Source organism: Nonomuraea sp. NPDC050556 (genome assembly GCF_044457355.1).
In the GTDB taxonomy this organism is placed as follows: domain Bacteria; phylum Actinomycetota; class Actinomycetes; order Streptosporangiales; family Streptosporangiaceae; genus Nonomuraea.
On sequence record NZ_JBITGU010000004.1, the window covers coordinates 965494 to 1021986 of the forward strand.

The 56493-nt window shown below is 69.5% G+C and carries 51 protein-coding genes (2 of these 51 cut by a window edge); 27 read left to right on the forward strand and 24 right to left on the reverse strand.

The features are described 5' to 3' along the window. Together ACIBG8_RS41495 and ACIBG8_RS41500 are read left to right on the forward strand one after the other, a co-directional pair. Positions 1-586 carry the 3' portion of a DNA polymerase ligase N-terminal domain-containing protein gene (locus ACIBG8_RS41495; RefSeq protein ID WP_397348708.1) on the forward strand. The gene continues 353 nt to the left of window position 1, outside the view, so the window shows 586 of its 939 coding nt (coding positions 354-939); its start codon lies off the left edge, out of view; the stop codon is at positions 584-586. 36 nt (positions 587-622) lie between these two features. Then, complete coding sequence (locus ACIBG8_RS41500; RefSeq protein WP_397348709.1) at positions 623-1093, forward strand: SRPBCC domain-containing protein; 471 nt, start codon at positions 623-625, stop codon at positions 1091-1093. Here the strand turns inward: ACIBG8_RS41500 and ACIBG8_RS41505 are convergent. Beyond that, positions 1054-4026, reverse strand: coding sequence for a BTAD domain-containing putative transcriptional regulator (locus tag ACIBG8_RS41505; RefSeq protein ID WP_397348710.1), 2973 nt, complete (start codon positions 4024-4026; stop codon positions 1054-1056). The two genes, ACIBG8_RS41500 and ACIBG8_RS41505, sit on opposite strands and share 40 nt — an antisense overlap. Positions 4027-4085: 59 nt before the next feature. Here ACIBG8_RS41505 and ACIBG8_RS41510 point away from each other — a divergent pair, with 59 nt between their 5' ends. Together ACIBG8_RS41510 and ACIBG8_RS41515 are read left to right on the forward strand one after the other, a co-directional pair. Continuing rightward, complete coding sequence (locus tag ACIBG8_RS41510; protein WP_397348711.1) at positions 4086-5528, forward strand: MFS transporter; 1443 nt, start codon at positions 4086-4088, stop codon at positions 5526-5528. A 288-nt stretch (positions 5529-5816) separates the two neighbouring features. Continuing rightward, positions 5817-6254 carry a GNAT family N-acetyltransferase gene (locus tag ACIBG8_RS41515; protein WP_397348712.1) on the forward strand — a complete coding sequence of 146 codons (438 nt, stop codon included), beginning with the start codon at positions 5817-5819 and terminating at the stop codon, positions 6252-6254. Here ACIBG8_RS41515 and ACIBG8_RS41520 read toward each other — a convergent pair. Genes ACIBG8_RS41520 through ACIBG8_RS41555 form a run of 8 tightly spaced genes read right to left on the reverse strand, consistent with a single transcriptional unit; the run spans position 6229 to position 13810 of the window. Further along, positions 6229-7134, reverse strand: a complete 906-nt coding sequence (locus tag ACIBG8_RS41520) for an aldo/keto reductase (protein WP_397348713.1) — start codon at positions 7132-7134, stop codon at positions 6229-6231. The two genes, ACIBG8_RS41515 and ACIBG8_RS41520, sit on opposite strands and share 26 nt — an antisense overlap. Further along, positions 7131-7436, reverse strand: a complete 306-nt coding sequence (locus ACIBG8_RS41525) for an L-rhamnose mutarotase (protein WP_397348714.1) — start codon at positions 7434-7436, stop codon at positions 7131-7133. The genes ACIBG8_RS41520 and ACIBG8_RS41525 overlap by 4 nt, the downstream gene beginning before the upstream one ends. Then, positions 7436-8434: an ABC transporter permease gene (locus ACIBG8_RS41530; RefSeq protein ID WP_397348715.1), complete on the reverse strand. Its 999-nt coding sequence runs from the start codon at positions 8432-8434 to the stop codon at positions 7436-7438. The genes ACIBG8_RS41525 and ACIBG8_RS41530 overlap by 1 nt, the downstream gene beginning before the upstream one ends. Beyond that, positions 8431-9903, reverse strand: a complete 1473-nt coding sequence (locus ACIBG8_RS41535) for a sugar ABC transporter ATP-binding protein (protein WP_397348717.1) — start codon at positions 9901-9903, stop codon at positions 8431-8433. The genes ACIBG8_RS41530 and ACIBG8_RS41535 overlap by 4 nt, the downstream gene beginning before the upstream one ends. Beyond that, positions 9903-10937 (reverse strand): sugar ABC transporter substrate-binding protein, encoded by a 1035-nt coding sequence (locus tag ACIBG8_RS41540; protein WP_397348718.1) that lies wholly within the window; start codon positions 10935-10937, stop codon positions 9903-9905. Before ACIBG8_RS41540 ends, ACIBG8_RS41535 begins: the two co-directional genes overlap by 1 nt. A gap of 13 nt (positions 10938-10950) precedes the next feature. After that, on the reverse strand, positions 10951-11685 hold the full coding sequence (locus tag ACIBG8_RS41545) for an SDR family NAD(P)-dependent oxidoreductase (RefSeq protein WP_397348719.1): 735 nt from the start codon (positions 11683-11685) through the stop codon (positions 10951-10953). Beyond that, complete coding sequence (locus ACIBG8_RS41550; RefSeq protein ID WP_397348720.1) at positions 11682-12968, reverse strand: L-fuconate dehydratase; 1287 nt, start codon at positions 12966-12968, stop codon at positions 11682-11684. Before ACIBG8_RS41550 ends, ACIBG8_RS41545 begins: the two co-directional genes overlap by 4 nt. After that, entirely contained in the window at positions 12965-13810 is an 846-nt protein-coding gene (locus ACIBG8_RS41555; RefSeq protein ID WP_397348721.1) for a fumarylacetoacetate hydrolase family protein, read from the reverse strand. The genes ACIBG8_RS41550 and ACIBG8_RS41555 overlap by 4 nt, the downstream gene beginning before the upstream one ends. Positions 13811-14151: 341 nt before the next feature. Between ACIBG8_RS41555 and ACIBG8_RS41560 the strand changes: the two genes are divergently transcribed. The 3 genes from ACIBG8_RS41560 (at position 14152) to ACIBG8_RS41570 (ending at position 21435) form a co-directional block, all read left to right on the forward strand. Continuing rightward, positions 14152-17295, forward strand: coding sequence for a glycosyl hydrolase family 95 catalytic domain-containing protein (locus ACIBG8_RS41560; protein ID WP_397348723.1), 3144 nt, complete (start codon positions 14152-14154; stop codon positions 17293-17295). A gap of 772 nt (positions 17296-18067) precedes the next feature. Beyond that, the gene (locus ACIBG8_RS41565; RefSeq protein ID WP_397348724.1) at positions 18068-19258 is read left to right on the forward strand and encodes a cytochrome P450; all 1191 of its coding nucleotides are present in this window, start codon (positions 18068-18070) and stop codon (positions 19256-19258) included. Positions 19259-19707: 449 nt separating this feature from the next. Continuing rightward, positions 19708-21435: a hypothetical protein gene (locus tag ACIBG8_RS41570; protein ID WP_397348725.1), complete on the forward strand. Its 1728-nt coding sequence runs from the start codon at positions 19708-19710 to the stop codon at positions 21433-21435. Between the two features lie 6 nt (positions 21436-21441). Here ACIBG8_RS41570 and ACIBG8_RS41575 read toward each other — a convergent pair whose 3' ends face one another. Genes ACIBG8_RS41575 through ACIBG8_RS41590 form a run of 4 tightly spaced genes read right to left on the reverse strand, consistent with a single transcriptional unit; the run spans position 21442 to position 24784 of the window. After that, positions 21442-22086, reverse strand: a complete 645-nt coding sequence (locus ACIBG8_RS41575; protein ID WP_397348726.1) for a 4Fe-4S single cluster domain-containing protein — start codon at positions 22084-22086, stop codon at positions 21442-21444. Next, entirely contained in the window at positions 22083-23372 is a 1290-nt protein-coding gene (locus tag ACIBG8_RS41580; protein ID WP_397348727.1) for a hypothetical protein, read from the reverse strand. Before ACIBG8_RS41580 ends, ACIBG8_RS41575 begins: the two co-directional genes overlap by 4 nt. A 31-nt stretch (positions 23373-23403) precedes the next feature. Continuing rightward, positions 23404-24141: a hypothetical protein gene (locus ACIBG8_RS41585; RefSeq protein ID WP_397348728.1), complete on the reverse strand. Its 738-nt coding sequence runs from the start codon at positions 24139-24141 to the stop codon at positions 23404-23406. A gap of 13 nt (positions 24142-24154) precedes the next feature. Continuing rightward, positions 24155-24784, reverse strand: a complete 630-nt coding sequence (locus tag ACIBG8_RS41590) for a hypothetical protein (RefSeq protein ID WP_397348729.1) — start codon at positions 24782-24784, stop codon at positions 24155-24157. A gap of 160 nt (positions 24785-24944) precedes the next feature. On the opposite strand from ACIBG8_RS41590, the gene ACIBG8_RS41595 reads away from it, so the two are divergent. Genes ACIBG8_RS41595 through ACIBG8_RS41625 form a run of 7 tightly spaced genes read left to right on the forward strand, consistent with a single transcriptional unit; the run spans position 24945 to position 35414 of the window. Beyond that, a complete protein-coding gene (locus ACIBG8_RS41595) occupies positions 24945-27083 on the forward strand; it encodes a protein kinase (protein WP_397348730.1) in 2139 nt (712 codons plus the stop codon). After that, on the forward strand, positions 27080-28567 hold the full coding sequence (locus ACIBG8_RS41600) for a hypothetical protein (RefSeq protein WP_397348731.1): 1488 nt from the start codon (positions 27080-27082) through the stop codon (positions 28565-28567). The genes ACIBG8_RS41595 and ACIBG8_RS41600 overlap by 4 nt, the downstream gene beginning before the upstream one ends. Further along, the gene (locus ACIBG8_RS41605) at positions 28564-30420 is read left to right on the forward strand and encodes an AAA family ATPase (RefSeq protein ID WP_397348732.1); all 1857 of its coding nucleotides are present in this window, start codon (positions 28564-28566) and stop codon (positions 30418-30420) included. The genes ACIBG8_RS41600 and ACIBG8_RS41605 overlap by 4 nt, the downstream gene beginning before the upstream one ends. Further along, on the forward strand, positions 30417-30839 hold the full coding sequence (locus ACIBG8_RS41610) for an FHA domain-containing protein (RefSeq protein WP_397348733.1): 423 nt from the start codon (positions 30417-30419) through the stop codon (positions 30837-30839). Before ACIBG8_RS41605 ends, ACIBG8_RS41610 begins: the two co-directional genes overlap by 4 nt. Then, the gene (locus ACIBG8_RS41615) at positions 30836-34129 is read left to right on the forward strand and encodes a CHAT domain-containing protein (protein WP_397348734.1); all 3294 of its coding nucleotides are present in this window, start codon (positions 30836-30838) and stop codon (positions 34127-34129) included. The genes ACIBG8_RS41610 and ACIBG8_RS41615 overlap by 4 nt, the downstream gene beginning before the upstream one ends. Positions 34130-34132: 3 nt before the next feature. Beyond that, entirely contained in the window at positions 34133-34762 is a 630-nt protein-coding gene (locus ACIBG8_RS41620) for a hypothetical protein (RefSeq protein ID WP_397348735.1), read from the forward strand. 1 nt (position 34763) lies between these two features. Further along, positions 34764-35414 (forward strand): RES family NAD+ phosphorylase, encoded by a 651-nt coding sequence (locus tag ACIBG8_RS41625; protein ID WP_397348736.1) that lies wholly within the window; start codon positions 34764-34766, stop codon positions 35412-35414. On the opposite strand, the gene ACIBG8_RS41630 is transcribed toward ACIBG8_RS41625, so the two are convergent. Both ACIBG8_RS41630 and ACIBG8_RS41635 read right to left on the reverse strand, forming a co-directional pair. Beyond that, complete coding sequence (locus ACIBG8_RS41630) at positions 35350-36348, reverse strand: hypothetical protein (RefSeq protein ID WP_397348737.1); 999 nt, start codon at positions 36346-36348, stop codon at positions 35350-35352. The genes ACIBG8_RS41625 and ACIBG8_RS41630 overlap by 65 nt on opposite strands. Then, a complete protein-coding gene (locus ACIBG8_RS41635; RefSeq protein WP_397348738.1) occupies positions 36339-37025 on the reverse strand; it encodes a TauD/TfdA family dioxygenase in 687 nt (228 codons plus the stop codon). The genes ACIBG8_RS41630 and ACIBG8_RS41635 overlap by 10 nt, the downstream gene beginning before the upstream one ends. A gap of 104 nt (positions 37026-37129) precedes the next feature. Here ACIBG8_RS41635 and ACIBG8_RS41640 point away from each other — a divergent pair, with 104 nt between their 5' ends. Then, on the forward strand, positions 37130-38140 hold the full coding sequence (locus ACIBG8_RS41640; protein ID WP_397348739.1) for a macro domain-containing protein: 1011 nt from the start codon (positions 37130-37132) through the stop codon (positions 38138-38140). 20 nt (positions 38141-38160) lie between these two features. Here the strand turns inward: ACIBG8_RS41640 and ACIBG8_RS41645 are convergent, their stop codons facing one another. Together ACIBG8_RS41645 and ACIBG8_RS41650 are read right to left on the reverse strand one after the other, a co-directional pair. Next, positions 38161-38949 carry an endonuclease domain-containing protein gene (locus ACIBG8_RS41645; protein WP_397348740.1) on the reverse strand — a complete coding sequence of 263 codons (789 nt, stop codon included), beginning with the start codon at positions 38947-38949 and terminating at the stop codon, positions 38161-38163. A 98-nt stretch (positions 38950-39047) separates the two neighbouring features. Then, entirely contained in the window at positions 39048-40076 is a 1029-nt protein-coding gene (locus ACIBG8_RS41650) for a GDP-mannose 4,6-dehydratase (protein WP_397348741.1), read from the reverse strand. A 195-nt stretch (positions 40077-40271) separates the two neighbouring features. Here ACIBG8_RS41650 and ACIBG8_RS41655 point away from each other — a divergent pair, with 195 nt between their 5' ends. From ACIBG8_RS41655 to ACIBG8_RS41665, 3 genes are read left to right on the forward strand one after another with little or no spacing between them, the layout of a single operon-like run. Further along, the gene (locus ACIBG8_RS41655) at positions 40272-41516 is read left to right on the forward strand and encodes a glycosyltransferase family 4 protein (RefSeq protein WP_397348742.1); all 1245 of its coding nucleotides are present in this window, start codon (positions 40272-40274) and stop codon (positions 41514-41516) included. After that, entirely contained in the window at positions 41510-42223 is a 714-nt protein-coding gene (locus tag ACIBG8_RS41660; protein ID WP_397348743.1) for a class I SAM-dependent methyltransferase, read from the forward strand. The genes ACIBG8_RS41655 and ACIBG8_RS41660 overlap by 7 nt, the downstream gene beginning before the upstream one ends. Then, positions 42220-43215, forward strand: coding sequence for a prenyltransferase (locus ACIBG8_RS41665; RefSeq protein ID WP_397348744.1), 996 nt, complete (start codon positions 42220-42222; stop codon positions 43213-43215). The genes ACIBG8_RS41660 and ACIBG8_RS41665 overlap by 4 nt, the downstream gene beginning before the upstream one ends. Here the strand turns inward: ACIBG8_RS41665 and ACIBG8_RS41670 are convergent. Then, the gene (locus ACIBG8_RS41670) at positions 43189-44301 is read right to left on the reverse strand and encodes an ATP-binding protein (protein WP_397348745.1); all 1113 of its coding nucleotides are present in this window, start codon (positions 44299-44301) and stop codon (positions 43189-43191) included. The two genes, ACIBG8_RS41665 and ACIBG8_RS41670, sit on opposite strands and share 27 nt — an antisense overlap. Then, the gene (locus ACIBG8_RS41675; RefSeq protein ID WP_397348746.1) at positions 44298-44954 is read right to left on the reverse strand and encodes a response regulator transcription factor; all 657 of its coding nucleotides are present in this window, start codon (positions 44952-44954) and stop codon (positions 44298-44300) included. Before ACIBG8_RS41675 ends, ACIBG8_RS41670 begins: the two co-directional genes overlap by 4 nt. Positions 44955-45043: 89 nt before the next feature. On the opposite strand from ACIBG8_RS41675, the gene ACIBG8_RS41680 reads away from it, so the two are divergent. Genes ACIBG8_RS41680 through ACIBG8_RS41695 form a run of 4 tightly spaced genes read left to right on the forward strand, consistent with a single transcriptional unit; the run spans position 45044 to position 49400 of the window. Beyond that, positions 45044-45895, forward strand: a complete 852-nt coding sequence (locus tag ACIBG8_RS41680; protein WP_397348747.1) for a hypothetical protein — start codon at positions 45044-45046, stop codon at positions 45893-45895. Then, complete coding sequence (locus ACIBG8_RS41685; RefSeq protein ID WP_397348748.1) at positions 45892-47568, forward strand: peptidoglycan-binding protein; 1677 nt, start codon at positions 45892-45894, stop codon at positions 47566-47568. Before ACIBG8_RS41680 ends, ACIBG8_RS41685 begins: the two co-directional genes overlap by 4 nt. Further along, positions 47561-48235 (forward strand): ABC transporter ATP-binding protein, encoded by a 675-nt coding sequence (locus ACIBG8_RS41690; RefSeq protein WP_397348749.1) that lies wholly within the window; start codon positions 47561-47563, stop codon positions 48233-48235. Before ACIBG8_RS41685 ends, ACIBG8_RS41690 begins: the two co-directional genes overlap by 8 nt. Next, positions 48222-49400, forward strand: coding sequence for an ABC transporter permease (locus tag ACIBG8_RS41695; RefSeq protein ID WP_397348750.1), 1179 nt, complete (start codon positions 48222-48224; stop codon positions 49398-49400). The genes ACIBG8_RS41690 and ACIBG8_RS41695 overlap by 14 nt, the downstream gene beginning before the upstream one ends. Here ACIBG8_RS41695 and ACIBG8_RS41700 read toward each other — a convergent pair. Continuing rightward, entirely contained in the window at positions 49397-49570 is a 174-nt protein-coding gene (locus ACIBG8_RS41700; RefSeq protein WP_397348751.1) for a hypothetical protein, read from the reverse strand. The two genes, ACIBG8_RS41695 and ACIBG8_RS41700, sit on opposite strands and share 4 nt — an antisense overlap. 265 nt (positions 49571-49835) lie before the next feature. Between ACIBG8_RS41700 and ACIBG8_RS41705 the strand changes: the two genes are divergently transcribed. Beyond that, entirely contained in the window at positions 49836-50741 is a 906-nt protein-coding gene (locus ACIBG8_RS41705) for a DUF1702 family protein (protein WP_397348752.1), read from the forward strand. Here the strand turns inward: ACIBG8_RS41705 and ACIBG8_RS41710 are convergent. Next, positions 50738-51361, reverse strand: coding sequence for a class I SAM-dependent methyltransferase (locus tag ACIBG8_RS41710; protein WP_397348753.1), 624 nt, complete (start codon positions 51359-51361; stop codon positions 50738-50740). The genes ACIBG8_RS41705 and ACIBG8_RS41710 overlap by 4 nt on opposite strands. 77 nt (positions 51362-51438) lie before the next feature. Between ACIBG8_RS41710 and ACIBG8_RS41715 the strand changes: the two genes are divergently transcribed. From ACIBG8_RS41715 to ACIBG8_RS41730, 4 genes are read left to right on the forward strand one after another with little or no spacing between them, the layout of a single operon-like run. Further along, on the forward strand, positions 51439-51909 hold the full coding sequence (locus ACIBG8_RS41715) for a pyridoxamine 5'-phosphate oxidase family protein (protein ID WP_397348754.1): 471 nt from the start codon (positions 51439-51441) through the stop codon (positions 51907-51909). Continuing rightward, a complete protein-coding gene (locus ACIBG8_RS41720) occupies positions 51906-52097 on the forward strand; it encodes a ferredoxin (protein WP_397348755.1) in 192 nt (63 codons plus the stop codon). The genes ACIBG8_RS41715 and ACIBG8_RS41720 overlap by 4 nt, the downstream gene beginning before the upstream one ends. A gap of 5 nt (positions 52098-52102) precedes the next feature. Then, entirely contained in the window at positions 52103-53188 is a 1086-nt protein-coding gene (locus tag ACIBG8_RS41725) for an alcohol dehydrogenase catalytic domain-containing protein (protein ID WP_397348756.1), read from the forward strand. Positions 53189-53198: 10 nt separating this feature from the next. Further along, positions 53199-54179 (forward strand): phosphotransferase enzyme family protein, encoded by a 981-nt coding sequence (locus ACIBG8_RS41730; protein WP_397348757.1) that lies wholly within the window; start codon positions 53199-53201, stop codon positions 54177-54179. 39 nt (positions 54180-54218) lie between these two features. On the opposite strand, the gene ACIBG8_RS41735 is transcribed toward ACIBG8_RS41730, so the two are convergent. The 3 genes from ACIBG8_RS41735 to ACIBG8_RS41745 form a co-directional block, all read right to left on the reverse strand. Next, positions 54219-54821 carry a hypothetical protein gene (locus ACIBG8_RS41735; RefSeq protein ID WP_397348758.1) on the reverse strand — a complete coding sequence of 201 codons (603 nt, stop codon included), beginning with the start codon at positions 54819-54821 and terminating at the stop codon, positions 54219-54221. 10 nt (positions 54822-54831) lie between these two features. Beyond that, positions 54832-55836, reverse strand: a complete 1005-nt coding sequence (locus ACIBG8_RS41740) for a fascin domain-containing protein (RefSeq protein WP_397348759.1) — start codon at positions 55834-55836, stop codon at positions 54832-54834. Between the two features lie 245 nt (positions 55837-56081). After that, positions 56082-56493, reverse strand: partial view of a 1,4-alpha-glucan branching protein gene (locus tag ACIBG8_RS41745; RefSeq protein ID WP_397348760.1) — the 3' portion only. 215 nt of this gene lie beyond the right edge of the window; only the last 412 of its 627 coding nucleotides appear in the window; its start codon lies off the right edge, out of view; the stop codon is at positions 56082-56084.

The window sequence follows — 56493 nt, forward strand, 5'->3', positions numbered from 1 at the left end:
GGTGGTCCTGCACGGCGAGCGCGCCCAGGGCCGCTTCGTGCTCTTCCGGACGCACGGCAAGAACTGGATGATCCACCGCATGGACCCGCCGGCCCGCGACCCCCTCCCCACCGTGGACCCGGTCGTTCCGGTCAAAGGCTGGCCGAAGGACGTGGCTGAGTACGCGTTCGAGTTCGCCTGGGGCGGCAGCCGTACCAGGGTCGTCATCGAGGGCGGCAGGACCGAGCTGTCCCTTCTGCGCCCGCTGGCCGAGCGGTTCGGCAGCCGTACGGCGGTGCTGGACGGCGAGCTCGTCACCCTGGCGGGCGTCGAGATCTACCTCGCCTACGACCTGCTCTACGACGACGGCCACTCCCTGGTCGCGCAGCCGTACACGCTCCGCCGAACGAAGCTCGAGGCGCTGGACATAGCGGGCGCGCGCTGGCAGACCGCCCCGTCCTGGCCGGGAGAAGCCGAGCCCGTATCGTCGCAGGCTCCTCAGCTTCGCATACGGCGGGCCGCCCGAGAACAAGGTCTCCCCGGCGTCGTCGCCAAACCCCTCGACTCCCCCTACGAGCAGGGACGATGGCTCCTTAAGGAGACCTGAAGGGCACCGTAAGCCCCGGCGGGCATCGTCGGAGGCATGCAGACCGCCGAGTACGAGATCACCCGCACCTTCGCCGCCACCGCCGACCAGGTCCTCGCCGCCTGGACCCAGCCCCAGCGCTTCGCCCGCTGGTTCGGCCCCCGCATCTTCACCACCCCGGCCGACCGCGTCGTCATGGACGTCCGCCCTGGCGGCGTCTGGTCGGCCACGCTCGTCGGCGAGGAGGGGTTCGAGGTGACGCTGCACGGCGTCTACCGCGAGATCTCCGCCAACCGCCTGGTGTTCACCACGGGCGACCCGGACAACCCGGGCGACGCCCCCGCCTCGGTCGCGACGCTGACGCTGGAGGACGGCGACGGCGCGACGACGATGCGCTTCCACCAGTTCGGCGTCAACACCGACCAGGACCACGCCGACCAGGCCAGGGCCGGTTGGCAGGAGTTCTTCGACCGCCTGGCCGAGCACCTTCAGACGTCGTCGAAGGTCAGCGTCCGCCCCTCGGCGTAGAGGGCGTCGAACGCGTCTCCGAGCTCACCCCTGACCCGCGACGTGGTGCGCAGGATGTCGGCGTCGTCGGAGCTGGAGGTCGGCGTGCCGCACGCCTCGCGCGCCGCGTCCGCGATCCCCAGCAGCCGCGCCGCCTCCCGCGCCGGCGAGGTGGCGGCCAGGCCGTCCACGGCTCCGGCCGTGGTGCGGGGGTCGCCGACCTTCACCGCTGTGGCGAACGCACCCTGGAACACCGTGCGCGCCCGCTCGGGCTCGTCGCGCATCACGTGCAGGTAGCCGAGCTCGATGAGCGTACCGGGCAGGAACAGCGGCGGGTCACCGTCCAGCGGGATCCCGTCGACCAGCGCGTGCAGCTCCCGATCGGCCACGTCCAGCCGCCCGGCGCGGCGGGCCGAGTAGCTGTAGCCCATCCGCGCGAAGATCTGCCCTTCGAGATAGCCCTGCCCGGTGGCCAGCCGCAGCGCCTGGCCACTGCGTTCCATCGCCAGGTCGTAGTCGCCGACGGTCATGGCCATCCAGCCCAGCCACGACAGGCGGCTCACCGCCTGCGGCCACAGCCCGAGCTCCTCGGCCATCGTCAGGTCCTCGGTGAACAGCGCCGTGGCCCGCTCGTAGTCGCCACGCATCTCGAACAGCCCGCCGAGCCATTCCGTGGCCTGCAGCAGGCCCCAGCGGTCGCCCAGCTCGCGGAAGATCCGCGCGCTCTCGCCGCCGTCACGCTCCAGCGCCTCGAAGTCGCGCAGGGTGAAATGGTCGCGCGCGAGCCTGGCGAGCGCCGCCGCCTCCCCCCACCGGTCGCCGACCGTGCGGAAGACGGCCAGCGGACCCTCGACCAGCTCCTCGGCGGTGCGGTGGTCGCCGGAGACCAGGCCGATGAACCACAGAGCCCTGGCCTGCTCGCCCGGATCGTCCAGATCCACCAGGGAACGCCAGTCGACGTCCTCGCCGAGCAGCAACGCGAACCCGGCCAGCCACGCCCGCGCCCGCGCGTCCCCGCGCACCGACTCCAGCGCGCGCCGCCCCTCGGCGAGCCTGCCGCGCAGGAACCAGTACCAGGCCAGCGCGTTCACCAGCCGCGCCGCCTCCTCGGGCGCGGCGGCGTCCAGGGCGGCGCGCAGGTTGGCCGCCTCGGCGTCCAGCCGCCGCATCCACCGGTCCTGCTCGTGCCCCCTGAGGTGCTTTTCCGCCTGTACGGCCAGCGCCACGTAGTAGTCCACGTGCGCCTGCCGTACGACCTGGACCTCCCCCGCGTCGTCAAGGCGGTTCCAGCAGTAGGCGGCGACCGATTCGAGCAGCCGGTAGCGCGGCCCGTCCACCACGACCACCAGCGACCGGTCGACCAGCCGCACCAGCACGTCGAGCACGTCCACGCCGTCGTCGGCGCACACCGCCTCAGCCGCCTCCAGCGTGCAGCCGTCTGCGTGTACGGCCAGGCGGCGCAGGACGAGCTTCTCGTGGTCGGTCAGGAGCGTCCAGCTCCAGTCGATCATCGCCATGAGCGTCTGCTGCCGCGCCGGAGCGCCGCGCTGGAACCCGGCCAGCAGGCGGAACCGATCGTCGAGCCTGGACACGAGCTCCTGGACGCCCAGCGCCCGCACCCTGGTCGCGGCCAGCTCCAGGGCCAGCGGGATGCCGTCGAGCCTGCGCACGAGCTGCGCGACCGCCTCGGCGTTCTGCGCGTCGAGCGTGAAGCCGCGCGCCGACGCCGTGGCCCTGGCCATGAAGAGCCGCACCGCGTCCGACTTGGCGACGGTGATCAGCTCGTCGCCCGCGGGGAGGTCGAGCGCGGGCACGCTCCAGAGCGCCTCGCCCGCGACGTTGAGCGGCTCGCGGCTGGTGGCCAGGATCCTGAGGTGCGCGCCCGAGCGGAGCAGCACCTCGGCCAGCTTGGCCGCCTGGTCGACCACGTGCTCGCAGTTGTCCAGGACGAGCAGCATGTGCCGGTCACGGAGCACCTCGACGAGCCGTTCCAGCGTGCCAGCCGAGTCCTCGCGGATGCCCAGCGAGCTCAGCACCGCCTCGGCCAGCGAAGGCGTGTGCCTGTCGTAGGGGGCCAGCTCCACCAGCCACGCGCCGTCGACCTGCCGGGCGACCTCCAGCGCGAGGCTCGTCTTGCCGACGCCGCCCGAGCCGGTGAGGGTGACGAGCCTGGCGGTGTCGAGCAGCGCGCGCACCTCGCCGACGGCCTCGTCCCGCCCGATCAGCCCGCCGACGGCCGCGGGGATGTTGGTGTCGTTGGTCGTCCTGGTGGTGAGCGTGGGGTCCTGGCGGAGGATGCGCTGGTAGAGCTCGGCCAGCTCCGGCGACGGGTCGAGGCCGAGCTCGTCGGCGAGCTGGTCGCGCAGCTCGCCGTAGGTGGCGAGCGCCTCGCTCTGGCGGCCCTGCTGGTAGAGCGCCCGCATGTGAACGGCACGCAACCGCTCACGCATCGGGTGCGCGGCGACGAGCTCCGCCACGTCGAGGGATTCGCCCGCGGCCAGCCGTACCTCGGCCTGCTCCTCCAGAGCGCCCAGCCTGGCGTCCTCCAGGCGGGTGATCACCGGCCGGAGGAACTCGAAGTCGGCGAAGTCCGCATAGGCGGCCCCCCGCCACAGGTCCAGCCCCTTCTGCGGGTCTTCCATGAACGCCAGCGCATCGACGGCGCGCGTCTCCAGCGCGTAGCCCGGAGCCCGCGAGACCACGAGGTTCTTCGCGCCCGGTTCCGCGTCTTCCAGAGCCTTGCGCAGCTGCGACACCCTCACCTGGAGGGCCGCCGCCGGGTTGCCCGGCTGGTCGTCGCCCCACAGGTCCTCCACCAGCCGGTCGGTGGACACGACGCGGCCCTCGTGCGCCAGCAGGTCCGCGAGCAGCGCGCGCACCTTGAGGCCCGGGATGACGACGGTCTCCCCGGCGTCGGTCCAGGCGGTCACGGGTCCGAGCACTCCAAAGCGCATACGACCGACCTTAAGGGCACCAGAAGGATGCCTGAAGTGGCTTCCGGCACGGTGAAGCCATGAACAGGAACTGGATCGGGCTCGGCGTCCTCGCCTCCATCGCCCTACTGCTCTCCATCGACGTCAGCGTCCTCTACCTCGCACTGCCGCACCTCAGCAACGGCCTCGGCGCCACCGCGCCACAGCAGTTGTGGATCATGGATATCTACTCCTTCATGCTCGCCGGGTTCCTCGTCACCATGGGCACGCTCGGCGACCGGATCGGGCGGCGCAAGCTGCTGCTGATCGGCTCCGCCGCCTTCGGCGCGACCTCCATCCTGGCCGCCTACTCGGTCAACGCCGAGATGCTCATCGCCAGCCGCGCCCTGCTGGGCATCGCGGGCGCCACGCTGATGCCGTCGTCGATGGCGTTGATCCGCAACATGTTCCGCGACCCCAAGCAGATGGGGGCGGCCATCGGGATCTGGTTCAGCTGCTTCATGGTCGGCATGGCGATCGGCCCGCTGGTGGGCGGCGCGCTGCTGGAGCACTTCTGGTGGGGGTCGGCGTTCCTGCTCGGCGTGCCGTTCATGGTGGTCGTGCTGGTCCTCGGGCCGCGGTTGCTGCCCGAGTACCGCGACCCGGCCGCTGCGAAGCTCGACCTGGCCAGCGTGGCGCTGTCGCTGGCGACGATCCTGCCGGTCATCTACGGGCTCAAGGAGATCGCCCGCGGCGGGGTGCAGCCGGTGTCGCTGGTCGCGGTGGTGGCCGGGCTGGCGATCGGCGTGGTCTTCGTCCGTCGTCAGCGTTCGCTGGCGAACCCGCTGCTCGACCTGCGGCTCTTCGCGAACCGGGCGTTCGCCGCGACGCTGGCGATCCTGCTGCTCGGCGGGATCGTGATGGCGGGCACCACGCTGATGTCGACCCTCTACCTGCAGAGCGTCGAGGGGTTGTCGCCGCTGCGTGCCGGGTTGTGGCTGATCCCGCAGAACATCGCCATGATCGTCGCGCTGTCGGCCGGGCCTGCGCTCGCTCGCCGGGTCCGTCCCGCCTACGTGATGGCCGCCGGTCTGGCGGTCGCGGCTCTCGGGCTGGTGCTGCACACCCAGGTCCCGGTCGTCGAGGGGACGCCGCTGCTGGTCACCGGGCTCATCCTCGCCTCTGCCGGGATCGCGCTGCCCATGGGGCTGGGGAACGGGATCATCATGACGGCCGCTCCGGCGGAGAAGGCCGGTTCCGCCGCCGCGCTGTCGGAGACCAGTGGGGAGTTCGGGGTGGCCGTGGGGGTGGCGGTCATGGGCAGCCTGGGCACCGCGGTCTACCGCGGGCTCCTTCCCTCCAGCGCCGGTGCGGCCCGTGAGAGCGTGACCGCGGGGATGGCCTTCCCTGACCTGCTGGACGCGGTGCGGGACGCCTTCACCGGGGGGCTCCACGTGGTGGCGGGCGTCGGTGGGCTGATCTTCCTCGGGCTGGCCGTCCTCACGATCGCCGTCCTCCGCCGCCACACCCCCACCCCCGCATGACCCACCCCACCCCCTCGAACCCCAGGGTTCGAGGGGGTGAAGAACCCCAAAGGAACGGAGGTCCCAAAAGGGCGGACGTCCCAGGGGGTGGGGAACCCCCAAGAGGATGGACGTCCCAAGGGGCAGTGGCCCCAAAAGGGCGGAGGTCCCATAGAGGCGGAGGTCCCATAGAGGCGGAGGTCCCACAGAGGCGGAGGTCCCACAGAGGCGGAGGTCCCATAGAGGCGGAGGTCCCAAGAGGGCCTTATTGGTGTTTGTGGGGTTGGGGGTTCGGCCTAGACTCGCGGGGTGCGTATTGCCGAAATCTCGCCTGATGGCCGACTCCTGGAGCTTCAGCACGCGGCCTATGCCGTAGAGGCGAAGCTGATCGGCGACGACCGCATCCCACCCCTTCGCGAGAACCTCGCCGACCTCCAGGCAAAGCCGCTCGCCTGGCTAGGTGCGTTCGAGGAAGTGTGGCTGGCCGGTGCGGTGGCCTACACCGAGACCCCGGAAGCCGTCGACATCGACCGCCTGATCGTCGACCCGGCAGCGCACCGGCGCGGGATCGGCCGGGCGCTGGTCGAGGAGGTCCTGGCCAGGGCGGGCACGAGGAAGATCACCGTAGCCACCGGCCGCGAGAACGTTCCAGCCAGAACCCTCTACGAGAACCTCGGCTTCCAGAAGGTCGACGACGCCGAGCCCGTCCCCGGGCTGTGGATCACCGAATACTCCCGTCCCGCCTGAGCTCCTCCCAGAGCTCCTCAGGCACGGGCCGCGACCACAGCGCCGCGTTGGCACGGACCTCGGCAGGCGACCGAGCCCCCAGCACGACCGAGCTCACCGCAGCATGCCGCAGCGGGAACGCCATGGCCGCCTGCGGCAGAGCCACGTCGTACCGCTCACAGACAGCGGCGATCTTGCGAGCCCGTTCCATGATCTCCGCAGAGGCCGGAACGTAGTCGAACGTGGTCCCGGGCTCGGGCGTGGCCAGCATGCCGCTGTTGAACACCCCGGCCGCCATCACCCGGACCCCGCGAGCCGCGCACTCGTCCAGCAGCGGCAACCCTGACTGGTCGAGCAGCGTGTACCGCCCGGCCAGCATCACCACGTCGATCCCCGTCTCTCGGACGAAGTGCAGCGGCACCTGCCACTGGTTCATCCCGACGCCGATCGACGTGACGACCCCCTGGTCGCGCAGCTCCTCAAGGGCCGGATACGCCTCGGACACGGCCTGCTCGACGTGGTCGTCGGGGTCGTGGATCAGCGCGACGTCGATCCGGTCGAGGCCCAGCCGTACCAGCGACTCCTCCAGCGACCTCAGCACCCCGTCGCGCGAGAAGTCCCACTCGCGGCGGAAGTCGGCGGGAATGTCGAACCCGTCCGGATCCCGCCCCCCGGCCGAGGACGGGACGAGCAACCTGCCGACCTTGGTCGACAGCGTGAATCCGGTACGGCCGGCCAGCGCGGCTCCCAGCCGCCGCTCCGACAGCCCGAGCCCGTAATGCGGCGCGGTGTCGTAGAGCCGCACCCCGCACTCCCACGCGGTGTCGATCGTCGCGCGGGCCTGCTCCTCGGAGACAGCCGAGTACAGCCCGGCGATCGGCGCGGCGCCGAACCCGATCACGGCAGCTCCCACACCAGCTTGAGCCCGGTGACGTTCTTGGCGAAGTCGCCGTCGAGCAGCCGGTTCATCTGCTTCTGCCACGCGATGTCGGCCGGGTGGTCGCGCAGGGCCTCCTGCAGCGCCGCGAAGTCGTCCACCTCGACGTAGTGGAAGAGGTCGAGGCCGTCGCGGTAGATGCGCCAGGAGTGCAGGCCGTTCTCGCGCATCGCCGCGTCCAGGTCGGCCGGGATCACCGCGTGCTCCCTGTCGTAGATCTCCTCGCAACCGGGCTTGAGCCGGGTGCGGAGGGCCAGCCGCTGCATCAGTCCTGCGCCTTCCCGCCGACGATGCGGCTGATGATGAGGGACACCAGAATGATCATGCCGTAGATGAGCTGGCGCCATTCGGGGGCGACGCCGACCAGCGACAGGATGTTCTCCACCAGCCCGATGACGAGCACGCCGGTGAGCGCGCCGAAGATCGTGCCCTTGCCGCCGTCCATGCTCACGCCGCCGATGACGGCAGCGGCGAAGACCATGAAGATCATGCCGACGCCCTGGTTGGCGCTGATGCCGCCGAGCCTGCCCGACTCCATGAGCCCGGCGAGCGCGGCCAGCGTGCCGCCGACGATGAAGACGCCCCACAACACCCGGTCGACCCTGATGCCCGCCGCCTTGGCCGCGTCGGCGTTCCCGCCGATGGCGTAGAGGGCGCGGCCGATCCTGAAGTAACGCAGCGCCACGATGCCCACGGCGTACAACACGATCACGATCCAGATCGCGGCCGGCAGGCCGAGCCAGGTGGTGCTGCCCAGGTAGAGCATCGACTCGGGCAGCGCGAACAGGCTCTTGCCCTTGCTCCAGCCCAGGTGCAGGCCGTGCACGACGATCAGCATGGCCAGCGTGACGATGAAGGCCGACAGCTGGAACCTGATGATCAGGAAGCCGTTGAACGCCCCGATCGCGGCGCCGATGAGCAGGCACAGCGGGATCGCCAGCAGCGCGGGCAGCTCGATGCCGAACCCGTTGGCCACCGTCGGCACGACCAGCATCACCGCGACGGCCGGGGCCATGCCGACGATCGACTCCAGCGACAGGTCGAACTTGCCGGAGATCAGGATCAGCGCCTCGGCCAGCACCACCAGCGCGAGCGCCGACTGCTGCTGCACCACGTTGGTGAGGTTGTCGCCGGTGAGGAAGAACGGGTCGGCGAACGAGCCCACGATGAGCAGGAGCACGATCACCGGCACCAGCGTCAGATCGCGGAACCTGGCGAGCCTGAGCTTCGGCGCAGGCGCCCGAAGCGTTGTCAGCGTTGTCACTCTTGGATACCTTCCATCGCGGCCACGAGCTCGTGGTCGGACCACCCGCGCGGCACGTCCTTGACCACCCTGCCGTGGAACATCACCAGCACCCGGTCGCAGATGCGCAGGTCGTCGAGCTCGTCGGAGACCAGCACGGCCCCCGCTCCCCTGTCGACCGCGTCCTCCACGGCGCCGAGCAGCGCCTGCTTGGCCTTGACGTCGACACCGGCGGTCGGGTTGATCACCACGAGCGCCTTCGGGTCGTCGACCAGGGCCCGCGCGAAGACGACCTTCTGCGCGTTCCCCCCGGACAGGTCGCCGACCGGCTGGTCGGGCCCTTCCGTCTTGATGTCCAGGTCCTCAATCATCTGTACGGCTTTCGCCCGCCGCCTCGCGGGGGAGACGATGCCGAACCTGCCCAGCTTGTGGGCGATGGGGATGGTCGCGTTCTCCCCCACCGAGAGGAGCGGCACGAAGCCCTCGTGGTGGCGGTCCTGCGGCACGAAACCGAGCCCCGCCTTGAGCGCGGAGGGCACGTCCTTGATCTTCAGGCCGTTCACCAGCACCTGGCCGGCGTCCGGCTTGTGCAGGCCGACCAGCGTCTCGGCCAGCCCGACCTTGCCACTGCTGCCGGACCCGGCGAGGCCGACGACCTCGCCTTGGCGGATGACCAACTCAATGTCCTGATATTTCCCGCTCAAGGTGAGATTCTCGGCGGAAAGCACGACGTCGGTGCCTGCCGTACGGGATCTGTGGACGTAGGCGGCTGTGGCCTCGCCGGTCATCGCGTCGACCAGCGCCTGATGCGGCAGGTCTTCGACGGGCTTGGTGATGACGTGCGTCGCGTCGCGGAAGACCGTGACGCTCTGGCAGATCTCGTACACCTCGTCCAGGTGGTGGGAGATGTACATCATCGTCACGCCCTGCTCGCGCAGGGCGCGCATGCGCTCGAAGAGCCGCTCGATGGCCGGGCCGTCCAGCTGCGCCGTCGGCTCGTCCAGGATGATGAACCGCGCGCCGAACGACAGCGCGCGGGCGATCTCGACGAGCTGGCGCTGCTCGACGCTCAGGTCTCCGGCCAGCGCGTCGGCGTCCACCTCGACCTGGTAGGTCTCCAGCAGGTCGCGGGCCCTGGCCCGCAGCGCCTTCCAGCTGATCGGGCCGCCGTCCGACTGGCGGTTGAGAAACAGGTTCTCCGCCACCGTCAGCGCGGGGATGATCGTCGACTTCTGGTAGACGCAGGCGACCTGCCGCCGCCAGGCGTCGCGGTCGGCGAGGGCGGGCGCCGGTTCCCCGTGGAACAGCACCTCGCCCTCGTCCGGTCGCTGGAGCCCGGTGAGGATCGACACGAGGGTGGACTTCCCCGCGCCGTTCCTGCCGATGAGCGCGTGGGTCTCACCCTCGGCGATCACGATGCCCGCGTTGTTGAGGGCTGTGGTCGGGCCGAAACGCTTGACGACGTTCCGGGCTTCAACATGTTTTTTCATCAGCTGACCTGGTTACCCCAGAGGTTCTTGTCGTCGACATTGTCCTTCGTGACAAGAGGGGCGGGAAGCTGGTCCTCGAGACCGTTCGGCAGCTGGATGATCGTGCTGTCGTGGTCGGTCTTGCCGGGCTGGAAGGTCTTGCCCTCCATGGCGGCCTTGGCGTAGAAGAGCGCGTACTTCGCGTACAGGTCGGCGGGCTGCGAGACCGTGGCGTCGATCTCGCCCTTGCGGATGGCGTCGAACTCCTGCGGGATGCCGTCGTTGGAGACCACGAAGACGTGCTTCGGGTCCTCGGGCTTGACCAGCAGGTTCTTGGCCTTCAGCACCTGCAGCGTGGGCGCCAGGTGGACGCCGCCCGCGTGCATGTAGATGCCCTTGATGTCGGGGTTCTGCGCCAGGCGGGTCTGCAGCATGGAGGCCGCCTTGCCGCCGTCCCACTCGGTCGCCTCGTCGAAGACGGTGATCTCGGGGAACTTGGTCTTCATGCACTCGCGGAACGCCTCGGCGCGGTCGCGGCCGTTGACCGAGCTCAGCGCGCCCATGAGCTGCACGACCTTGCCCTTGCCGCCGAGCTTCTCACCGAGGAACTCGCAGGCCTTGGTGCCGTAGGCGCGGTTGTCGGCGCGCACGACCATGTAGACCTTGCCGGTGTCCGGGCGGGTGTCCACGCTGACGACCGGGATCTTCTTGCTCTCCAGTTGCGTCAGGGTCCCGGCGATCGCGGCGGTGTCCTGCGGGGCCATGACGATGGCCTTGGCGCCCTGGCCGATCATCGTCTGGACGTTGCTGACCAGCTTGGCGACGTCGTTCTGCGAGTTGGTGGCCGGCATCAGGTCGACCTTGAGCTCGGTCGCCATCTGCGGCACGTACTTGATGTAGGAGTTCCAGAAGTCGGAGTCGGCGCGGGGGTGGTCGATGCCGACCTTGCCCGCCTCTGCTGGTTTGTCCCCGCCCGCTGCTGGGGTCGAGGTGGAGCCGCATGCCGTAACAAGAGCCAGGAGGGCCGCGCCTGCGGCCACCGGGACGAATTTCATGGGGGGTACCTTCCTAGTTGGTGGGACGCAGCCGCAGTCCCTGCATGCCACCGTCGACCGCGAGTGCGGTTCCGGTGGTGGCGCCCGCCTCGGGGCTCGCCAGGTAGGCGATCGCGGCGGCCACCTCTTCCGCGCTGACCAGGCGGCCCATGGGCTGCCTGGCGTTCAGCGCCTTGCGCTCCGCCTCCGGGTCGTCGGCCGCTTGGAGCAACCTCGCCACCCACGGGGTGTCCGCGGTGCCGGGGTTGACGCAGTTGACCCTGATGCCCTCGCGGACGTGGTCGGCGGCCATCGCCAGGGTGAGCGACTGCACCGCGCCCTTGGTCGCGCTGTAGAGCGCCCGCTGCGGCAGCCCGGCGGTCGCGGCGATCGAGCAGGTGTTGACGATCGCCGCGTGCTCCGACCTCCTCAGGTACGGCAGAGCCGCCCGGGTCACCCTGACCATGCCGAACACGTTGACGTCGAAGACCTTCTGCCATTCGGCGTCCGGGTTGTCCTCGACGGTGCCCGCCGCGCCGATGCCGGCGTTGTTGACGAGCACGTCGATGCCGCCCAGGCGCTCGGCCGCCTCGGCGACAGCCGTACGGACCTGGTCGTCGTCCGTGACGTCGCACTTGACGCCGACGAACGGGTCGCCCGGCGGGTTGATGTCCAGGCAGGCAACGGTCATGCCGCGCTCGTGCAGGAGGGTCGCGGTGGCCAGGCCGATCCCGGAACCGCCACCCGTGACAATCGCTTTCAGGGTCATCCGTTCCTCCAGACTTCGCCGTTGGGATAGAGGTGCGCGGCGATCGACTCTGGGCGCATCTCCGCGCTGAAGCCTGGAGCCGCCGGGGCCATGTAGCGGCCGTTGTCGATCACGACGGGGTCGACGAAGTGCTCGTGCAGGTGGTCGACGTACTCGATCACGCGGCCGTCCATCGTGCCGCTGACCGCGACGTAGTCGAACATCGACAGGTGCTGCACCAGCTCGCACAGGCCGACGCCGCCCGCGTGCGGGCAGACCGGGATGCCGAAGCGGGCGGCGAGCAGCAGGATCGCGATGTTCTCGTTGACGCCGCCGACGCGGGCGGAGTCGAGCTGCAGGTAGGAGATGGCCCCCGCCTGGAGCAGCTGCTTGAAGACGATGCGGTTCTGCACGTGCTCGCCGGTGGCGACCGGGATGGGCCTGATGCCCTCGGCGATCGCGGCGTGGCCGAGCACGTCGTCGGGGCTGGTCGGCTCCTCGACCCAGTGCGGGGTGAACTGCCTGAGCGCGTTGACCCAGGAGATGGCGGAGTCGACGTCCCAGCGCTGGTTGGCGTCGATGGCGATCGGGAAGTCGGGGCCGCAGACCTCGCGGGCGGTGGCGAAGCGGCGGATGTCGTCCTGGAGGTCGGCGCCGACCTTGAGCTTGATCTGCTGGAAGCCCTGGTCGAGCGCTTCCTTGCAGAGCCTTCTCAGCTTGTCGTCGTCGTAGCCGAGCCAGCCGGGCGACGTGGTGTAGGCCGGGTATCCCTGCGCCTTGAGCGTCTTGATCCTTTCCTGCTTCGTCCCATCCTGATTTTTCAGGATTTCCAGGGCCTGTTCCGGCGTGAGGGCGTCGCTGAGGTAGCGGAAGTCGATCAGGTCGACGATCTGCTCCGGCGTCATCTCCGCGAGCAGTAACCACAACGGCTTGCCCGCGCGCTTGGCCTTGAGGTCCCACAGGGCGTTGACCACGGCGGAGATCGCCATGTGCATGACGCCCTTCTCCGGGCCGAGCCAGCGCAGCTGGGAGTCGTAGACCATCTCCTTGTACAGCGCGCCCAGGTCCTCGACGTCGCGGCCGAGCACGTACGGCTCCAGCGCGGTGATCGCCTTGGTCTGGATGTCGTTGCCGCGCCCGATGGTGAAGGCGAACCCGTGCCCCTCGAAGCCGTCGTCGGTCTTGAGCACGACGTAGGCGGCGGAGTAGTCGGGGTCGGGGTTCATCGCGTCGGAGCCGTCCAGCTCCAGCGAGGTGGGGAAACGGATGTCGTGCGTGGCCATCTCAGTGATCTTGTAGGTCATGCTTGCCCCACCGTCTGCCGCTGCCTGCCCAGCCCGTCGATCTCCAGCTCCATGACGTCGTTCGCACGGAGGTACGGCTGGCCCGGCAGGCCCATCGCGACTCCGGCCGGGGTACCGGTGTTGATCACGTCACCCGGCTCCAGCACCATGAACCAGCTCAGGTAGCGCACGATCTCGGCGATGTCGAAGATCATGTTCTTGCTGCTGCCGTTCTGGCGCAGCTCGCCGTTGACCCACAGGCGCATGCCGAGGTCCTGCGGGTCGCCGATCTCGTCGGCGGTCACCAGCCAGGGGCCCATCGGGTTGAACGTCTCGCACGACTTGCCCTTGTCCCACTGACCGGCGCGCTCCAGCTGGAACTCACGCTCGGAGACGTCGTTGGAGATCGCATATCCGGCGATCCTGGCGAGGGCTTCCTCGCGGCTGTCGAGGTAGCGGCAGGTCTCGCCGATGACGACCGCCAGCTCCACCTCCCAGTCGGTCTTCACGCTGTTCCTGGGAACGAGCACCTCGTCGTACGGACCGACCAGCGTGTTGGCGGCCTTCATGAAGACGACGGGCTCGGGGGGCGGCGTGGCGCCCGTCTCCTCGGCGTGGTCGCTGTAGTTGAGCCCGATGCACACGATCTTGCCGGGACGCGCGACGGGGGCGCCGATACGCAGCCCGTCGGTCTCGATGATCGGCAGCGTGCCGTTCTCCAGCGCGTCGCGGACGCGCGCCACTCCCCCGGAAGCGAGGAAAGCACCGTCGATCTCGGGCTCTCCGATGTCGCGCAGGTTACCGGCGGCGTCCATCACCACCGGTCGCTCCTTGCCGACAGGTCCTACTCGCAGCAGCTTCACAACCGCATCCTTAGCTCATACATCGGATGTCTCAGCCCCTGATGCTGGAGCGCTCTCGGCGACCTGTCAAGTCCTCGTCCGTCTATACATCCGATCCGTGACCTCGAAATACGCCCTTCAGTCCTGCAATCGGTTGCAAAAGTCCATGGATCGATCCGATGGCTTGGTTCAGGTTGTGGACAGCAGGTTGCTGGAAACATCGGAGTTGTTACGTCCGGGCTCTGTGTGGCCCTCATCGGAGGTCTCTAGTGCTTCGCGCCCGCATAGCGGTAGCTTTGTCGCTGTTAGCAGCGGTGATTGGAGTTCCCACGTCTGCACATGCCACCCAGACACCCGATGACTTGACGCTCTGGTACGACAAGCCGGCCACGAACTGGGAGACGCAGGCGCTGCCCATCGGCAACGGCGCCCTGGGCGCCAAGGTGTTCGGCGGGGTGGCGACCGACCAGCTCCAGTTCAACGAGAAGTCCCTGTGGACCGGCGGTCCCGGCTCGCGCGGCTACGACTTCGGCAACTGGAAGTCCCCGCGTCCCGGCGCGATCGCGTCGGTCCAGGCGCAGATCGACCGGGACGGCAGGATGTCGCCCGACGCCGTGGCCCGCGTGCTGGGGCAGCCCAAGAGCGGCTTCGGCGCCTTCCAGAACTTCGGCGACGTGTTCCTCGACACCGGGCACACCTCGGTCACCGGGTACCGGCGTTCCCTGTCCCTGCGCGAGGCCGTCGCCCGGGTCGGCTACACGGCCGACGGGGTCGACTACACGCGCGAGTACTTCGCCAGCCACCCGGGCAACGTGATCGTCGGACGGCTGACGGCTTCGTCCCCCGGCAGGATCTCCTTCACGCTGCGCACGTCCTCGTCCCGCGTCTCCGTCTCCGACGGGCGGCTGACCCTGGCCGGGGTTCTCGCCGACAACGGCCTGCGGTACGAGGCGCAGATCCAGGTGATCGTTTCTGGCGGCAGCCGTACGGATGGCTCCGACCGGATCACGGTGAGCGGCGCGGACAGCGCGGTGTTCGTGATGTCGGCGGGCACGGACTACGCCGACAGCTACCCGACCTACCGGGGGGCCGATCCGCACGCGCGGGTCACCGCTGCCGTCTCCGCCGCGGCCGCGCTGGGGTACTCGGGGCTGATGGCCGCGCATCTGGCCGACTACAAGGGGCTTTTCGACCGGGTACGGCTCGACCTCGGGCAGCAGGCGTCCGCTGTGCCCACGGACCAGTTGCTGCGCAAGGGGGCTTCTCGCGCGCTTGAGGTGCTGTTCTTTGCCTATGGGCGGTATCTGCTGATCGCGTCCTCGCGGGAGGGGTCGCTTCCGGCGAACCTGCAAGGGGTGTGGAACAACTCGAACAACCCGCCCTGGTCGGCCGACTATCACGTCAACATCAACCTGCAGATGAACTACTGGCTGGCGGAGCAGACCAACCTGGCCGAGACGGTCACGCCGTACACCGAGTACGTGAAGGCCATGGTCGCGCCGGGGCGGAAGACCGCTCGGGAGATGTTCGGCTCGCGCGGGTGGGTGGTGCACAACGAGACGAACCCGTTCGGATTCACCGGCGTGCACGACTGGTCGACGGCGTTCTGGTTCCCCGAGGCTGCGGCCTGGCTGACGCAGCAGTTGTACGAGTCGTACCGGTTCAGCGGGGATCTTGCGCGCTTGCGCGACGTCTATCCGGCCATGCGGGAGGCGGCGCTGTTCTGGGTGGACAACCTGCACGTCGACCCGCGTGACGGGAAGCTGGTGGTCTCGCCGAGTTACTCGCCCGAGCACGGTGACTTCTCTGCTGGGGCGTCGATGTCGCAGCAGATCGTCTTCGACCTGTTCACGAACGTGCTCTCGGCCGCTTCGGCGCTCGGGGAGGACGAGCCCGAGGTGCGTGCGGCGCTGGCCAGGCTGGATCCCGGGCTGCGGGTGGGGTCGTGGGGGCAGTTGCAGGAGTGGAAGACGGACTGGGACTCGGCGACCGACGACCACCGCCACGTTTCCCACCTTTTCGCGCTACATCCGGGCAACCAGATCGTGCCGGGATCTGCTTTGTCTGCGGCCGCTCGGGTGTCGCTCGGCGCGCGTGGCGATGGGGGCACTGGGTGGTCGAAGGCCTGGAAGATCAACTTCTGGGCTCGGCTGCTGGACGGGGATCATGCGCTGAAGATGCTGGGCGAGCAGCTTCGGTCGTCGACGCTGGACAACCTGTGGGACACGCACCCACCGTTCCAGATCGACGGCAACTTCGGGGCGACGTCGGGGATGGCGGAGATGTTGCTGCAGTCGCAGTCCGGGGTGGTGGACGTGCTGCCCGCTTTGCCTTCTGCTTGGGGGGCTGGGTCTTATGCGGGGCTCCGGGCTCGGGGCAACGTGACCGTGGACGTTTCGTGGAGGGCCGGGACGGCGTCCGAGATCGTGTTGCACACGGGGTCTTCCGGGGCGGTGACCGTACGGAACAAGATCTTCAACGGTCGGTACCGGTTGGTGGACGCTGACGGACGTCCCGTCGTGCACACCCGATCCGGGTCCGACGTGACCTTCACCGCCGTCGCGGGGCAGGCCTATCGGGTGGTCGGCGAGTCCGCAGTGACCGTCCAGGCCCCTGCCGAGGCCGGGTCCGTGTTTCCCGTCGAGGTGACGGTCGCGTCGACGGGCGGCCGGGCGGTGCCCGCCTCCGACGTGACGCTGACGTTGCCCACGGGGTGGACTTCTGCTCCTGTTTCGCAGCACGTGCCCGGTGCGCCAGGGGGTCGCTCCCGCACGGTCTCCTTCACCGTCACATCCGCCCCCTCCTCCGACGGAACACGGCTGGCCAGAATCACCGCGACCGCCACAGGCGACGCATGGTCAGGGTCAGGCAGCGCCACCCTTTCGATACCTCCCTGCTTCGTCCCCTCGGCCACGAAACCCCTGGCCGCCTGGGCTCCGAGCGCCGGTCCGGTTGTCCCCGACCTGTCAGGAAACGGCCGCGACGCCACCATCATCGGCACCCCGGCCTACGACGAAGACGGCCTGATCCTGAACGGCAGCTACCTGAAAACAGCCCCGACAACACTCGGCTTCCTCCCGGAGGCCACCTTCGCCGCCCAAGTAAAGGCGACCGGATCCGGATATAGACGCCTTTTCGACTCCCAAGAACCCGGTAACCCCGGCACTTCAGGCATCCTGCTCGACCTGACACCTTCGGGGAACCTGCGCTTCATCGGCGGCGGCCTCAACATCACCACCTCCGCCACCATCCCCACAGCCCGTTTCATCTCCTTGGTGGTGACGCTGCAACGCGACGGCGCGGTAACCGTCTACATCGACGGCAAGCCTGGCGGCGGCGGCCAGGTAACAACAGACGGCATCATCAGCTGCACCCCCAGACCGTTGCAGTTCGCCGCCGACCAAAACGGCGGCCAACGCCTGACCGGCGGCGTGACCCGCCTGGCCATCTTCGCAAGAGCCCTGTCCCCCAAAGAGATCCCCACCTGGGAATCCCTAGCCTTCTGACCCCCCAACCCCACCCCCGGGAGCCCTCCCACAGCCCCTCCACCCCTCACCCCACAGCCCCTCCACCACCCACCCGCAGGGCCTTCCCTCCACCCACCCGCAGGGCCTTCCTACCGCCCCTCAGCCATCCACCCACGGCCCCTCCAACACCCCACCGCCGCAGCCCGGCGCGCCCACCACTCGGGCGCGCCCTGGGGCGCCGCGTCCGCGGGCCATCCGAACGACGCAACCCGGCGCCCACCCCACCCGGGTGCCCGCCCCAGCCCAGGCCCGCGCCTTCAAGGCGCCGCATCGGCAGGCCATGCGTGCGGTGGAGTCCGGCGCCCACCCCACACCCGCCACCCTCCCGAGACCGTGCGGCCCTTCAGGTGCCGCCACCCGCCGCCAGCCCCTCCAGAGGCCCACCCCCGGTGTCCGCCCCCAGCCCAGGCCCGCGCCTTCGAGGCGCCGCGTCGGCGGGCCATCCGCACAGCGGAGCCCGGCGCCCATCCCCCACCCACGCCACCGCACCCCGCACCGCCGCCGCCACCACCACCAGCATCCTCCACGTCCTCGCCTGGGCGCCCTCCACAGGCCACCCTCGTCGGGCGCGCCCTCCAGGCGCCGCGTCGGCGGGTCGTGTGTGCGGTGGAGCCCGGTGCCCCATCCGCCACGCGCGCCACCGCAGCGCGCCAGCCGTACGGATGCGCACTTGACTCCCCCCGCCGATGCGTAATAGAACACGTTTCAGAAACAAGTCCTACCAAGCGCTTGATCAAGTCAGGTGGGCCACATGCGCATCGACCTCGTCGACCAGGACCACTACGCGACCCTCGGACCCCCGCACGAGCAGCTCGCCTGGCTCCGAGCCCACAGCCCCGTCTATCGCCACCAAGGCACCCAAGGCGACCCCGACTTCTGGGCCGTCACCAAACACCAGGACGTCGTCCACATCTCCCGCCACTCCGAGCTCTTCTCCTCCTCACGCAAGCTCGCCCTCTTCAACGAGATGCCCGAGGAGCAGCGCGAGCTCCAGCGCCTCATGATGCTCAACCAGGACCCCCCGGAGCACACCCGCCGCCGCTCCCTCGTCAACCGCGGCTTCACCCCGCGCACGATCAGCGCCCTGGAACAGCACATCCGCGACATCTGCGATGACCTGCTGGACAACTGCTCAGGCGAGGTCGACTTCGTCACCGAGATCGCCGCCCCCCTCCCCCTCTACGTCATCTGCGAACTCCTCGGCGCCCCCGTAGAGGACCGCGAGAAGGTCTTCACCTGGTCCAACAAGATGATCGGCGCCCAGGACCCCGACTACGCCGACAACCCGGAAGAGGGCGGCGCGGCGGCCGCGGAGGTGTACGCCTACGCCAACCAGCTCGCCGCCCAACGCCGCGCCAACCCCCGCGACGACATCGTCAGCAAGCTCATCCAGCCCGACGAGAAGGGCGAAACGCTCGACGAGAGCGAGTTCGACCTGTTCGTCCTGCTGCTCGTGGTCGCCGGAAACGAGACCACCCGCAACGCGGCCTCCGGCGGCATGCTCGCCCTCTTCGACCACCCCGAGCAGTGGAAACGCCTGGTCGACGACCCGTCGCTGGCCCAGACCGCGGCCGACGAGATCGTCCGGTGGGTGTCGCCGGTCAACCTCTTCCGTCGTACCGCCACTGCCGACCTGGAGCTCGGCGGGCAGCAGATCCGCGAGAACGACAAGGTCGTGGTCTTCTACAGCTCCGCCAACCGCGACCCGGACGTCTTCGCCAACCCCGAGGTCTTCGACATCGCCCGCGACCCGAACCCCCACATCGGTTTCGGCGGCGGTGGCGCCCACTTCTGCCTCGGCAACCACCTGGCCAAGCTGGAGTTGCGCATCCTCTTCGAACAGCTGGCCCGCCGCTACCCCACCCTCACCCAGACCGGCGCGGCCCGCCGCCTCCGCAGCAACTTCATCAACGGCATCAAGGAGCTCCCCGTCCAGCTCTAGCCCAGATCACCATTAAAGGGCATAAACCTGGATTTCTCGTACCTGGTCAGAATCGGGCTAATTTCTGGACATTGTCCGGTTGCTGCCAAAATAGTGGCAACGAAGTCGTTCGTTCATTCGTCATAGCTTGTGCAAACACCCGATCTCATTAACGGGGTGACGAATTGGCGAATGACGTTCTACTCGATATCGGCCACGCCGCCGCATCAGCTTTCCGGGAAAGCGGCTACAAAAGGGTAGATCTATCTGATATCGGTCGTCACGTCGACATCGCTCGCGGCCGTGGGAGGCCCGCGGCCGGAAGCGGCCGCGGCGTCGACTGGGTACGTAAGAGAGTCGGCCAGAAGGCCTGCGCGGCGCTGCTCGCAGGATGGGCCTCCTGGCAGCCCGACGCGGGCGGCACGGGCGGCCTCCCCATCCCCTCCTCCCCCGCCCCTCCGGCGGAGTGGGTGATCGACGCCAGGACGCTGATGACCGAGTCCATCGAGCGCCTGATCGCCTTCCTGGAGGCCGATCGCGACCTGTTCCACGCCGTACTGCTCGCCGTACCAGAAGCCGCCTCTGACGCGAGCGGGCCGCTGGACCAGCACGAGCGGATCAGCCCGATCATCCGCGCCGCCAGGTCGGGATGGTGCGGGGTGTTCTCGGACTGGCTGACCCCCGTCATGGAGGCTGCCTACCACCCCCTTCTCGTCCTGACCCCGGGCGAGCTGCGCCAGGACGCCGATCAGCTGTCCGACCTCATCGTGCGCACGACCGTGCATCGGGCGAACGGGATGACGGTACGAGCGGACGCCCTCTGGGGCTACTGGTTCTACCAGTGCATCGTCGGGCGTACCGGTCCGGCGGCGGAGCAGCGCGAGCGGGCGGAACGCGACGTGCGGGAAGGACAGGTCGCGCACTCGATCGAGTCACCGGTCGCCCGGCTGGCCCGAAGCATGTTCGGCTGCAGGGACATGTCCGCCACCATCGCGACATACGTAACCGCAGCAGAGCAGGCCGCCACCGCTGGCAACTGGGCTGAGCACTCCGACTCGCTGAGCCGCGCCGGACTGGCGGCCCTGTGGTTCGGCGACTGGGACAGGGCAGGCGCCCTGCTGTCGGAGTCGGAGTTCGCGGCTCGACAGCACCTGGGCGAGGACGATCCGCGGATCGCGCGAGCGCTGTCCAACCTGGCCGAACTCTCGGCGCGCAGCGGCAGACCCGATCGAGCCCTGCGCGAGGTCAAGGAGGCGCTGCGGCTACGCGGCCAGGACACAGGACCGATGCGCGATCGCCGCATGAGGCTCACCGAGGGAGTTCGGGTGATCGCCTACCTCGAGCACGGCTACGTGACCCGTGCGGAGCGCCTGGCCGCCCGGCTGCGCGAGGAGAGCCGGGGAACCGACAACCAGGCCAAGGACCTTCTCACCCACGCCAAGGCCCTGAGGCTGACCGGACGGCCGGGCGCCGCTCTGCGGCTGCTCCATGATGCCGACCAGCGCAGCTTCGGAGCGTTCGGCCTCGAGAAGCTGACCGAACTGGCGGCCTGCGAGTTCGATCTCGTACGGCCTGACCGGGCGGCGGCTCACCTCGCGCCCCTCGCGGTCAACTGGTCCTGGTACGCGCACAAGATCTCCGCCAGGCTCACCTTCGACATGCTCATCCGATACGCCCTGGCGAAGAACTCGCACAGGACGCTCGTCTCCTACCGGGAAGAGGCTCTCGGCTGGAAGGGGATCGAGCAGGAGGACCAGCTCTTCGAGCGCTTCGGGCGAGCGTCCGCACAGCTCCTGCGACACGGCGGCAACCTGGAGGCGGCCCACGAGGAACTTCGCGCCGTCAGCGACAGCGAGGCGCGACGCGTCGCCGACGGCCGGTTGTTCCGCTGGCACCCGTCGATCGCGGCGACCCGTCTGGAGCAGGCCGAATGCCATGAAGCCCGCAACTCCAACGCGGAAGCGGAACGCGACTACCGCTGGGTCGTCGGGAACCCCGCCCTCGATCCCACGCATCCGATACGGGTGGCCGCCATCCTGGGCCTGGCGCGTCTCGCCCATCGGGCGGGCCTCGACAAGGAAGCCGTGGACCTGCTTCACGACCTTCCCGCATCCTACGCGTGGCCTCTCGACCCCGAATTGGAGATCTCAGAGGAAATGACCCGGTTGCGCCGCATCCTGGGTATCGACACCTGGTGACGCGGGTCAGGACCGCTGCGACGCGTTGTTCAGCCTTATGCCCCGGCTGCGCAACTCGCGCTCGATCTTGCCCAAAGAACCTGGGGGCGGCACGCCGATGAGCAGGATCTCGCCCGACTCCTTGACGACGGCCTGCATCGGCGTCCGCTGCACCTCCTCGTGCTCGTGGGCCGCGTAACGCGCCCGTCCGAGCGGGGTCTGCAGGATCATGCGCTGGTTGGCCGAGCCGCGCCAGATCAACCGGGTGGGGAGAGAAGCCTCGTACCTGCCGACGATGAGCACGTCCGCGAGCGCAGCGGCCTCCTCCTGCACGCCGTTCAGCTCCGCCGGTTCGTAGCCGGTGTACAGGAGGATGTCGGCCGCGGGGCTGACGGCGCGCACCCGGGCGAGGAGGACGGCCAGCGCGGCAGGCTGGGTCAAGGGCTCACCGCCCGAGACGGTGAGCCCCGTCGCTCCTCTGGCGGCCGCCCGGAGCCAGCCGGTCTCCAGATCCTTGATCGCGATCGCCGCGCCGCCGGACGGATCCCAGGTGTCACGTGACATGCACCCGCGGCACGCCAGGGGGCATCCCTGCGTCCAGATCGTCAGCCTGGTCCCCGGTCCGAGCGCGGTCACGGGGAAGTGGACGCGGCTCACCCGTAGATCGTTCATCGGGTCCTCCGGCTGGCGTCCGGGATGCTGGCGGCCTCTGTCACGGCAGGACGTGCCACCACTTCGGTGACCGCATCGGTGTAGGCCGCGGCAGCGGCGGCGTAGGCGCTGTTGATCTCGGCGGACAGGTGCTCGTGGCGTTCGCGCTGGCTCTCGACCTTCTCGTCGAACTCGTCGATCTGGCGCTGCGCGGTTTCCGCCCCCGTGCGCCCGGCGCGCAGCCGGTCCGCCTCCTCGCGCTGACGCTCGGCGGCGCCCCGGTACGCGGACACCATCGGGTGGTCCTCCGCGATGCCGAGCAGGAACGCCAAGGCCCCCGCGAGGAGGAGCAGCATCGCGAACATCACGCTGACCGTGACCGGGGTGAGCCCGAGCTGCTCGATCGTCGTGTGGCGCGACCGGCCCCTGAGTGGATTGACGGCCTCGGCGCCAGAAACCTTCGAGGCCGTGGCCGCCATCGGCATGAGCACCCTGCGCCGCAGGTCGCCGAGGAGGATGGCCAGGGCTATCCACGGACCCAGCGCGACGAGGCCCAGCACCCAGCCGAGACCGTCCGCACCTGTCGCTCGCCTGCGCCGGTACAGAACCCCTGACATGTGCGGAAGGAAGCACATGACCGCGGCCACGGGGAATGCGAAGATCGCCGCCCGCCACCAGATGGGTTCGAAGAACTCGAAGATCTTCAATTGAACCGGAACCTCGACCATAACGAGCAGGCCGAGGAGCGCGTACTTGAGCCTGGCCGACATCTGCTTGCCCAGCGGCCCCTCCCACTTCGGCTCGCCGACCTCAGGATCGCTGCTGGTCAGGTCGGGGTGGACGATGCTCACCCCTGAGCCTGAGACGGCGTCGGCCGGAAGGTCGGCAGGACGCTCCGGCTCGCCCTTGGCCCGTTTTGCACGGCGGCCGCTGTCCAGGTCGTCCTGGACAGCGGCCTCACGCGCGGCGACCCGGTCCATCTGGACGAGTGCCCGGTCCATGAACGCACCAGCCGACGTGATGCGCTCCTGGGCCAGGGCGATCTCGTGGCTGGAGGCGGCCACCTCGCGGTGGTGGGTCGCGTTGGCTGCGCGCAGCCCCTCTCTGTCCTCGATGTACTGTGCCCCGCGGCGAGACAGCGCCTCCTTTCTCTGCTCGTCGAGCATCGTCATGTACGGGACCTCGAGGCCGTCCGCCAGCGACCACTCGTCAAACTTGCCCGACTTGCCGGACACGCGACCGGCCTTCCTCGCCTGGCGGATCAACCAGCCGAAGCGCCCCGCGGAACGGGGTGGACGTCCGAACATGGTGGTGTCTCCCTCCGATGGTGCGATGGCATTACTGGTCGAGCTTCTGGCCGCGGAGATCGAGGACGGGCCCGCCCGCACCGGTAATCAGCTCGTTCCAGAAGGCAAGCAGCAGGTTTGTCCGGCCGGGCACCTTGGAGAACCCCTTGCCGAAGCCGTATGCGGTGATCTGCGTCCCGCTCAGGTTGGGGACGCGCGCGTCCGCCTTGAGCTCGGCGATCAGTTCTTCCCTACGCTGCTTGTCGTCGAGCTTCTCCTTGTAGAGGTTCATCGTCGCGTCCGTCTGGGCGAAGTCGCTGATCACGAGCATCTCGTACACGCCGTCGCCCGGTGGTCGCCCGCCTACGGCGCGGTCGATCCCGCCGAGGATGTCCGAAGCCTTGTACTCGTCCTTCTGCGCGCAGGCGAGCATCGTGGCCGCACCCTCCAGCGCGACGTCGAGCGCGTCCGCACGGTTCGCGGCGACGTCGTCCCCCGGCTGGTGAGCCTGGTCGAGGACGACGCTGTCGATGTCGCACTTCGACGACCCGGAGGAACCCGTGATGGGCGCGAAGGCGACGGCACCGCAGTGCTTGTCGACGAGGAACTCGCCGAGCCGCTCCTTCATCAGACCTTCGACGTCGAGTTTCGTGCCCGAGCCCGACCCGTCGAGGACGACCGCACAGGGCGTGGTCCACTGGGGGTTGTCCTCGTCACCGCCGCAGGCGGGCAGGGCCATGAGGGGAAGGGCCGCCGCCGCGGCCACGACCCCTCGGGTGATCGCGTTCATGAGCGCTCCTGAGCTAGATGCCGTTGAGGAGTTCGAGGGCTCGGGTGATGTCCCGGATCGGCTCCGCCGCGTTCAGGTCGTCGTCCTTGTCGGCGCGGAGGAACAGGAGCGGGTCAGGCTTGTCCCAGATGGGGTCGAGCACGATCGCATCGGGGGGTCGGAAGGGCGGCCGTGCGCCACCGCCCCTCATGCCCTCGTGGTGCCTGACCACGTGGACCCAGTACTCCTGCTGTTCCTGGTTCGCCGCGTCGACCACGGCCTGCGCCTTGCGCCGGCACTGCTCGACCTGGGCGAGCCACCGGCTGTGGGCCATGCGGAAGCGGGCGGCCTCGCCCGCGCTGATCCTTCCCCGCCTCTCGTGGGCGGCAACGACGGTACGGGCCAGGCCGTGGATGCGGACCACTTCCTGCGTGCCCACGCGGCGCAGGTAGGCCTGCAGTTGCTTGGAGGCGCGCCCGGCCTGGAAGTCGAGTTGACGGAGATAGCCGGTGACGGGCGCTTCGCCGTACAGAGTGAGGTCGGAAGGTATCTGCGGAATCGCGTGACGACCGTCGGCGCGACCGTTCCTGGCTGCCCGACGACGCTGGAATACCGTCAGGCGCGCCGCACGGATGTCGCCGCGAATGGACTCACTTCTAGCCATTTGCCCGCCTCTATGACAATCATGGAGAAAGACCGGATCCCACCTCATTGGTACGTCACACGATGCCCTTGAGTGGCGGTGGTTACATCTCGGGAATTACGTCCAACTAACGCAATTCACCACATCGCGCACGGACGCCTGCGGACACAGAATCGACCCCGTGAAGCGCCCTCCCGACCCCACCGAGCCCGACGATCCGCCACCGGCGCCGACCGTCGCCGAGACCGCCACCGACTCGGGTCGCACGGAACGGCCCTCCGCTACAGACGCGCTGCCCCCCGAGCTGGCCGCCCGCTTCAGCGACCCGGAACTGCTCTCGTCGGAATCCGGAGAGGCCCTCGTCTACCGCGTGCGGGATCTCGACGGCCAGACCGTGGTTCTCAAGGTCTACAACGCCAGATCGCCGAACAGGCAGGAGGTCTACGCCGGGCTCGATCGCGTCACCAGCGCGCACGTCGTCAAGCCCTACGACAGGGACAACGGCACCGGACCCCAGTGGGAGGTCAGCGAATACCTGCCGCACGGCAGCCTGCGCGACCTGATGGAGGAACATCGGCACGGCCTGCCCACCGACCTGATCCGGCTGATCGCCCAGCAGTGCGCCGAGGCCCTCGGCCAGTTGCACGCGAACCACGTCAAGCATCGAGACATCAAGCCGGACAACATCCTGGTACGCACCAGATCACCGCTATGCGTCGCGCTGACCGACTTCGGGATAGCGCGCCGCGACACCGAGCACACCCGCCAGACCTCCAGCAGGTCGGGCACCGTCGTGTACATGTCGCCGGAGGCCCTCGCGGGCCTGGTCTCGCCGGCCGACGACTGGTGGTCGCTCGGCATCAGCATCGCCGAGCTGGCTCTCGGCGAGCATCCGCTGGCCGTCTCCCCCATGGCGTACAAGACGCAGGTCGTGAGCGGGACGATCGACGTGCGGGCCATCGCCGACCCTGATGTGCGGATGTTGTGCCAGGGGCTCCTGCTGAACAACCCGGTCCACCGGTGGAAGGAGAAGGCCGTCCGCGACTGGCTGGCCGGGGACCCTCCGATCCTGGTCCGCGAGCAGGTCACGCCCGAGGTCCGCCCCCTGGAGTTCGCCGGGATCTCCTATTTCAGTCCGGCCGACCTTGCCGCCCGCCTGGCTCTCAACTGGGCGGCGGGCATCGTGTGGACGCAGGATCACGAGGAGGAGCTGCTCGACTGGCTCAGCCAGTTCCCCGGGTCCGACCCCGACGTCATCCGGCGCCACCACGGCCCGCCGGACGTCCACCAGCTCTACGTGATCAGGGCCATCAACCCGGACAGCCCGCCTTCCTATCGTGCGGTCGCGCTCGCGCCGGAGCACCTTCCTGGGCTGGCCGGTATCGCGGTCCGCGACCCGGACGGTCTGGCCAGCAGGATCCTCATGGATCTGTGGCGGCATCGGCTGCTGACCGTCCTGGATCGATTCGCGGGTGGAGCGGGGCTGGCCGACTACGACGCGCGTTGGCGTGCCAACGAGGTGCGGTGGCGCGAGGTCGTGAGCCGGCTGCGGCACGCCGGAGCCCCCGTGGACGGCCTCGACCGGCGTGACGTGCTGGCCGAACTGCTCCTGCTGACCTGCGAGCCGCGAAGCCGCATCGCCGAGCTCCGATCCGTGGCGGCTTCGACCCGGAGCACCCTGCTCGCCATGAGGGTGCGCCTGCCCTGGTACGACTGGGACGCCGAGGCAGGCCCTGTGGAGACGCTCGCGGCCGCTCTCCTGGCCCACTCCGCCCGCGAGGCCGCCGACGAGCGCCATCGCGTCTGGGCGGACTACCTCGACGACCAACGCCGCAGAGCCCTGCGCAGGTGGCTGAACCGGACGCAGCGGTCCACCGCGCTCGGGTGGGCGGCGCTCGCGGTCGCCGTGCCCGCGGTGGCGTTCGTGGTCGCGCTGACCATCAGCGACCTGATCGGCATGGCGCCGCCCGAATCGGTCACCCAGTCGTGGCTCTGGGCGGCCCTGTGCGTGCTCATCGTGGTTGCCACGGAGGTGCCGTTCGCCGCGAGGCTCGGGCGGCAGTATCACCCGTGGTATTCGCTGGCCAGCACGATGATCGCAGCGGGCAGCCTGGTGGTCCATCCGATGCGCGGGCGCAAGTGGCTCGCCCTCCTGTCGATCTGCGTGGCCGCTCTGGCTCTCGCCGGCGCGCTCGCGCTGGCACCTGTACTGGTGCCGGCCGCCGCGATCGCCGGGCACATGACATGGCTGGTGCTGCGCGCCCGCCGTTTCCAGGCCCGCGAGGGCAGCCGAGGCGAAACGTTAGGAGCATCGACATGAGCTCGTGGAAAGCAGGTGTCGCCTCGTTCAACCTGGTGACTCCGGCGCAGGCGGCTGCCGCCAAGGCCGCAGCCGCCGCGGCCGCCAAGGCCGCGGCGGCCCAAGCGGCCCACCAGGCCCACATGCAGGCGCTCGCGCACATGGCTGCGAACAACGTGCTGGGTGTGACGGGAGCCAAGGCAGGGGCGGGCGCGGTCGCGGCGAAGGCGGGGGCCGCAGCGGGCGCGGCGGGTGCGCACACCGGGCTGAGCGTCGCCACCGCCGTCATCACGCCCATCGCCGTCGGAGCCGCCGCCCTCCTGGTGACCTACGGCGCCGCGCGCCTGGCTGGGGCGGCCGTCGACGGGCTCGTCGACCTGGCGGACTCGATCGAGCGCGATCGTGCCCGGCCCATCTGCAGCGACGAGGCCGATGAGCTGTGGATATCCGCCGTCACCGAGGTGACGAGGCGCAACGCGCGGATCGCCGCGCTGCGCGGGTCCCTGGGCGGCGGCGCGGGGCCTGACCTGCCGCTGCCGGAACCGTGCGCCGTCGGAGGCTCGACCGTGGAGCGCCTGATCGCCTGGTGCCGTAGCGTCGATGAGGATCTGGCCAAACTCGACAGCGTGATCGCGGCGGAGCGCCGCCGCCGCGCCCTGCGCCTGCTTCGCCTCTCCCAGCCTCCAGAGTTGGTAGCCGCCGCAGCCGTCGTCGACGTCTCCATGTCGGGAAGCTCCGCGCAGTCCGGGAGCGGGCGTACGGCGCAGCTCATGGCCAACGTGGACGCCGAGATCCTCGCGGCCATGGACGAGCTCCCCAGCGGGGCCGGCGACCAGTACCACGCGGACGCGCTGCGCATGGCGGCCAAGGCGCGGGCCGCCGCGGCCACCGGCCGCGAGCGGGCCTGGCTGGTCGAGCTTCGAGAGAAGGTCAGGCAGGCGAAGAGAGCCGTGGAGGACGCGCACCTGGCGGCCGGATACCTGGAGGCCCTCGACTCTCAGGACATCGCCGACGAGCCCAGCGGCCCCGACACCCTGATCGAACGGCTTCGCGCGGTGCGGGACGGCCGCTCCGTGCTCGGAGACGATCTGCGGGCCTGGGCGGGGCAGGCGCTCGCCGACCTCGAGCTCGCGCGCGAACGGGCCCATGTCCTCGCGACCACCCGCGATGTGCTGAGCGACCAGGGGTTCGACGTCGACACCACCAGCTCTGGAGCCATCCGCGGCGCGCACCGCGACTGGCGCGGGTTCTACGTGGAGTTCGACATCGACGATCGGATGCAGCTGTCGGCCGCCCTCCGCACGGTTCACGGAGCCAGGGAGGACAACCCTGAGCGTGTCACCGACTGGCGCGAACGCTACGCGCCGGTAGAGGGGTCGCTGTCGCAGGCGGGGGTGTCCGTGAGCCTCGAACCCGCAGCGGACATCTCCATCAGTTTCGACGCCACCGCCGACGCGGATGAGGAATCCGCGAAGGTCGCCAGGAAGCAAAGGAAAGCGCCGTGACTCTCCCTCATGACTGCCCCCACTTCCTTCGCGAGGTGTGCGGCACCCTGCCGGTCCATTCGCAGTACGTGCTGCACGGCAACATCCGCGACAAGTTCCTGTTCACCCCGCCCGGCGAACCTGGCCCTGCGCTGCTGCCGGTGATACCGGCGCTCCGGGCGGCGATGAGCACCCGGGGATACGACTGCGTCCTCGTGTACGACACGGCGGACCAGTCGCTGCGGGTGGACGCCGACACCGCCCCTGCGCAGGCCGCCGCCCAGAAGGCCGCCTCGGAGTGGCTCAGGGACGTCTCCTTCGGCAAGCCGTACAAGCTGACGGATCTGGTGCCGATCCTGCACGCTGTGGCCGGTCCCAACCCGGCGCGCAGGGCAGCCGTCGTCGTCGACTACGCCTCGCGCATCGCTGCCGACCCGGCCAAGCCGGGGCAGGAGGAGCGCGCCTTCTTCCGTTTCGCCGAGAAGCTGTCTCACCTGGCGCAACCTGTCTCCGGAGCGCACGATCTGTTCAACCCGGTCATATGGCTGGTCGACGGTGAACGCGACCTTCCGCCCTGGATGCTTCTCGGCAACGAACGCATCCGCTCTGTCGGCATCCCCATCCCCGACTTCGAGCTGCGCATGCGCGCTGCGGCCCTTGAGGCGAGCGCTCTGGGAATGCCCGACGACGACCCGAAGGCCGCTGAGATCGTCAAGACGTACGCAGAGCAGACCGACGGCATGACGCTCAGCGCCATCCAGGAAGTGCGGATCCTCGCCCAGGACCGTGGCACCGGCGTCGACGGGCTCGCGGAGGCGATCCGCGTCTACAAGTTCGGCGTCGAGAGGAACCCCTGGCGCCGTGATCACCTGCATGGGCTCATCAAGGAGGGTGAGACGGCGATCCCCCGGCGGGTGCGCGGCCAGGTGGAGGCCGTCACGAAGACGCTGGACATACTCAAGCGGGCCGCACTGGGTCTGTCGGGCGCGCAGGCGACGTCGACGGCGACCCGGCCACGCGGCGCGCTCTTCTTCGCCGGGCCGACGGGCGTCGGCAAGACCGAGCTGGCCAAGGGGATCGCCGTGGTGCTGTTCGGCCGGGGAACCGAGCCGTTGCGTTTCGACATGAGCGAGTTCTCCGCCGAGCAGTCCGCTGATCGTCTCATCGGCGCGCCACCTGGCTACGTCGGGTACGAGGCGGGTGGAGAGCTGACCGGCGCGGTCCGGCGGGATCCGTTCCGCGTCATTCTGTTCGACGAGATCGACAAGGCGCATCCAAAGATCCTCGACAAGTTCCTCCAGATCCTCGAAGACGGCCGGCTCACCGACGGCCAGGGCGTCACCACGTACTTCTCCGAGTGCGTCCTGGTCTTCACCTCCAACCTCGGCATCATGATCCCCGACCCGGCAGATCCGACGGGCAGGCGCAAGATCAAGAGCATCGGCCCGGACGACTCGTATCTCGAGATGAACCGCAAGGTGAGCGCGGCCATCAAGGAGCACTTCCTGATCGAGCTCGGCCGCCCGGAACTGCTCAACCGCTTCGGAGACAACATCGTGGTGTTCCGCTCCATCGACAAGGGCGTGGCGTCGGAGATCTTCGACATCCAGCTGGAAAACGTCATCCAGCGCGTGCGCGACACCCAGCGCGTGGAGGTGACGGTGGACCCCGCCGTCGAACTCGCCCTGCGCAAGATCTGCACCACCGACGAGATCCTGCTCAACGGCGGACGGGGCGTGGGCAACACGCTGGAGTCCTGTTTCATCAACCCGCTCGGCCGCGCGCTCTTCGATGGCAACGTCGCCGCGGGCTCCTCGTGCCGCGTCGTCGGGCTCAAAGCCGAGGACGGCACCTACACCCTGGTGCTGTCATGAGGCGGAAATGCCCGCGCTGCTCGTTCGTCACCGACGACGACTCGATCACGAAGTGCCGCAGGGATCACTCCGTCCTCGTGGAGGCGGGGACGTCCGTCCTGAGAGTGGCGTTCGCCAACGGCGTCACGGTGGAGATCGCGCCAGGCGACGAGGTGCGTTTCGGACGCGACCCCGACTGGTCCGACCACGCCGAGTGGCTGCAGGAGTTCGCCAAGGTGTCACGCAGGCACGCCACCGTGGGGTTCCGGACGGGCGGCACGGCGTGGGTGATGGTGGAGAGCGACTCGCGCAACCTCACCTACGTCGGTTCCACGCCGATCGCCAAAGGTCGCTCGATCACCCTCGACGACGGATGCACGCTGCGGTTCTCGCGCAAGCTGTCCGCCACCGTGACCATCGAGACAGGGGACGACCTGTGAGCCCGTACGCGGAAGATCTCTCCCTGGCCCTCGCCTACATCTCGCACGGAGGTACGCCGGAGGAGCGTGACCGGGTCATCGAGCGATTCGAGAAGATCGCCGCCACGGAGGACCTGCCTGACAGGTTCGCGCCGGTCGCCCATCTCATCCTCGGCATCATGCTCATGCTGCGGGTGGTCCACATCCCGCTCGGCCCGTCTCTCAGCATCGCGGAGCTGTTCGAGAAGCCCCCTTCCGTGGCCGACCTGACGGACGAACGTGTACGGTCCGACCTGCTGCGGGCCCGCGCGAGCCTGGCACGCGGCGTGGACGGCAGCGATGACCTGCCGGAGCAGGTGCGATCCTTCGCCGTGCTGCTGACCGCGATGGCATGCCTGCTCGAAACCGCGGACTCCACATTCGACCCTGCCTCCATGTCCGAGCTGCTCGGCCAGGCGTTGTCCCAGGTGACACCCGGGAACGCCGGCCATACCGAACTGGCGGCGCTCGCCGCCTGGTCGAAGGCGTCAGCGGGCATCGAGGCGGGCCTGCCGGCCGACACCGTCCTCGCGGAGCTGGACGGCCCGCTGAGCGCACTGGGAGAGGGGCATCTGCTCCGCCCGATGGTCCTCGCCGAGCTGGCGGTCGATCTCGCGAAACGTGGCGAGACCAGCGGCTGCGCGGCAGATCTGGCGGCGGCTGCCACGATCATGACGAGCGCCTGGACGGATTTCGGCCCGCACCGGGATCACCCGCTGTGGTCGCAGTCGCTGCGCAGGACGGCGGGCATCACGCTGACGCGCGCGGTGACCACCTCCGACCCCGCGGACATCGATGAGGCGCGGCGACTCGCGGACCTGGTGCTCGACCTGCCGGAGGACGTCCCCTCCAACCGGTTCCTCGTCGGGATGGCCCGCCTCCTGATCGCCTACCGCGACGGTGACCACGAGGCGTACAGCCCGGCCATCGACGACCTGGCGAGCGCGGCCGGGCAGATCGACCAGGATCACGAGATGTGGCCGGTGGCACTGGCGATGCTCGGCGCGACCCTGAGCGACGAATGGCTGCGCCGGGGTGGTCTGGAGAACACCGAGGCGGCCGACGTCTATCTACGGCTGGCCCGCGAGCACTTACAGGCCGTCACCGACCTGGACCAGCCGGGCGGCAGGGATCTCCTGGTCATCCGCGGGCTGTCCGGGCTTCTCCGCACCCTGCACGGTCCCCCCGACGTCGATCGGCTGGGCCTGGCGATCACCGACCTCGCCGAGGCCGTCGCGGGACTTCCGGACGGGCATCTGCTGCACAGCAGGCTCCTCAACGGCCTCGGAACCGCGATGGCGATGCGTGGCTCGGCCAGCGGCGACATGGACGAGGTCAGGAAGGGCGCCAAGCTGGTGACGGAGGCGGCACGACGCGGCACCCCCGTCTCAGGCGGCCAGGCCAGCATGATCGCCGCGGGCGGGCTCGCCGCACTGCTGGTCGGCGCGCTCGACCAGGACAGGACCACGATGGCCGAGGGCGTCGCGCTCCTTCGGACGGCAGCCGGCAATCCCGGCTACCTGCCGGGGGAACAGGTCCGCCTGCATCGTGGCCTGGGCAACGCCCTGGTCAGCATGCACGATCTCACCGACGAGCCCGACTGCCTGAACGAGGCGGTGGACGCGCTCACCGCCGCGGCGGACCTCGTCAGCGCGGATGCGGCCAATCCGAGCTCTGGTGGGTTACTGCGCGATCTGGCCGTCACCCTCCACAAGCGCGGTGCGGCCGGCGACACCCTCCTGGCCGTGGAGACCGGCCTGAGGTCGCTTGCCGCGTTCGAGGAGGAGGTGCTGCTGCAGACCGGTGCCGAGCACGGCCTGGCCGTCGCGCGAGGGATCGCCGAGTTCGCCCGCGAGGTGGCTGGCTGGTGCCAGGAGCTCGGCGACGATGTGAGCGCGCTGATCGCCCTCGAACGCGGGCGCGGGCTCGTTCTCAACGCCGCCACAGCCGCCGCGAACGTCCCTGACGTGCTACGCGCCGCGGGACATCATCGGCTGGCCGACCAGTGGCAGCACAGCAATGGCGGACTGACCATCCCCTGGCACACGCTGGAGCGGCGCGAACACGGCGAGCTGATCGACCTGCTCATGTCGGCCGGCAGTGCGCCGATCCCCAGCGACCTACGGCACCGGGTACTCGTCGAGCTCGATCGCGCGGGACATCGCGCGTTGCCCGCGCCGTCGCCCGCGACCATGGCAGCGGCGCTCCGCGCCGTGGACATGGACGCGCTGGTCTACCTCATACCGAACGGGGAGGGATCGGTGGCTCACCTGCTCGTGCTGCGGTCCGGCGGCTGCTTGGAGAGACTGGCTGTGGCTGACAACGGGCCGCCAACACCGGACGACCGCGAGGCGCTGTGTGACTGGGCAGGCGCCACGGTCATGGCTCCCCTCCTCAAGACAGCACGCACATGGTCGGACGGGAGACCTCCTCGCCTAGTGCTGGTCGCCCTGGACGCGCTCGGCTCGATCCCCTGGCACGCCGCACGATGGGACGGGCGGCACGCCTGTCAGGACGCCGTCATCTCCTTCATCGCCTCCGGTCGCCAGCTCGCGGACGTCGCCAGGCGATCCCCGCGCCCGCCCGACGCGGACGCGGTGCTGGTCGCGAATCCCACCTGGGACCTGCTGAACGCGGACGCGGAGGTCCGCGCGCTTCGCGCCGCGCACTATCCGTTCGCCCGCGTGTACGGCCCCGCGCAACAGGACGCGGCCGGCCCTGGGCGCCCCGACGACGTGCTGGCGCACCTGCCGTCCCGCGACCGGCTCGGCGCCTCGCTCCTTCACCTGGCCTGCCACGCGTGGACGGGAGAGAGCCCCGAGCGGTCATTCCTGAAGCTCGCCGCCTCCCACCGGTCCAAGGAGTCGTACGAGCGGCTCGAGATCAGTGAGGTGGTACGACAAGGGCTCGGCCGCCCTCCGGACGCGCCAGGCGGGTTGGTCGTGCTGTCCTCCTGCTGGTCCGACCGGACCGTCGAAGCGCACGACGAAGCGCTCACCCTGGCCACCGCGTTCCTGGCTGCGGGGGCGGCGACCGTGGTCGGCAGCCGATGGCAGGTCAGCGACCTGCGGACGGCCGGCCTGATGTTCATGTTCCACCGCTTTCTGCTCACCGAGCCGCCGGCCGACGCACTGAGGCTCGCGCAGCTGTGGATGCTGGACGCAGATCGCACCTACCCGGACGAGATGCCCGCACGGCTGCGCGAGGACCTGGAAGAAGTGGACCTGACCGAGGTACACGCATGGGCCGCCTTCACTCATCAGGGGATGTGAAAGATGGATCCTGTACTCGTGGCGTTCGCCACTCACTGGGAGGACATCCACACGACTGTCACCGCCGAACAGTCGTCCGACCTCGACGAGCTGGCCGCGGAGCTGGCCGGCGCGTCCCGCCGGGAGGCTCAGCTGAGGGTGCGCTACCTGATGGCGGAACTGCTCGGCAACGCGCTGCCCCCCGGGCATCTCGTCCGGAGAGCCATCCGGGACGGCGAGCGGGGCGAGGACATCGAGACGGTCGACCTGGAGGACAGCGTCGCCCTGCTCACGCTCACGTCGGTCCGGCGATCGTCCAGGCTCGCGAAACTCGAACTGCTCGCCGAACCGGGTTACACCGTCGACGAGGTGCGTGCCCGTGGCGCCGACCCGGATCTCGACGGGCTGCTCCGCCTTCCGACGCCGGAGGGTGGGCAACGACTGCCCGCCTTCCAGTTCACCGAGTCAGGCGCGGTTCCACCGGTGATCATCGAGATCAACGAGCTGTTGCGGTCGGCTGATGACCCGTGGGGCGTGGCCGACTGGTGGCTGCGCGGTAACAGCTGGCTCGGCGGCGTTCCCGCGGAGTTGCTGGCGTCCACCTCATCCGAGGAACTGCTGAGGGCAGCGCGTGCCGTACGAGGGGAGGAATGACATGGGTTTGGAGCTTCCGCCCCTCGACCACGACGTCTCCCCGCTCGGGTACCTTCTGGCGCCGGACACCATCCTGTGGCGTGTGCACACCAAGGGCAGAGTGCCTGGGGGATTCAAGCCGTCCGCCCTGGCGTCAGGTCGCTTCGACTGTACGGACGACGACCCGTACCCGTCGCTCTATCTGGCCTTCGACGAGCCGACCGCGCTCACGGAAGTGTTGTTGCGCAGCGTGCCCTTCGGGCGGCGCGGGCATCGGTATCTGCCCTATGAGACCGTGCGGAACCGGCAGATCTCCGCTGTGCGCACTACTCGGGAGCTGCGGCTGGTGGATCTGCGCTCGGGCAGGGCACTCGCGGCGGCCTGCCAGGACGAGTGGCTGGTGCATTGCGAGGAACGCCACTTCGGGCATACCCGCCAGTGGGCGTCGTGGCTTCGTGAACGCGATCCGGCAGCGAGCGGGTTCGTCTGGTGGACTCGACGCAATCTGAGCAAGGCCAGCATGGTGCTGTTCGGCGACAGGCCCACCTTTCTCGAGCCCGCCCACCTGCCCACCGTCGAACTCGGCACCGAGGGCGGGCTGGTCCAGGTCAACGAATGGTTACGGCAGTTTCGCGCATCGGTCGCCTGGCCCAAGGAAGATCCAGACTGGTGATGCGCCCGGCGAACGCGGCGGCTGGGGCGTATGCGGCACAAGCCTCGCCCCAGCGCCACGTCAGGTCGGCCACCAGGCACGCGGGCGGCTCGTCTCCTACGTCACGGCCGCCGAGCAGGGCCAACGCGCCTGTCACGTAAGCGGCGGCCAGGCACGGCAGAGCGGCGAACTCGCCAGTGTGGTCGCCCGCCGCTCGTGCGCAGCGCTCCGCCAGCCCCTCCCTGAGCCACCAGGCCTCGTCCTGATCACCTTCCAGCACGCAGGTCACCAGCGCGACGATCTCCACCGCCATGGCGTACGCCTCGGCGGTGAGCAGCCCGGCGCCGAACTCGACGTCGTGCTCGCCCGCCGCGAGATGGTCGAGATGCGCCGCCTCGTGGATGCCACGCCATACCCGGCTCCGCGCCGGAACGACCGGACGCGGGGCCACGACCAGCGCGGGCTCGTCCGTCGGCAACCGCAGCCACGCCCGCCACAGCGCGCCCGCGCATTCCGTGCCGTCCAGGAGGACAGGTACCGATCCCGGTGTCGGGCGATGCCGCCGACCCCAGGCGAGCTCCTCTGTGGCGCTCATGTTCCGCCCGGGACCCGGCTCCCGCAGCTGTACGGCCCGCAGGAAGGCTCGCAGCGCCGCACTCGCGGCGGCGACGGCCGGGTCTCTGGGCAACGGCGCGATCGTCCCCGCCCGGGGATATCCGGCGGGAACGGGGCCGGCCCTCGCGCGGAGGGCCACCAGCCGCCTGGCCGGTGGGCCACCGTTGGGTATCGAATGTTCCCGTACGACCTCGTCGAGGCCGCCGAAGGGGAGGCGGAGGACGGCGCAGGCCAGGGCGACCTCGGCCCACCCGCGTACCGTCCACACGGACGCCTCCAGGCCGTCGGCGGGCACTCGGGTGGCCCGCCACGCCGCGCTCCGCACCCAGGTCAGGTCCACAGCCGCACCCTCAGCAGCAGCCGGCCGCGATCGGTGAACCCGGTCCTGGCGTGGAGAGCCCGGTGATTGTCGATCAGGAGCAGGTCGCCGGCGCGCTGCTCGATGGTCGTCGCATCCGCGTCCTGAAGGCAGGCGGCGAAGGCCCGGCCGGCCTGCAGGACCTGACGCGGCAGATCGGGCGCCAGCGTGTCGGCCCGCCAGCGCACCGTGCCGTCTCCGGCGAACACCGGCGCCCGCCAGGCAGGCGCCGTGTGCTCGTAAGGCGCAGGTGGTCGCCAGAACCAGCACGGCTCGGACAACAAGCGCCTGTTGACGGCGGAAAGGGCCTCGGCTCGGTCGGCCGCGGCGCGCGCGGAGAGGAGCATCGAATCGCCCCCGTCACGGGCGGGCCGTACGACGAAGAGACAGACCAGCGGTTCCGGATCCCGGTGGTACTGCGCGTCCGTGTGGAATGCGGCAGGCCCGGCACGCAGCGAGAACGTGGCCGCGGGATCGCCGAGCGACGGCCGCACCGGCCAGACGGCCCGACCGCCGTCACGGGTGGAGGGCCGCCCGAACCGCGCCGCCAGCGCGAGCACCTCGGACGGCACGGGACGGCCCTCCTTCATGAAGGGGACGCCTCGTGCGAGCCCCCATCCCTGCTGCTTCAGCTCCGCGCGAACCCGCTCGACCTCCATACCATCCAGTCGACCAGCGCCCCCGGGCGCGCTCCGGGCGAGATCCGGGCGAACCCCGGGTCAATGCCGGCGATCTCCTGAGAGGATGACTTCGGGAGGTTTCCATGGAGGTCCCGCGCCACGACCTCGACCCGTTGGTTGCCGAGTTACGGACGCTTCGGGAAAAGGGTCTGCTCCGGATCCGCCACCACCCGTTTCCCGCGTTGACAAGGGCGGGCGAAGCGCTCGGCATGGCCGTCGACCAGCTGCTCGAACACGTCGTGAGCAGGCTCGACGGCCAGCTCGCCGACGCGACCGCCTACACGCTCGGCACAGCCGCCGGCACGCGGGACTGGGCCGCCCAAGACCGCAGGCGACGAGCGGCCTCGCTGTACGGCGTCACGCCGGAACGGTTCCGCAAGCAGCAGGAGATCCTCATCCTGGAGAACGTCGCGCAGGAGATCCTGAACCTGCTCGCCACGGCCCGCCCGGTCGACATGGAGGTCGGCGCCAGCCTCCCCTTGCGGGTGGGCAACTCGCGGGTCACTGTGCACCATCGCGCGGCGGAGAGCCTCTGCGACATCGACGTGATCACTTCGTCCGAGAACATCTACTTGGAGATGTCCAAGTCGTACAAGTCGTCCTTGTCGGCTTGCCTCCGCAAAGCCGCAGCCGTCCGAGACGACGCCGGCGCGGTGATCGACGACGTCCTGCCCAGGGAGCTGCGCGAGTGGATGCGCTCCCACAAGCGGGAGGGCGGCACCGTCGCGGCAGGCACTGTCGTGCCGACGTCCTCGGGAGAACTGCGGCACCAGGGCATCCGGCAGATCTACCACGCGGCCGTCGTAGCACCTGGCGAGGGCGGCAACAGCTACGACGTCGAGCCGAGCGCGATCATGCGGGCGGTGCGGAACGTGTTCACCCTGGCCAGGCAGAACGGCGCGCGTTCCGTCTGCCTCCCGCTGTTCGGCGCGGGACGCGGCGGGCTGGACCCGGTGGTGGCGTTCTCGCATCTGTGGCCCCAGCTCGCCCGCGAGCTGGGAGGGCCTTGCGCGATCCACCTGGTGGCGCGCAGCGACCGCGGCCTCGCAGCCATCCTCAGCGGTCTCCGCCGCGCGAACGACACGTCCGCCTGAGCCTGCCCGCCACCTGCGGGTCAGCGGGGTCGTCTTCGGGCAGCGCGGATGCGGGAGAGGATCTTGACGGTCTGGGCCGGCGCGGGTTGCCAGCCGCGTTCGATGAGCGCGTTCGCGACGGCCTCGACCAGGTCGCCGGTACGAGCGGGAATGACGTCCCTGCGTACGGGGATGACACGCCAGCCCTGGCCCCGAAGCTCGGCTCGCCGGATCTTGTCCCTCCTGCGGTCGGCGGACGACGTGTGGTGCTCGTGACCGTCGTATTCGACCGCCACCCGGTAGGGCTCCCAGCCGAGGTCAAGGTAGGCGACCCTGTCGCCGCCAAGGCCGACTCTGATCTGGGTGGTGGGTTTGGGGAGCCCGCCGTCGACCAGGACGACGCGGAGCCAGCTCTCCCGGGGTGAGGCAGCACCGCGGTCGGTGAGGCTGAGGATCTCACGCACGCGCCAGAACGGGTGGACCGCAAGGTCGTCCAGTTCGACACCGCGGCGGAGGAACTGGTCGAGCAGCGTGACGGCCTCGACCTTGGGCAGGCAGCGAGCGCAGTCGAGGGCTGTGCGCAGGGGTGTGGTGAGCCGTACGCCCCGGTGATGGGTGATGTCGACCGGGGTGAGGTGTTCGACGAAGGTGGCGCAGCCGGGGATCTCAAGAGGCGCGGGGACGATGAGCTCCACCGGCCAGTCGTCTTCCGACGAGCTGAAGGGCAGGGCACTGAGGCCCCAGACGTGGGCGGCCGTCCGGCGGCAGGCGACCGCCGCCGGTGCGACGGTGGTGTAGAGGCGGGCTCGGGTGAGGAGGGGCGGTTCCACGCGTCATGGATGCGAGGGAAGCACTGCACGTCCGCGGACCGAGCGGCGTTCTGTGGACAGGGAGCCCCTGTCCACAGGGCACGCCGGGCGGCTGTCGGTTAGGGCCAGGAGGAGTCCTGGTCGGGGTCGCCGCCGGTGGACAGGAGGTTGATGTCGGATTCGACCATCATGGCGATCAACTCCTCGAAGGACACCACCGGTTCCCACCCCAGTTGCACCCTCGCCTTCTTCGGGTCTGCGCACAACAAGTCAACCTCGGCCGGCCGGTGCAGGGTCTGGTCGCACACCACATACTGCTCCCAGTCCAACCCCGCCGCCGTGAAGGCCGCCTCCACCAGTTCACGTACGGACTGGGTGCGGCCGGTGCCGATCACGTAGTCCTCGGGCGTCGAAGCCGTGAGCATCAGGTGCATCGCGCGGACGTAGTCTCCGGCATACCCCCAGTCCCGCCGTGCCTCCATGTTGCCCAGTCGCAGTTCCGTCGCCAGGCCCAGCTTGATCCTGGCCACCCCCAGCGTCACCTTGCGGGTCACGAACTCGGCCCCGCGCCGAGGCGACTCGTGGTTGAACAGGATCCCGGACACGGCGTACATGCCGTACGACTCCCGGTAGTTCTGGGTGAGGAAATGCCCATAAGCCTTGGCCACGCCGTACGGCGAGCGAGGGTGGAAAGACGTGCGCTCGTTCTGCGGCGTCTCGCTCACCTGCCCGAACATCTCAGACGACGAAGCCTGATAAAAGCGGATTTGGTCGGCGCCGGACACCGTTCGCGACGAGGAAATGCCGGAACACACCCGGATCGCCTCAAGCATGCGCAGCACGCCCATCCCGGTGACCTCGGCGGTGAGCTCGGCCTGTTCCCACGACATCGGCACGAAGGAGATCGCGCCGAGGTTGTAGACCTCGTCCGGCTGCACCCGCTCGACGGCGGAGATCAGCGACCCCTGATCCAGCAGGTCCCCGCGCACCACCTGGACTTCGGTCAGGAGCTTGCGCATCCGCGACACGCGCGGATTGGCCTGCCCTCGGGCGAGCCCCCAAACCTCGTACCCCTCGGCGAGCAGATGCTCAGCCAGATAGGAGCCGTCCTGACCGGTAATGCCAGTGATCAGAGCGCGCCTGGCCAACGGGGCCTCCAACTTTCCAGGAGTAGAACGTGTTCCACCGAACGACGTTCGGTCATGCTAACGTCGCAGATCGCACGGTGTGAGCCTGCCGGTAGGCACAATTCCACATGACCTACCGAATGGTAGCCTTTTCCGACTAAGGTCATCTTCACGGTACACGCCCGTCTCAGGGTGCCTACCGGGGCGGAGAAAGGGGTGTCCGTGGACGACTCGCTACGGATCGCACTGCTGTCCTACCGCAGCAAGCCGACCTGTGGCGGGCAGGGCGTCTACCTCCGTCATCTGAGCCGCGAACTCGTCGCGCTCGGACATCACGTGGAGGTCTTCTCCGGCCAGCCGTACCCGGAACTCGACGAGGGCGTGGTCCTCAACAAGGTCCCCAGCCTCGACCTGTATCGCGACGAGGACCCGTTCCGCACGCCGAAGCTGCACGAGTACCGCGACTGGATCGACTGGCTCGAGGTCGGCACGATGTGGACCGCGGGCTTCCCCGAGCCGCTGACGTTCACGCTCAGGGCGTACCGCGAGATCAAGAAGCGCCAGAGGGACTTCGACGTCGTCCAGGACAACCAGACCCTCGGGTACGGCCTGCTGGGCATCCAGAAGTTGCTCCCCGTCGTCGGCACGATCCACCACCCGATCAGCGTCGACCGCCGCATCGAGCTCGAAGCCGCCAAGGGCTGGAAGAAGCTCACGATGCGCCGCTGGTACGGCTTCGTGAAGATGCAGGCCAAGGTCGCGCCGAAGCTCAGCCCGATCCTGACGGTCAGCGAGTCGTCGCTGGCGGACATCCACCGCGACTTCAACGTCCCGCAGGCCAACATGCGCCTGATCCCCCTCGGCGTAGACACCCGATATTTCCACCCCCGCCCCGAAAAAGCGCGGAAAAAGGGCAGCATCGTCGCCGTCGCCAGCGCTGACTCCCCGATGAAGGGCGTCGCCACGCTCCTCAGAGCGGTCGCCAAGCTGGCCACCGAGCGCGACGTCACGCTGACAGTGGTGAGCAAGCCCACCCCCGGCGGCCCCACCGAGCAGCTCGTCCAGGAGCTCAGCCTCCAGGACCGGGTGAAGTTCGTCCACGGCATCTCCGACGACGAGCTCGGCGAGCTCATCGCCACCTCCGAGATCTCGGTGGTGCCCAGCCTTTACGAGGGTTTCTCGCTGCCCGCCGTGGAGCACATGGCCTGCGCGACCCCGCTGGTCGCCTCCAGGACGGGCGCGCTGCCCGAGGTGGTCGGCGACGCGGCCGTCCAGGTCAAGCCGGGCGACGCCGAAGAGCTGGCCGCCGTCCTCAGACGGCTGCACGACTCCCCCGAGGAGCGCGAGCGGGTGGGCAAGGCCGGATACGACCGGGTCATGGAGCGCTACACCTGGCACGTCGTCGCGAAAAAGACCGTCGAGGCCTATCGAGAGGCCATTGAGGAGTACGGCAAGTGCTGACCGTGGACTTCGCCCGGCTGCCCGTCGGGCCCGGAGTGCGGGTGCTCGACCTCGGCTGCGGCGGTGGCCGCCACGCCTTCGAGGTGTTGCGCAGAGGCGCCGACGTGGTCGCCTTCGACATGGACCAGACGGAGCTCGACAACGTCGCGGCGATGTTCGTGGCCATGGACAAGGGCGGCGAGGTGCCGATCGGCGCCACCGGCGAGACCGTCCAGGGCACGGCGCTGGAGATGCCGTTCGAGGACGGCAGCTTCGACCGGGTGATCGCGGCCGAGGTCATGGAGCACATCCCGGACGACATGGCGGCGATGCGGGAGATCTTCCGCGTGCTCAAGCCGGGCGGCACGGCGGCGATCACGGTGCCCGCGTTCCTGCCCGAGCGGATCTGCTGGGCGCTGGACGAGGACTACCACACGGCCCCCGGCGGACATGTCCGGATCTACACTCTGGCCGAGCTCAGCGCCAAGCTGAAGTCCACCGGCTTCGAGATCGGCCCGCACCACCACGCGCACGGACTGCACGCGCCGTACTGGTGGATCAAGTGCGCGGTCGGCGTCAACAACGACGACCACCCGCTGGCCAAGGCGTACCACGAGCTGCTCGTGTGGGACATCATGAAGCGCCCGGCCGCCACCAGGATCGCGGAAGCCGTACTCAACCCGCTGATCGGCAAGAGCGTGGTGTTGTACGTCAGGAAGCCTGCGTGATTTCGGAGGACGAGGTCCTCCAGACCGCCAAGAGCATCGCGGCGATCCAGGGGGCCGATGGTGGCGTGCCCTGGCCGGAAGGGCACGTCGACGCCTGGAACCACGTCGAGTGCCTGATGGCCATGGCGGTGGCAGGCCTCACCGACGAGGTCAAAAGGGGCTACGAGTGGCTCCAGACCCATCAGCGCGCCGACGGATCCTGGGCAGCCAAGATCCTCAACGGCGAAGCCACAGAAGCCAACGGCGAGTCCAACCATGCCGCCTATGTGGCCGTAGGCGTCTGGCACGACTTCCTCATCACCGGCGAGGTCGCCGACGCCCGCTGGGACATGGTCAAAAGGGCCCTCGACTACGTCGTCGGCCTGCAGACCGAGCGCGGCGAGATCGTCTGGGAGCGCGACAAGGACGGCAAAGCCTCCGGGTACGCCCTCCTGACCGGCTGCTCCTCCATCCACCAGGGCCTGCGCTGCGGCGTGCTCCTGGCGGAACGGCTCGACGACCCCCAGCCCCACTGGGAGCTGGCCGCCGACAAGCTCGGCCACGTGCTGAGGACCACCCCCGAGGCGTTCGCCGACAAGAGCCGCTTCTCGATGGACTGGTACTACCCGGTGCTCGGCGGCGCCGTCAGAGGCCGCCAGGCCGTGGAGCTGATCGACCGCGAGTGGAACACGTTCGTGGTGCGTGACCTGGGCATCCGCTGCGTCTCCGACCAGCCGTGGGTGACCGGCGCCGAGACGTGCGAGCTCGTCCTGGCCCTCGACGCGATCGGCGACACCGGCCGCGCCAAGGCCCTCTTCAACGACATGCAGCACCTCAGGCACGAGGACGGCTCGTACTGGACCGGCTGGCAGTTCGCCAACCACAAGCACTTCCCGCACGAACGCTCGGGCTACACCGCCGCAGCCGTCATCCTCGCCGCCGACGCGCTCCTGGAGATCACCCCCGCAGCGGGCATCTTCCGCGACCTAGGTAAAGCGCACCAGCACGCGTAGCCCGCCGCCGGGGTTGGCCGTCGCGGTCACCGAGCCGAAGTGCGCACGCACGATGGAGGCCACGATCGACAACCCCAGCCCGGTGCCCTCCCCCGGCTGGTGCCTGCGCGCGGCGAGCCGCCTGAACGGCTCGAAGAGCAGGGGTACGGACGCGTCCGGGACGACAGGCCCCGTGTTGACCACTTCCAGCACGCCGTCCGCCACCCGGACGTCGACCCGCCCGTCCGGCCTGTTGTAGGTGACGGCGTTGGCGACCAGGTTGTTCACCAGGTGGCGCAGCAGGATCGGGTCCCCCGACACCACCGCAGGCTCCAGATCCGTAAATATCGGGGTTTCTGTGATGACGCCGGCGACCACGTCGGCCACCACGGCGTCGAGCTTCACCTCCTCCCACGCGTCGAGCCCCTGAGCGCTCCCCGCCAGGAGCAGCAGCCCCTCGATGAGCCGCTCGTTCCCGTCAACCACCGTCAGCAGCTCGTCCCGCACCCGCGCCACCTTGACGTGGTCGGTGGGGTCGGCCAGCCCGATCTCCAGCGCCGCCCGGTGCACGGTCAGCGGCGTGCGCAGCTCGTGCGCCGCGCTGGCGACGAACCGGCGCTGCGCCGCCATCACCGACTCCAGCCGGTCGAGCATCTGGTCGAAGGTGTCGGCGAGCAACTTGAGCTCGTCGGGCGGCGACTGGAGCGCGATCCGCTCGTGCAGGTTCTCCGCCGACAACCGGCGGGCCGTGGCGGTGATCGCGTGCACCGGCCGCAGCGCCTTGCCCGCCATCCACCAGGCCAGCGACACGGTGATCGCCGCGAAGAGCGCGAGGGCGAGGGCGCTCAGGCCGACCAGCTGGACCGCCGGGTTCTCCCAGAACCCGATCTCCTTCACCTCTCCTTTGAAGCCCTCGGGAAAGCTGCCGTCGCGCACGTAGAGCTCGGGTGGCGGCGCCTCCTCGGTCTGGATGGCGATCTTGGCGCCGAAGATCGGGGTCAGCGTGCCCAGCAGCACGAGGCAGAGCGCGATCAGGCAGAGGCTCGACACCACGAGCATCCCGCCGTACAACGCGGTCAGCCTGGCTCTGACGGTCAGCCTGCTCATGGGATGCGGTACCCGGCGCCGGACACGGTCTCGATCGCGGGCGGGTCGCCCAGCTTGCCGCGTAACTTGCTCATCGTGACGCGCACGATGTTGCTGTGATAGCCGACCTCTTCCTCCCACACCGCGTCGATGAGGTCGTCGACGCTGACCACCGCGCCGTCCGCGCGCATCAGCGTCTCCAGCACCGCGAACTCCTTGCGCGCCAGGTGCAGGTAGCGGCCGTCCCTGGCGGCCTGCCGCCGGGAGACGTCCAGCGTGATCCCGGCCCGCTCGATGACCGGCGGCAGCGGTAGTACGGCCCTGCGCCCCAGGTTGAGCACCCGGGCCACGAGCTCGTCGTAGTGGAACGGCTTGGGCAGGTAGTCGTCGGCGCCCAGGTGCAGCCCGGAGACCCGGTCGCGGATGTCGCCCGAGGCGGTGAGCATCAGCACGCGGGTGATCAGCCTCCGGCGTACGACCTCCTTGCACACCTCGTCACCGTGCAGCCCGGGTAGGTCCCTGTCGAGGACGACCACGTCGTACGCGCCGCCCTCGAGCCGGTCGAGCGCGTCCTGCCCGTCGTGGACCACGTCGACGGCGAGGGCCTGCTTGCGCAGCCCGTCGGCCACGAGTTCGGCCAGGAACTGCTGATCCTCGACCACGAGTACGCGCATAGGGCGAAGCGTAGGCGAAAGAAGCTTTCGGAAATGTAAGCAAATCAGGTGAGAGAAGCGAAACATCGGTCGGTGGAATTCTCCCTGCCATGCCGAGGATTCTGATTGCTTTCGCAGCCATAGCGGTGCTCTCCGGCTGCGCCTCCACTCCCCAGAATGCGCAGACCACGCAGTCGCCCGCCGCCCAGCAGCCCGAGCGCAGCGAGAAGATGCGCCAGCTCGAAGCCGTCAAGGCCGCGTGCATGAAGGACAAGGGCTTCGACTACCACCCGATGATCATGAATATGAAGCAGGCCACGGCCGCCGACGTCAAGCGCATCTCCGGCGACTACGCGGCGATGAAGGAGTCGCGCGCAAAGGAGGGCTACGGCGTCTTCTACATCTTCGTCCACCCCGACGCGCGGAACATCCAGAAGGTGGATCCCGGCGGCAAGGACGCCAGGCCCATGGACAAGACCCAGGCCCAGGCCATGGAGAAGGCGGAGCACGAGTGCGAGCGCAAGGCGGTCAAGCAGGTGCTCAACCGTGACCTGGGCAACGCGCGCAACGCGTTCGACATGGCCCAGAAGCTCGTCGAGGCGGCCAGGAAGCGGGAGCTGGACGGCGACCCCGAGCTGGCCTCGCTCGCGGCGACGTTCGGCCAGTGCATGAAGGCCAAGGGCTACAAGGTCACGCAGCTCAACCCGACCTCGGTCGAGGGCCGCGGGCGCACGCTGTTCGCGTCCCAGATCCCCGGGGTCAAGGAGGTCGAGAACGGCGGGCAGAGCATCATGATCGGCGGCGAGGCCCCCGAGCTGACGCCCGCCCAGGCGCAGCCGTACCTCGACAGGGAGATCAAGGACGCGCTCGACGACCTGGAGTGCGGCAAGGACTTCTACGCCAAGTACCTGCCCAAGAAGGAGAAGATCGACGACCGCGTCCAGAAGGAGATCGGCCTGTGAGACGGCCGCGCCTGCGGCTGGCGATCGCGGCGGTGGGCGTCGTCGCCATCGCGGGGGCCGGATGGGCGGTGGGACGCGGGTTACGTTCTCCGGCCGAGGAGGCCCTGTCGCGCCAGCCGCCCAAAGCCTCCCTGATCACCGCGAACGTCACGCGCCAGAAGCTGGTCAGCCAGGTCACCACGAACGGCGTCCTCGCGTACGGCTCGCCCCAGCCGGTGTCCCTCGCCGGAGCGGTCGGGACGTCAGGGGGTACGGCGGGCGGCGGCGGGGAGACCCAGCGCGTCACCCGCGCCCCGCGCAAGGGGAGGATCACCGCGGGCAAGGTGCTGATGGAGGTGAACGGCAGGCCGGTGTTCGCGCTGCGCGGCAAGGTGCCGATGCACCGCACGCTGGCCCCCGGCACGACGGGCGCCGACGTCAAGCAGCTGCAGAAGGACCTGCACGCACCGGTCACCGGCGTCTTCGACCAGGCGACGGCGGCAGCCGTACGGACCTGGTATGCCAGGAAGGGCTACAAGCCGCAGGAGCCCAGCCTGTCCGACAGCCAGACCAGGGACCAGCTGACCAAGGCCGTGCAGGACGCCAAGCAGGCGCTCGCCACCGACCTCCAGTCGCTGGACACGGCCAAGGACCTGCGGCTCCTGAGGACCAAGCTGGCCGACGCCAGGAGCGGGCAGACCCAGGCGCAGAAGGCCGTCTCGGAGACCGAGGCGCTCGAAGCCCTGCCCGAGGACCTGCAGAAGCTCTCCGACCTGCGCAAGAACGTACGGCAGGCGGAGGAGGAGCTGCTGGCGGCCCAACAGGCGCTGAAAGCGGCCCAGCCGACGGCCACCCCCACCCCCACGGCCACCCCGGACAACAGCCTGCTCGAGCTCAAGGTGTCCAACGCCAGGACGAACCTCCAGGCGGCCCGCGACAGCCTGGCGGCCGCCCAGGAGCAGGCGGCCAGGAACCTGGACGCGAAGCTCACCGAGTTGCGCAAGGCCGTCTCGCTGGCCCACCAGGAGGTCCTGGCCGCCGAGCAGGCGCTCAAGCAGGCCAAGGCGACCTCCCCGCTGAAGATCAAGATCGCCGGTGACCGGACGAACCTGGCCACGGCCAGGGCGACGCTGGCCACCTACCTCAGCTCGCACGGTGTCACCGTCCCCCCGGGCGAGGTGCTGTTCTTCCCCACCCTCCCGGCCCGCCTGGACAAGGTGTACGCCAAGACCGGCCTGGTCGTCGGCGAGAAGGTCGGCACCGTGACCGCCTCCACCTACGCGATCACCGCGACGGTCGCAAGGGAGGAGGCGGAGCTGCTCAAGGTCGGCATGGAGGCGTTGTTCGAGGACCCGGCGGGCAAGAAGTACCCGGCCACGGTCACCAAGCTCGGCGCCGTCAGCGACACCACCTCGGTCTGGATCACCCCGAACTCCGACCAGGGCCTGAAGGGCCTGCTCGGCAGCGCCCTGACCACCAGGATCTCGGTGGGCAGCACGTCGGGCGAGGTGCTGACCGTGCCCGTCGCGGCGCTCGTCACCTCGGCGGACGGCTCGCCGTACGTGAAGGTGGAAACCCAGCCGGACCAGGTGCGCAAGGTCGAGGTGAAGACCGGGCTGACCGCGGGCGGCTTCGTCCAGGTGATCTCGTCCGAGCTCGAGGTGGGCGACAAGGTCGTGGTGGGCAATGGCTGAGGTGATCAGGCTGACCGGGGTCAGCAGGTCGTTTCCCACCGACCCGCCCGTCTTCGCGCTCTCGGACGTCTCGCTGCGCGTTCAGCAGGGCGACTACTTGGCCATTGTCGGGCCGTCAGGTTCCGGCAAGTCGACCCTGCTGAACACGCTCGGCCTGCTCGACAAGCCGACGAAGGGCACCTACGCGCTCGACGGCATCGAGACGACGACGCTTTCCGATCGGGCGCGCACGCGGCTGCGCGGGGGCCGGATCGGTTTTGTCTTCCAGTCCTTCCACCTGCTCCAGCACCGCAGCGTCGTGGAGAACGTGATGCTGGCCGAGATCTACGGAGCCCACCCGCGCAGGGGAAGGCGCGAACGGGCGCTGGCGGCGCTGGAGCAGGTGGGAATGGGACACCGCGTGGAGTTCCTGCCAGGACGGCTGTCCGGCGGCGAGCGGCAGCGTACGGCTATCGCCCGCGCGCTGCTCGGTGGTCCCTCGCTGCTGCTGTGCGACGAGCCGACCGGCAACCTCGACACCGGCAACACCGCCGCCGTGCTCGACCTGTTCGACGGGCTGCGGGAGCAGGGGCTGACGATCCTGGTCATCACGCACGACGACGAGGTCAGCTCGCGGGCCAAGCGCAGGCTGAGGATCGTGGACGGGTTGCTGCATGAAGATTCGTGACCTCTGGGACGAAGCCCTCGCCGGAACCATGGCCAGGCCCGTACGCTCCGCGCTGACCACGCTCGGCACGGTCCTCGGCATCGGGACGCTCGTGATCACGCTGGGCATCGCAGCCACGGCCGGCAACCAGATCGTCGGCAGGTTCGACGAGCTGACCGCGACCAGCGTCTCGGTCGACGTGCCGCTCGACAACGCCGACCCGCTGGTCGGCTGGGACGCGCTCCCCCGGGTCACCAGGCTGCGCGGCGTCACCTCGGCGGTCGCGCTGGCCCAGGGCAGCCTCAGCTCCAACCTCCAGGTGCGCTCCAACGCGCTCAACGACCCCACCCAGGTCTCCGCGCAGACCCTGACCGTCGTCGTCGCCTCGCCAGAGGTCCCCGAGGTGACCCGCGGCACGCTGCTGAAGGGCCGCTTCTTCGACGCCGGGCACGTACGGCGGCGCGACCGGGTCGTCGTGCTCGGCGAGGAGGCGGCCAGGATGCTCGGCGTCTCCCGCCTGGAGGACGCCCCCGCCGTCTACATCGCGGGCCGCTTCTACACCGTCATCGGCATCCTCGGCGCGCTGCACCGCGAGCCGACGCTGTCCACGGCGGTGATCGCGCCCTCCTCGCTGGCCCGCGAGTTCGGGCTGCGCGACCCCACCCGGGTACTGATCAACACCTCGCTCGGGGCCGCCGACCTGATCGCCAAGCAGGCGCCTCAGGCGCTCAGCCCCGGCAGGGGCGACCAGCTCACGGTCGCCTCCCCGCCGTCGCCCAAGCGGGCGAGCCAGGGCGCGCAGAGCGACGTCAACAGCCTGTTCCTCATCCTCGGGCTGGTCTCGCTGGTGGTCGGCGCCGTCGGGATCGCCAACGTCACGCTCGTCACGGTGATGGAACGCATCCCCGAGATCGGGCTGCGCCGGTCGCTGGGCGCGGCCAGGCGGCACATCGCGGCCCAGTTCCTGCTGGAGTCGTCGATGATCGGCCTGGCCGGCGGCGTGGTCGGCGCGTCGATCGGGACGCTCGGGGTCGTGGGCGTGTCGGCGGTCAAGCAGTGGACTCCCGTGCTCGACGTACGGCTGGCCCTGGCCGCGCCCGTCGTCGGCGCGCTCGTCGGGCTGCTCGCCGGGCTCTACCCGGCGCTGCGCGCGGCCAGGATGGAGCCGGTCGACGCGCTCCGCTAGCCGTGGGCCATCCGCCGCAGCACCTCCACGTCGCGCTCCAGGCCGTGCCGGCGCGTCACGGCCTGGAGCGCCTGGAGGATCTCCTCCGGCGGCTTGCCCGCGTGCTCGTGGAGGGTCTGGCGCAGCTCGGCGTCGTAGGCGGCGATCTGCGGCGCGAGGCGCGCCGCCACGTCCTTTTCCAGCGGGGATCCCAGATGAGTGGCATGCGAGCCATTGTGATCAAGCTCAACCGGCGTCGCCTCGCGATGCAAGCCCTTTTGCCCTTTCTTTGATCATCAAGACGGAGTGCCACCACCGAAAGCCGTAATGCCGTCACTAGTTTCGTGAGTGGCCGTACAAGGCGTCTTCGGGGGAACAGTGGGCGACACGGGCACAACATCGCTCTTGGACCGGGTAACTATCGAACCGACACCAACCGGCCTGCGGCGATTTCTGGTGCAGGGCCACAAAGAGGCAGATCTCGGCAGGCGCCGATTCCGCCTCAGGCAGGGTCCTTCACGAGAAGTCCTGGAGAATGCCGAGAAGACTTACGTTCTCGGCTTCAACGCCGCTGTTTCTCGAGAAATCGAGAAAATTGCTGAGATCGCGGTAGAGCAGCGCGGATTCGCCTACGAAGGGGCGGCCACCGCGAGCACGATCCTCGATCTGGCCACCATGACCCGGGGCCGGCGCCTTCACGAGCTACTAGCCGGCCCCGCCATGGCCTACCAGCACTCCGTCCACCTCGGCGTCGGCCGCGCCTACGCCCGGCTGCACCTGCGTCCCACCTGGGGCATCAGGCGCACCCACCCGCTGATGCGCTGGCTGGCCGTCGACGGGTTCGGCTTCCAGCGCGCGCTCACCCACGCCGACCAGCTCGTCGGCGAGCGGTCGATGCCCAACCTGCTCACCCGCACCCAGTGCGCGATCTTCGATCAGGGGCTGGGCAGGCTGCTGTGGTTCCACGACTGCGCCTCGCCGGAGGAGGTCGCCGCCAGGATCGCCGAGTTCCCGACCGGGCGCCGCGCCGACCTGTGGGCGGGCGTCGGCTTCGCCGCCACCTACGTGGGCGGCGCCGACCTGGAGGAGCTGGCCAGGCTCACCACCCTGGCCTCGGCCGAGGGCTTCAGGTCCCACCTGGCGCAGGGCTGCGCGTTCGCCGCCGCCGCGCGGCTGCAGGCGGGCACGCTGCCCGACCACACGGCTCAGGCCGTACCCCTGCTTGCCGGGGCGGAGCCGCAGGAGGCCGCGGCGTGGGCGGACACGGCGCTGATCGCGCTCGGCCACGACCCGCACACCCACGAGGACTTCCAGGCCTGGCGCGCGCACACCCGCCGGGCGTGGTCGCGGCGCAACCGCTAGAGGCGCTCCAGGACGCGCAGCGAGCCCTCGGAGGAGACCTCGCGGAACTCGCCTGACTCCAGGGCCCTGCAGTAGACGCGGTAGGGGGCCTGGCCGCCGTCGGCCGGGTCGGGGTAGATGTCGTGGAAGACGAGCGCGCCGCCCTGGACGACGTGCGGCGCCCAGCCCTCGTAGTCGCGGGTGACCGGGTCCTCCGAGTGGCCGCCGTCGATGAAGAGCAGCCCGAGCGGCGTGTTCCACAGCGCGGCCACCTGCTCGGACCTCCCGACGATCGCGATCACGTGGTCCTCGAGCCCGGCGGCTGCGATCGTGTTGCGGAACGTGGGCAGCGAGTCCATCTTGCCGAAGCGCGGGTCGACCAGCGTCGGGTCGTGGTGGGCCCAGCCGGGCTGGATCTCCTCCGAGCCGCGGTGGTGGTCGACCGTGATCACCACGGAGCCGGTCTGCCTGGCGGCCGCGCCGAGGTAGATCGCGGACTTGCCGCAGTAGGTGCCGATCTCGCAGATGGGGCCGCGCGAGCCGTACCGACAGGCGGCCTCGAACAGGGCCAGGCCTTCCTTGGAAGGCATGAAGCCCTTGGCGCGCTCGGCCGCTGACAGCAGGTCGGGTGGCATGCTCATCCGAGCACTCTAGAGCAACCGAACAACATTCCGGCGGAGGTCTTGCCCGCCAATCTGGAACCTGTTCTACTTGCACCGTGAACCAGCGCGCCCGCATCGCGATGTCCGACGAGCAAGTCACCGCAATGATCGAGGAGTCGCGCAAGCTGCAGCTCGCGACCATCAACCCCGACGGCACGCCGCACCTGGTGACCATGTTCTACGGCCTCTCCGAGGGCCGGATCGCGTTCTGGACCTACGGCAAAGCCCAGAAGACGCGCAACATCGCGCGCGACCCCAGGGTGACGTGCCTCATCGAGGCCGGGGACGACTACAACGAGCTGCGCGGAGTCCTCCTGTACGGCGTGGCCAAGCCCGCCGAGAACATCCTGGAGATCGGGATGGACGTCGCCCGCCGCATGACACAGTCCTCTATCCCGCCCCACCGAACCCCAGGGGTGCCGGACGAGCTGTTGCGTGAATACGTTGAGCACACCGGTAGGAAACGGGTCGCCTTCGTCGTCGAGCGCACGAAGGTCGTCTCGTGGGATCACAGGAGGCTCACATGAAGGTCAAGGTCGACGATCTGGTCTGCGAGGCCAATGCCGTGTGCATGGGGCTCGCGCCCGAGGTCTTCGAGGTAGATGACGACGACCAGCTGCACATCCTGCTGCCTGAGCCGCCGCCGGAGATGCTGGACCGCGTACGCCACGCGGTGCGGTCCTGTCCGAAAGCCGCCCTCTCACTAGAGGAGTAACCCCCATGCGCGCCGCACTCCTTCACGCCGTAGGCGATGACAAGCTCGACATCCGCGACGACGTCACGCTGACCCCCCTCGGCCCGACCGACGTGCGGGTCAAGATCCGGGCGACCGGCGTCTGCCACTCCGACCTGTCGGCGATCAGCGGGGTGCTGCCGCAGCCCGTGCCGCTGGTTCCCGGCCACGAGGGCGCGGGCGAGGTCGTCGAGGTGGGCGACCACGTGACCACCGTCAAGCCCGGTGACCACGTGATCGTCAACTGGCGTCCCGGCTGCCAGGAGTGCGCGCACTGCGTGGGCGGCCAGCCGTACCTGTGCATGAAGTTCATGATCGAGTCGTTCACGACCGGCCACTTCCGTTTCGGCGGCGACACCACCGCCTTCGGGATGGCCGGATGTGGCACGTGGGCCGAGGAGATCGTCATCCCGTGGCAGGGGGCGATCAAGGTCGACGACGACGTGCCGTTCGAGGCTGCGGCGCTGATCGGCTGCGGCATCACCACGGGCGTCGGCGCGGTCATCAACACCGCGCGGGTCAAGCCGGGCTCGACGGTCGTGGTGGTCGGCTGCGGCGGCGTCGGGCTGTCGGTGATCCAGGGGGCGCGGATCTCCGGGGCGCGCACGATCCTGGCGGTGGACCCGCTGGAGTCGAAGCACGCCCTGGCCAAGAAGGTCGGCGCGACCCACGCGGTGACCCCGGACGGCCTGATGGACGCCATCGGCACGCTGACCGGGGGCGCGGGGTTCGACTACGGCTTCGAGGTGGTGGGCAAGTCGGCGACCATCCAGACGACGTGGCAGGCGACGCGGCAGGGCGGCGACGTGATCGTGGTGGGCGCCGGGGCCATGGACGACATGGTGTCCATTTCCGCCTTCAGCCTGCTGTTCGAGGGGAAGAACCTTCTGTCCAGCCTGTACGGCGAGGCGGACGTGCGCCACGACTTCCCCTACTTCGCGAACCTCTACAAGTCCGGGCAGCTGGACCTGGAGTCGATGATCAGCGCCCGGATCAAGCTGGCGGACCTGAACGACGCGGTGGCGGCACTGCGCGGCGGCGAGGTCCTCCGCCAGATCGTCCTCATGGACTAGCAGTGGGCTCGTGGATGACGCGGCGGGAGGTCTGCGCGGGTCCAGGGCCGTGGTCTCGGCGGAGCTGGCGGAGTTCCTCCGGGCGACCTGGGGCGTCTGGCCTGTAGGTGGTGACCTGGGTGGTTCGGTCAATCTGAACCTACTGGTCAGTGACGGCCGGTCACGGCGGGTGGCGCGGGTTTACCGGCCGTTCGTGACCGGCGGCCGGATCGGCGCGCTTCAGGCGGTCCGTAACCACCTTGCCCGTCGGGGCGTCCCCTGCGTCCCTGTCGTTCCCTCGCTCCTCGGGAACCCGTGGGAGGTCTTCCAGGGCCGGGTCGTGGAGGTCGAGCCCTACGTCGCGGCGCTGGACAGGATGAACACCCTCGCCAGGGTGCGGACCGGGCTGGTGGTGCTGGGGCGTATCCACACCTTGCTGCAGGCCTTCTCGGTGGAACCATCCGCTGCCGATCCCCGTTTCGCCAACTACGTCGCCGCCGACGGGCTGGTCGATGCCGTCGGCATCGGGACGCGGCGCATCCGGGCCTGGGGGCCGACACCCGCAGAAGCCCGGCTGGCCGGCCTCGCGGACAGACTCGCCGAGACCCTCTCCGGGCACGAGCGGGAACCGTTCCCCCGCCAGCTCGTCCACGGCGACTTCTGGGACAACAACGTCGGGTTCCGCGGCGAGCAGGTCACCCTGGTCACCGACTTCGACTTCCTCGGGGAACGCCCGCGCGTTGACGACCTGGCGCTCACCCTCTACTTCACCAGCCTCGACATCACCCGTGACCCAGCCCATCTCAGCGCACTCGTCAGCGCCTACGAGACCGGGCTCGACACCAAGCTGTCCCCACGAGAGCGAGCCGCCATCCCGTACGCGATGGCCAGGCAGCCGCTGTGGTCCATCGCCGTCTGGGTGGCCCTCCTCGACGACGAGGACCTGGCCAGGCGCCACCTCGCCGCGACCGCCGCCGAACTCGACTGGGCGCTCCACCTGCTCCAGGAATAGCGGTACGGCCGGCTCTCCGCCGGCCGTACCGATCGCCCGTCAGGGAGTGGGCGGTTCGCCGTCGCCGGTGCGCCGCGGCGTGGCAGCCGAGCGGGCGTGGGCCTGGCGGGTGAGCTCACCGAACAGCTGCGCCGGCGGCACGATCTGGCCCTCCTTGCCGATCGGCGAGGGCGCCAGCGGCACCAGCAGGTCCGTGGCCGGTGAGTGCAGCCACAGGGCCATCAGGTACAGCGCGGGGATCCGCAGCAGCCGCAGCTCGAAGTTGGCCTTCTCCAGTTGCGGCAGCGCCCTGGCGGACCGTACGGCGGTGGCGGTGGCGGCCACGAAGCGGCCCTCGGTGAACTGCGCCGGTTCCGGGGTGCCGTCCGGCCCCTCGGCGGTCTCGGCGCTGGCGATCACCTCGCCGCCGCCGGTGATCAGGTAGCGCCACCCGACCGGCCGCGCCGCGTCCAGCCCTGCGCCGGACTCGATGTCGTCGAGCCCGATCGTGAAGACCTGGTGCGGGGTGGAGACGTCGAGGTCCCCCTCCTGGGCCAGGCTCAGCGACGGGGTGGTGAACCGCGACTGACCGGCCAGCGAGCGGAGCTTCTCCCGTACCGTCTCGGGGATGCCGGACGGCGGGGCAGGCGTGTGCAGGGGCATCGCTGTCTCCTTACCGCTGGGTCCGATAGGTGTGGGTCCAGGTTCCCGCACCCCTGTAGTTGTTGCGGAACGTGTCGTAGGGCACGTCCGAGTCGCCGTCCCACGGGTCGGCGACGCTGACGTAGTCGACGCCGTTGAGGTCCCGGTAGCGTCCGCGGACGACCACGGCGTGACCGCCGCCGCCCGCCCATCCGATGCGTACCCCGATGGGGCTGGTGGCGAGCAGTTCCGCGCGGATCTGGTCGAGGGTGAGCGCGGCGCCGACGACGTCGCGGAGGTGCCCGACCCTGGTCAGCGCGGTGTTCACGAACCACGGCTGGTTGCAGGAGTTGGCGTCCGAGGCGGCGGGGCCGCAGCAGGTGTTGAGCCCGCGCTCGGCGTTGACCAGCGAGCACTGGGTCCACGCGGTGGCCGCGTTGAAGAACGCGGCGACGCTGACCGAGGTGGCCGACCAGCACCACTGGGTCTGCTGCTGGTGCTGCATCGCGAAGTTCAGCCGCTGGTCGCCGAGCGCGAGGAAGAACTTCTCGTACGCCCCTGGCCCGGTGTACTGGCAGTTGACGCTTCCGCTGCCTGGACCGGTGTAGGAGGTGGTGGCCGAGGCGTCCACCCGCAGGAACACCTTGGGGAAGGCGGCCGACTCCAGCGCGACGGAGCCGTCGGCCTGGTCGCGCACCTGGAACTTCTCCCATGGCCCCGGGCTGCCGTACTGGCAGTTGACCTTCCCGCCGCCCGAGCCGGAGAAGGCGGTGACGCCCGAGGCGTCCATGCGGAGGTAGACCTTGGGGAACGCCACCGACTCCAGCGCGACGGAGCCGTCGCCCTGGCGGTGCACCCGGTAGCTCTCCCACGGGCTCGGTGGTCCGTACTGGCAGTTGACCGTCCCACCGCCGTTGTCGGTGGTGGTGGTCACGGCTGAGCCGTCCATACGCAGGTGCGCGTTGGGGAAAGCCGCGGATTGGATCGTGATCGGCGTGTCACCGAGTGCCGCCAGATCGGCCGCCTTCAACGCCATGATCGCCTCCCTGAGATGAGGGGAATGTGCCGCTGAGGCGGAGGAGCCCGGGTCTTCGCGGCGCGGCTTCCCCAGCATGCGCCGACACCGGCAAGGGGTCACCAAGCGCCCGCTGGCCACATGTGGACGACCGTGATCGACATCCGTGATCGACAGGGACTCCTCGCTGATGGCAGGCGGCGCACGCCGTCCAAAATTCTTGGACAGCGGCAAAAACGGGCCTTGACGAGCGGCTGCGCCTGCGCTTACGCGCGCACGACGGCGAACGGACCGCTGACGCGGGCGCCGTCCTGCAGACTCCAGACACCGGTGACGTGGCCGGTCGCTTCCGCCGGGAGGGAAGCCGCCTCGCGCAGGATCCGGTGCACCCGGATGGTCGCGCCATGCGGTCCGGCCAGCTCCGTCCCGTCCTGGTCGTCGGCGACCGTGGTGAAGCCGGTGAGTCCGTTGCCGGTGTAGGCGCGGGTGACCTCGCGGTCGGGGGTGTCGCTGGTGCTCTGCGCCTGGGCCTCGACCCGGCCCTCGATCAGCGCGAGCAACTGGGCCACCAGCACCGGGTCGTGGCAGCCGTCGTAGGCCCAGCGCCGCCCGAGCACGCCGTGCTCCATCGTGCCGACCAGGGCGTGCTCCGCCCCGTCGAGCGGGGCGCCGCGGTAG

What these genes read in the sequence shown, in the direction of transcription:
- ACIBG8_RS41640 (WP_397348739.1), top strand. Translation starts at nt 37,130, where the DNA reads ATGGAGGTCCCGCGCCACGACCTCGACCCGTTGGTTGCCGAGTTACGG.
- ACIBG8_RS41740 (WP_397348759.1), bottom strand. Translation starts at nt 55,836, where the DNA reads ATGGCGTTGAAGGCGGCCGATCTGGCGGCACTCGGTGACACGCCGATC.
- ACIBG8_RS41535 (WP_397348717.1), bottom strand. Translation starts at nt 9,903, where the DNA reads ATGAAAAAACATGTTGAAGCCCGGAACGTCGTCAAGCGTTTCGGCCCG.
- ACIBG8_RS41710 (WP_397348753.1), bottom strand. Translation starts at nt 51,361, where the DNA reads ATGAGCATGCCACCCGACCTGCTGTCAGCGGCCGAGCGCGCCAAGGGC.
- ACIBG8_RS41510 (WP_397348711.1), top strand. Translation starts at nt 4,086, where the DNA reads ATGAACAGGAACTGGATCGGGCTCGGCGTCCTCGCCTCCATCGCCCTA.
- ACIBG8_RS41670 (WP_397348745.1), bottom strand. Translation starts at nt 44,301, where the DNA reads ATGAGCAGGCTGACCGTCAGAGCCAGGCTGACCGCGTTGTACGGCGGG.
- ACIBG8_RS41695 (WP_397348750.1), top strand. Translation starts at nt 48,222, where the DNA reads ATGAAGATTCGTGACCTCTGGGACGAAGCCCTCGCCGGAACCATGGCC.
- ACIBG8_RS41675 (WP_397348746.1), bottom strand. Translation starts at nt 44,954, where the DNA reads ATGCGCGTACTCGTGGTCGAGGATCAGCAGTTCCTGGCCGAACTCGTG.
- ACIBG8_RS41600 (WP_397348731.1), top strand. Translation starts at nt 27,080, where the DNA reads ATGAGCTCGTGGAAAGCAGGTGTCGCCTCGTTCAACCTGGTGACTCCG.
- ACIBG8_RS41720 (WP_397348755.1), top strand. Translation starts at nt 51,906, where the DNA reads ATGAAGGTCAAGGTCGACGATCTGGTCTGCGAGGCCAATGCCGTGTGC.
- ACIBG8_RS41540 (WP_397348718.1), bottom strand. Translation starts at nt 10,937, where the DNA reads ATGAAATTCGTCCCGGTGGCCGCAGGCGCGGCCCTCCTGGCTCTTGTT.
- ACIBG8_RS41575 (WP_397348726.1), bottom strand. Translation starts at nt 22,086, where the DNA reads ATGAACGATCTACGGGTGAGCCGCGTCCACTTCCCCGTGACCGCGCTC.
- ACIBG8_RS41620 (WP_397348735.1), top strand. Translation starts at nt 34,133, where the DNA reads ATGGATCCTGTACTCGTGGCGTTCGCCACTCACTGGGAGGACATCCAC.
- ACIBG8_RS41585 (WP_397348728.1), bottom strand. Translation starts at nt 24,141, where the DNA reads ATGAACGCGATCACCCGAGGGGTCGTGGCCGCGGCGGCGGCCCTTCCC.
- ACIBG8_RS41590 (WP_397348729.1), bottom strand. Translation starts at nt 24,784, where the DNA reads ATGGCTAGAAGTGAGTCCATTCGCGGCGACATCCGTGCGGCGCGCCTG.
- ACIBG8_RS41525 (WP_397348714.1), bottom strand. Translation starts at nt 7,436, where the DNA reads ATGCAGCGGCTGGCCCTCCGCACCCGGCTCAAGCCCGGTTGCGAGGAG.
- ACIBG8_RS41565 (WP_397348724.1), top strand. Translation starts at nt 18,068, where the DNA reads ATGCGCATCGACCTCGTCGACCAGGACCACTACGCGACCCTCGGACCC.
- ACIBG8_RS41690 (WP_397348749.1), top strand. Translation starts at nt 47,561, where the DNA reads ATGGCTGAGGTGATCAGGCTGACCGGGGTCAGCAGGTCGTTTCCCACC.
- ACIBG8_RS41625 (WP_397348736.1), top strand. Translation starts at nt 34,764, where the DNA reads ATGGGTTTGGAGCTTCCGCCCCTCGACCACGACGTCTCCCCGCTCGGG.
- ACIBG8_RS41580 (WP_397348727.1), bottom strand. Translation starts at nt 23,372, where the DNA reads ATGTTCGGACGTCCACCCCGTTCCGCGGGGCGCTTCGGCTGGTTGATC.
- ACIBG8_RS41680 (WP_397348747.1), top strand. Translation starts at nt 45,044, where the DNA reads ATGCCGAGGATTCTGATTGCTTTCGCAGCCATAGCGGTGCTCTCCGGC.
- ACIBG8_RS41610 (WP_397348733.1), top strand. Translation starts at nt 30,417, where the DNA reads ATGAGGCGGAAATGCCCGCGCTGCTCGTTCGTCACCGACGACGACTCG.
- ACIBG8_RS41550 (WP_397348720.1), bottom strand. Translation starts at nt 12,968, where the DNA reads ATGACCTACAAGATCACTGAGATGGCCACGCACGACATCCGTTTCCCC.
- ACIBG8_RS41505 (WP_397348710.1), bottom strand. Translation starts at nt 4,026, where the DNA reads ATGCGCTTTGGAGTGCTCGGACCCGTGACCGCCTGGACCGACGCCGGG.
- ACIBG8_RS41635 (WP_397348738.1), bottom strand. Translation starts at nt 37,025, where the DNA reads ATGGAGGTCGAGCGGGTTCGCGCGGAGCTGAAGCAGCAGGGATGGGGG.
- ACIBG8_RS41545 (WP_397348719.1), bottom strand. Translation starts at nt 11,685, where the DNA reads ATGACCCTGAAAGCGATTGTCACGGGTGGCGGTTCCGGGATCGGCCTG.
- ACIBG8_RS41500 (WP_397348709.1), top strand. Translation starts at nt 623, where the DNA reads ATGCAGACCGCCGAGTACGAGATCACCCGCACCTTCGCCGCCACCGCC.
- ACIBG8_RS41725 (WP_397348756.1), top strand. Translation starts at nt 52,103, where the DNA reads ATGCGCGCCGCACTCCTTCACGCCGTAGGCGATGACAAGCTCGACATC.
- ACIBG8_RS41735 (WP_397348758.1), bottom strand. Translation starts at nt 54,821, where the DNA reads ATGCCCCTGCACACGCCTGCCCCGCCGTCCGGCATCCCCGAGACGGTA.